The 50,723-nt window shown below is 37.9% G+C and carries 47 protein-coding genes and 2 tRNA genes; 22 read left to right on the forward strand and 27 right to left on the reverse strand.

Annotation, left to right across the window (positions count from 1 at the left end; genetic code table 11):
• Positions 1-173 precede the first annotated feature (173 nt).
• Both J8L85_RS17350 and J8L85_RS17355 read right to left on the reverse strand, forming a co-directional pair.
• Positions 174-2,042: an ABC-F family ATP-binding cassette domain-containing protein gene (locus tag J8L85_RS17350; protein WP_211019431.1), complete on the reverse strand. Its 1,869-nt coding sequence runs from the start codon at positions 2,040-2,042 to the stop codon at positions 174-176.
• Between the two features lie 6 nt (positions 2,043-2,048).
• Complete coding sequence (locus J8L85_RS17355) at positions 2,049-3,236, reverse strand: DUF4105 domain-containing protein (protein WP_211019432.1); 1,188 nt, start codon at positions 3,234-3,236, stop codon at positions 2,049-2,051.
• A gap of 82 nt (positions 3,237-3,318) precedes the next feature.
• On the opposite strand from J8L85_RS17355, the gene J8L85_RS17360 reads away from it, so the two are divergent.
• From J8L85_RS17360 to J8L85_RS17375, 4 genes are read left to right on the forward strand one after another with little or no spacing between them, the layout of a single operon-like run.
• The gene (locus J8L85_RS17360; RefSeq protein ID WP_211019433.1) at positions 3,319-4,056 is read left to right on the forward strand and encodes a CDP-alcohol phosphatidyltransferase family protein; all 738 of its coding nucleotides are present in this window, start codon (positions 3,319-3,321) and stop codon (positions 4,054-4,056) included.
• A 33-nt stretch (positions 4,057-4,089) separates the two neighbouring features.
• A complete protein-coding gene (locus J8L85_RS17365) occupies positions 4,090-4,623 on the forward strand; it encodes a DinB family protein (protein ID WP_211019434.1) in 534 nt (177 codons plus the stop codon).
• Between the two features lie 41 nt (positions 4,624-4,664).
• Complete coding sequence (locus J8L85_RS17370) at positions 4,665-5,141, forward strand: GyrI-like domain-containing protein (protein ID WP_247656714.1); 477 nt, start codon at positions 4,665-4,667, stop codon at positions 5,139-5,141.
• A gap of 2 nt (positions 5,142-5,143) precedes the next feature.
• The gene (locus J8L85_RS17375) at positions 5,144-6,406 is read left to right on the forward strand and encodes an MFS transporter (RefSeq protein WP_211019435.1); all 1,263 of its coding nucleotides are present in this window, start codon (positions 5,144-5,146) and stop codon (positions 6,404-6,406) included.
• 37 nt (positions 6,407-6,443) lie between these two features.
• Here the strand turns inward: J8L85_RS17375 and lptB are convergent, their stop codons facing one another.
• The 4 genes from lptB to J8L85_RS17395 are packed head-to-tail and all read right to left on the reverse strand — an operon-like array spanning position 6,444 to position 9,389.
• Positions 6,444-7,184, reverse strand: coding sequence for an LPS export ABC transporter ATP-binding protein (gene lptB, locus J8L85_RS17380; protein ID WP_211019436.1), 741 nt, complete (start codon positions 7,182-7,184; stop codon positions 6,444-6,446).
• Positions 7,185-7,235: 51 nt separating this feature from the next.
• Entirely contained in the window at positions 7,236-7,586 is a 351-nt protein-coding gene (locus tag J8L85_RS17385) for a carboxymuconolactone decarboxylase family protein (RefSeq protein WP_211019437.1), read from the reverse strand.
• Positions 7,570-8,424, reverse strand: coding sequence for a twin-arginine translocase subunit TatC (tatC, locus tag J8L85_RS17390; RefSeq protein ID WP_211019440.1), 855 nt, complete (start codon positions 8,422-8,424; stop codon positions 7,570-7,572). The genes J8L85_RS17385 and tatC overlap by 17 nt, the downstream gene beginning before the upstream one ends.
• The gene (locus tag J8L85_RS17395; RefSeq protein WP_211019486.1) at positions 8,424-9,389 is read right to left on the reverse strand and encodes a KpsF/GutQ family sugar-phosphate isomerase; all 966 of its coding nucleotides are present in this window, start codon (positions 9,387-9,389) and stop codon (positions 8,424-8,426) included. The genes tatC and J8L85_RS17395 overlap by 1 nt, the downstream gene beginning before the upstream one ends.
• Before the next feature lie 196 nt (positions 9,390-9,585).
• Between J8L85_RS17395 and recQ the strand changes: the two genes are divergently transcribed.
• Positions 9,586-11,784 (forward strand): DNA helicase RecQ, encoded by a 2,199-nt coding sequence (recQ, locus tag J8L85_RS17400; protein WP_211019487.1) that lies wholly within the window; start codon positions 9,586-9,588, stop codon positions 11,782-11,784.
• 100 nt (positions 11,785-11,884) lie between these two features.
• On the opposite strand, the gene J8L85_RS17405 is transcribed toward recQ, so the two are convergent.
• The 5 genes from J8L85_RS17405 to J8L85_RS17425 all read right to left on the reverse strand — a co-directional run bounded on the left by J8L85_RS17405 (position 11,885) and on the right by J8L85_RS17425 (position 16,687).
• Positions 11,885-13,204, reverse strand: a complete 1,320-nt coding sequence (locus J8L85_RS17405; RefSeq protein WP_211019441.1) for a carboxypeptidase-like regulatory domain-containing protein — start codon at positions 13,202-13,204, stop codon at positions 11,885-11,887.
• A 108-nt stretch (positions 13,205-13,312) separates the two neighbouring features.
• A complete protein-coding gene (locus tag J8L85_RS17410; RefSeq protein WP_211019442.1) occupies positions 13,313-14,419 on the reverse strand; it encodes a helix-turn-helix domain-containing protein in 1,107 nt (368 codons plus the stop codon).
• Between the two features lie 126 nt (positions 14,420-14,545).
• The gene (rluF, locus tag J8L85_RS17415; protein ID WP_211019443.1) at positions 14,546-15,268 is read right to left on the reverse strand and encodes a 23S rRNA pseudouridine(2604) synthase RluF; all 723 of its coding nucleotides are present in this window, start codon (positions 15,266-15,268) and stop codon (positions 14,546-14,548) included.
• 29 nt (positions 15,269-15,297) lie between these two features.
• The gene (locus J8L85_RS17420; RefSeq protein WP_247656716.1) at positions 15,298-16,458 is read right to left on the reverse strand and encodes a serine hydrolase; all 1,161 of its coding nucleotides are present in this window, start codon (positions 16,456-16,458) and stop codon (positions 15,298-15,300) included.
• Positions 16,445-16,687: a hypothetical protein gene (locus J8L85_RS17425; protein ID WP_211019444.1), complete on the reverse strand. Its 243-nt coding sequence runs from the start codon at positions 16,685-16,687 to the stop codon at positions 16,445-16,447. The genes J8L85_RS17420 and J8L85_RS17425 overlap by 14 nt, the downstream gene beginning before the upstream one ends.
• A 198-nt stretch (positions 16,688-16,885) precedes the next feature.
• On the opposite strand from J8L85_RS17425, the gene J8L85_RS17430 reads away from it, so the two are divergent.
• The 5 genes from J8L85_RS17430 to J8L85_RS17450 all read left to right on the forward strand — a co-directional run bounded on the left by J8L85_RS17430 (position 16,886) and on the right by J8L85_RS17450 (position 23,262).
• A complete protein-coding gene (locus J8L85_RS17430) occupies positions 16,886-17,773 on the forward strand; it encodes a peptidyl-prolyl cis-trans isomerase (RefSeq protein WP_247656717.1) in 888 nt (295 codons plus the stop codon).
• Positions 17,724-19,211 carry a peptidylprolyl isomerase gene (locus J8L85_RS17435; RefSeq protein WP_211019446.1) on the forward strand — a complete coding sequence of 496 codons (1,488 nt, stop codon included), beginning with the start codon at positions 17,724-17,726 and terminating at the stop codon, positions 19,209-19,211. Before J8L85_RS17430 ends, J8L85_RS17435 begins: the two co-directional genes overlap by 50 nt.
• A gap of 2 nt (positions 19,212-19,213) precedes the next feature.
• Positions 19,214-20,167 carry a MoxR family ATPase gene (locus J8L85_RS17440; protein WP_211019447.1) on the forward strand — a complete coding sequence of 318 codons (954 nt, stop codon included), beginning with the start codon at positions 19,214-19,216 and terminating at the stop codon, positions 20,165-20,167.
• Positions 20,168-20,356: 189 nt separating this feature from the next.
• Positions 20,357-22,630 carry an aconitate hydratase gene (locus J8L85_RS17445; protein WP_211019449.1) on the forward strand — a complete coding sequence of 758 codons (2,274 nt, stop codon included), beginning with the start codon at positions 20,357-20,359 and terminating at the stop codon, positions 22,628-22,630.
• A 77-nt stretch (positions 22,631-22,707) separates the two neighbouring features.
• A complete protein-coding gene (locus J8L85_RS17450; RefSeq protein WP_211019451.1) occupies positions 22,708-23,262 on the forward strand; it encodes a TlpA disulfide reductase family protein in 555 nt (184 codons plus the stop codon).
• 10 nt (positions 23,263-23,272) lie between these two features.
• Here J8L85_RS17450 and J8L85_RS17455 read toward each other — a convergent pair whose 3' ends face one another.
• The 6 genes from J8L85_RS17455 to J8L85_RS17480 form a co-directional block, all read right to left on the reverse strand.
• Positions 23,273-23,719 (reverse strand): sterol desaturase family protein, encoded by a 447-nt coding sequence (locus J8L85_RS17455; protein ID WP_211019454.1) that lies wholly within the window; start codon positions 23,717-23,719, stop codon positions 23,273-23,275.
• Positions 23,720-24,559 (reverse strand): phytoene/squalene synthase family protein, encoded by an 840-nt coding sequence (locus J8L85_RS17460; RefSeq protein ID WP_211019456.1) that lies wholly within the window; start codon positions 24,557-24,559, stop codon positions 23,720-23,722. It lies immediately after the preceding gene.
• Between the two features lie 9 nt (positions 24,560-24,568).
• Positions 24,569-26,026 carry a phytoene desaturase family protein gene (gene crtI, locus J8L85_RS17465; RefSeq protein WP_211019458.1) on the reverse strand — a complete coding sequence of 486 codons (1,458 nt, stop codon included), beginning with the start codon at positions 26,024-26,026 and terminating at the stop codon, positions 24,569-24,571.
• 8 nt (positions 26,027-26,034) lie between these two features.
• On the reverse strand, positions 26,035-26,928 hold the full coding sequence (locus tag J8L85_RS17470; protein WP_211019461.1) for a MerR family transcriptional regulator: 894 nt from the start codon (positions 26,926-26,928) through the stop codon (positions 26,035-26,037).
• Positions 26,929-27,046: 118 nt separating this feature from the next.
• Positions 27,047-27,130, reverse strand: a tRNA-Leu gene (locus J8L85_RS17475).
• A 251-nt stretch (positions 27,131-27,381) separates the two neighbouring features.
• Positions 27,382-27,454 (reverse strand) — tRNA-Lys (locus tag J8L85_RS17480).
• Positions 27,455-27,584: 130 nt separating this feature from the next.
• Here J8L85_RS17480 and J8L85_RS17485 point away from each other — a divergent pair.
• Positions 27,585-28,109 carry a shikimate kinase gene (locus J8L85_RS17485; RefSeq protein WP_247656718.1) on the forward strand — a complete coding sequence of 175 codons (525 nt, stop codon included), beginning with the start codon at positions 27,585-27,587 and terminating at the stop codon, positions 28,107-28,109.
• Here J8L85_RS17485 and J8L85_RS17490 read toward each other — a convergent pair.
• Positions 28,101-28,601 (reverse strand): phosphoribosyltransferase family protein, encoded by a 501-nt coding sequence (locus J8L85_RS17490; RefSeq protein ID WP_348771778.1) that lies wholly within the window; start codon positions 28,599-28,601, stop codon positions 28,101-28,103. The genes J8L85_RS17485 and J8L85_RS17490 overlap by 9 nt on opposite strands.
• Before the next feature lie 94 nt (positions 28,602-28,695).
• Positions 28,696-29,079 (reverse strand): RNA-binding S4 domain-containing protein, encoded by a 384-nt coding sequence (locus J8L85_RS17495; RefSeq protein ID WP_047245921.1) that lies wholly within the window; start codon positions 29,077-29,079, stop codon positions 28,696-28,698.
• Positions 29,080-29,156: 77 nt separating this feature from the next.
• On the opposite strand from J8L85_RS17495, the gene J8L85_RS17500 reads away from it, so the two are divergent.
• Positions 29,157-30,125, forward strand: coding sequence for an FKBP-type peptidyl-prolyl cis-trans isomerase (locus J8L85_RS17500; RefSeq protein ID WP_211019465.1), 969 nt, complete (start codon positions 29,157-29,159; stop codon positions 30,123-30,125).
• A gap of 71 nt (positions 30,126-30,196) precedes the next feature.
• Here the strand turns inward: J8L85_RS17500 and J8L85_RS17505 are convergent, their stop codons facing one another.
• Entirely contained in the window at positions 30,197-30,787 is a 591-nt protein-coding gene (locus J8L85_RS17505; protein ID WP_211019467.1) for an outer membrane beta-barrel protein, read from the reverse strand.
• Between the two features lie 240 nt (positions 30,788-31,027).
• On the opposite strand from J8L85_RS17505, the gene tgt reads away from it, so the two are divergent.
• From tgt to J8L85_RS17535, 6 genes are all read left to right on the forward strand, one after another.
• On the forward strand, positions 31,028-32,158 hold the full coding sequence (gene tgt, locus J8L85_RS17510; RefSeq protein WP_211019469.1) for a tRNA guanosine(34) transglycosylase Tgt: 1,131 nt from the start codon (positions 31,028-31,030) through the stop codon (positions 32,156-32,158).
• The gene (locus J8L85_RS17515) at positions 32,158-33,240 is read left to right on the forward strand and encodes an LptF/LptG family permease (protein WP_211019470.1); all 1,083 of its coding nucleotides are present in this window, start codon (positions 32,158-32,160) and stop codon (positions 33,238-33,240) included. Before tgt ends, J8L85_RS17515 begins: the two co-directional genes overlap by 1 nt.
• Entirely contained in the window at positions 33,227-34,108 is an 882-nt protein-coding gene (locus J8L85_RS17520) for a DMT family transporter (protein ID WP_211019471.1), read from the forward strand. The genes J8L85_RS17515 and J8L85_RS17520 overlap by 14 nt, the downstream gene beginning before the upstream one ends.
• A gap of 71 nt (positions 34,109-34,179) precedes the next feature.
• Positions 34,180-35,133 (forward strand): acetyl-CoA carboxylase carboxyltransferase subunit alpha, encoded by a 954-nt coding sequence (locus J8L85_RS17525; RefSeq protein WP_211019472.1) that lies wholly within the window; start codon positions 34,180-34,182, stop codon positions 35,131-35,133.
• A 166-nt stretch (positions 35,134-35,299) separates the two neighbouring features.
• Entirely contained in the window at positions 35,300-36,844 is a 1,545-nt protein-coding gene (gene dnaB, locus J8L85_RS17530; protein ID WP_211019473.1) for a replicative DNA helicase, read from the forward strand.
• 154 nt (positions 36,845-36,998) lie between these two features.
• The gene (locus tag J8L85_RS17535) at positions 36,999-38,261 is read left to right on the forward strand and encodes an asparagine synthetase B (protein WP_211019474.1); all 1,263 of its coding nucleotides are present in this window, start codon (positions 36,999-37,001) and stop codon (positions 38,259-38,261) included.
• 124 nt (positions 38,262-38,385) lie between these two features.
• On the opposite strand, the gene J8L85_RS17540 is transcribed toward J8L85_RS17535, so the two are convergent.
• A complete protein-coding gene (locus J8L85_RS17540; protein ID WP_211019475.1) occupies positions 38,386-39,741 on the reverse strand; it encodes a hypothetical protein in 1,356 nt (451 codons plus the stop codon).
• Positions 39,742-39,761: 20 nt separating this feature from the next.
• Entirely contained in the window at positions 39,762-42,176 is a 2,415-nt protein-coding gene (locus tag J8L85_RS17545; RefSeq protein ID WP_211019476.1) for a TonB-dependent receptor, read from the reverse strand.
• 123 nt (positions 42,177-42,299) lie between these two features.
• Between J8L85_RS17545 and J8L85_RS17550 the strand changes: the two genes are divergently transcribed.
• From J8L85_RS17550 to J8L85_RS17560, 3 genes are all read left to right on the forward strand, one after another.
• Positions 42,300-43,283, forward strand: a complete 984-nt coding sequence (locus J8L85_RS17550) for a helix-turn-helix domain-containing protein (RefSeq protein WP_211019477.1) — start codon at positions 42,300-42,302, stop codon at positions 43,281-43,283.
• 110 nt (positions 43,284-43,393) lie between these two features.
• On the forward strand, positions 43,394-45,346 hold the full coding sequence (locus tag J8L85_RS17555; RefSeq protein ID WP_211019478.1) for a hypothetical protein: 1,953 nt from the start codon (positions 43,394-43,396) through the stop codon (positions 45,344-45,346).
• A gap of 1 nt (position 45,347) precedes the next feature.
• Entirely contained in the window at positions 45,348-45,752 is a 405-nt protein-coding gene (locus J8L85_RS17560) for a hypothetical protein (protein ID WP_211019480.1), read from the forward strand.
• Between the two features lie 7 nt (positions 45,753-45,759).
• On the opposite strand, the gene J8L85_RS17565 is transcribed toward J8L85_RS17560, so the two are convergent.
• Positions 45,760-46,557, reverse strand: a complete 798-nt coding sequence (locus J8L85_RS17565; protein ID WP_211019482.1) for an HAD family hydrolase — start codon at positions 46,555-46,557, stop codon at positions 45,760-45,762.
• Positions 46,558-46,650: 93 nt separating this feature from the next.
• Here J8L85_RS17565 and J8L85_RS17570 point away from each other — a divergent pair, with 93 nt between their 5' ends.
• On the forward strand, positions 46,651-47,073 hold the full coding sequence (locus J8L85_RS17570) for a secondary thiamine-phosphate synthase enzyme YjbQ (protein WP_211019483.1): 423 nt from the start codon (positions 46,651-46,653) through the stop codon (positions 47,071-47,073).
• 148 nt (positions 47,074-47,221) lie between these two features.
• On the opposite strand, the gene rplT is transcribed toward J8L85_RS17570, so the two are convergent.
• The 4 genes from rplT to thrS form a co-directional block, all read right to left on the reverse strand.
• Positions 47,222-47,566, reverse strand: coding sequence for a 50S ribosomal protein L20 (rplT, locus tag J8L85_RS17575; protein ID WP_047245906.1), 345 nt, complete (start codon positions 47,564-47,566; stop codon positions 47,222-47,224).
• A gap of 92 nt (positions 47,567-47,658) precedes the next feature.
• On the reverse strand, positions 47,659-47,856 hold the full coding sequence (rpmI, locus tag J8L85_RS17580) for a 50S ribosomal protein L35 (protein WP_047245905.1): 198 nt from the start codon (positions 47,854-47,856) through the stop codon (positions 47,659-47,661).
• A gap of 109 nt (positions 47,857-47,965) precedes the next feature.
• Positions 47,966-48,517, reverse strand: coding sequence for a translation initiation factor IF-3 (infC, locus tag J8L85_RS17585; protein ID WP_262493352.1), 552 nt, complete (start codon positions 48,515-48,517; stop codon positions 47,966-47,968).
• A gap of 39 nt (positions 48,518-48,556) precedes the next feature.
• Positions 48,557-50,497, reverse strand: a complete 1,941-nt coding sequence (gene thrS / locus J8L85_RS17590) for a threonine--tRNA ligase (RefSeq protein ID WP_211019484.1) — start codon at positions 50,495-50,497, stop codon at positions 48,557-48,559.
• Between the last annotated feature and the right edge of the window lie 226 nt (positions 50,498-50,723).

Raw genomic sequence — 50,723 nt, forward strand, 5'->3', positions numbered from 1 at the left:
GGTATTTTGAAGGGTGGTGAATCGTTGAAAAACCGCCATTTCTCGTTGTCCGACATGTAACCGGACAAAGTGCAAAATTCACTCGATGAACGGTTCGGGCGTTAATTTCACTTTATCGATTTTTAAAGCAGTTAAACCGTAGTTTTTAAATTTTTAAGGAACTGTAAAAGTGTTTAACCTTCCATTTTCGCCGATAGTTCAAACCAACGTTCGGTTTTTGTATCGATAGCATCGGTAACCTCGCCAAGTTCTACGGACAAAGCTTCTATTTGTTCACCAGATAAAGAAGTATCGGTAAACCTATTTTGTATTTCCTGTTTTTTGGATTCCAGTTTTTGTATTTCCTTTTCCAATTGTTTGAACTCTTTTTGTTCTTGATAGGATAATTTAACGGATTCCGTTTTCTTCCATGTGTTTTTAGGTGCCTCGGTTTTTTCTTTCTGGTCTCTTTTTTCGATTACCTGACTATCTTCATAGGCCCTATAGTCAGAATAGTTTCCGGGAAAATCCTCGATAACCCCGTTGCCCTTGAAGACGAATAGGTGATCTACTATTTTGTCCATAAAATAACGATCGTGCGAAACAACGATTAGGCAACCTTGAAAATCTAACAAGAAGCTTTCAAGTACGTTTAGGGTTACAATGTCCAGATCGTTGGTAGGTTCGTCTAAAATGAGAAAATTAGGGTTTTGAATAAGAACCGTGCAGAGGTATAACCGCTTGCGTTCACCACCACTTAGTTTTTCTACAAAGTCATATTGTTTTTTTCTATCAAAAAGAAACCGCTCCAAAAGCTGTTGTGCAGAGATCTGTCTTCCTTTCATCAAAGGAATAAAGTCCCCGAACTCACGAATAACATCTATAACTTTTTGGCCTTCCTTTATTTTTATGCCTTTTTGCGTGTAGTAACCAAACTTGATGGTTTCACCTACCACCACTTTCCCGTTATCGGGTTGGTCTTTGCCAGATAGAATATTTAGAAAAGTCGATTTTCCTGTGCCATTTTTTCCTATAATGCCTACTCTTTCCCCTTTGGTAAAAGAATAATCGAATTTGTCCAAAATTGGCTTGTTGGGAAACGATTTTGATATTTTGTGAAGCTCAATGATCTTGTTGCCCATGCGCTCCATATTCATTTCTAACTGAACCTCGTGTTCTTTTCTACGTTGGCTGGCCTTTTCTTTAATGGTATTAAAATCATCTATTCTAGATTTCGACTTTGTAGTTCTTGCCTTCGGCTGGCGTCGCATCCAGTTCAATTCTTTTTTGAAAAGTATTTCAGATTTGTGCTGCTCTACCGCCTGTTGTTCTATTCTTGCTTCCTTTTTTTCTAGATAATAAGAGTAATTGCCTTTGTATGGGTATAGCTTGCCGTTGTCCAGTTCCAATATTTCGTTGCAGACGCGTTCAAGAAAATACCGGTCGTGGGTCACCATAAAAAGCGTTAGGTTTTCTTTTGCGAAATATTCTTCTAACCACTCTATCATTTCAAGGTCAAGGTGGTTTGTAGGCTCATCAAGTATTAAAAGGTCGGGCCGGTTGATAAGTGCATTTGCCAAGGCCAAACGTTTTTTCTGCCCACCTGAAAGCTTCCCTACTTTAGCGTTTAGGTCTTCTAGCTTTAGTTTATAAAGAATCTGTTTATACTGGGTTTCAAAATCCCATGCCTCAAACCGGTCCATGGCCTCGAACGCTTTTTGGTAAGCTTCGGCATCCTCTGGGTTTGCCAATGCTTTCTCATAATTTGCAATTACTTGTAATATTTCGTTGTCAGAAGCGAAAATGGTTTCCTCGATGGTTAAGGAGGGGTCCATTGTCGGTTCTTGGGCCAAGAAAGATACCCTAGTGCTTTTACGGTAGTTTACCTGACCTGTGTCAGGAGTATCGGCACCCGATAGAATATTTAAAATAGAGGTCTTTCCACTACCGTTTTTTGCGATTAATGCTATTTTTTGGTCTTTATTGATACCAAAGGAAAGATTTTCGAACAAGACCAATTCCCCGTAGGATTTGGATATATTTTCAACTGTGAGTAGGTTCATGTATTGTTAGGTGTGTTGTTGAGTGTTTTGTTTTTTTAGATACATGAATAAATAAAGATACCTGCAAAACAAAGCTGATAAAATAAAAATGAGTAGAATGGAGAATACCTGAACTTTCAAGATCCATAAAACTATGTTTGTAAACAAAAGCCCCAATAATAATGTCATATAATTTTGAAACCATTTGGGTAACTTTCTTCTTGCTATAAAAAAGGTCGCAATTATGTTAGGTGCAAAGGCCCATAGAGCATTAAAATTCATTTTTGTGGCCTCATGATCTGTAAAGAACCATAAAAATAAAATAAGAATTCCGGCAAGACCCGTAACAGAAAAAAGGACAACATCCATCCAACGGGTTCGTTTCTCATTCTTGACGTCTATATAGGTTATTATAAGAACCGATAATAGTAACAGTGCCAGCCAAAATACCGGTGTTAAAATAAAAAGGGTCTTGTCTTCTTTTTTGGGTATGTTCAATAGAACCTGTTCCTCTTTTATTAATGGCTTTCCGTCTAACGTGGTCTGTTTCATTTGCTCGTAAACATACAAGGGTAAAAACATATGTTCGTAAGGGGTAGCCTTTCGGTCTATTACGGCACCAAGGGCAAGGTCAATACCAAAGTTAGACCATGAGTTTACCTTTAGGTTTTGGTGAATTAACTCCCTAAATGTATAGTGGTCGTTAAAATGTGTGTAGTCGTATACAAGTTCATCTCCGAAATTTTTTTCAAATACTAATGGTATGCGGGTGGCACAGTTATCAAAAAGAAAATCATATTTATATTTGCGGTTCTCTGGCAACAAGTTATGTTCGAGGAAAGATACTATTGCTTTGCGCTGGTCTAAATTTAAGTTTAGCTTTTGTTCTTTTACCCAGCGTTGTTCCAATTGGTAACTTCGCATAAAATAGCGAAAAGGGATTCGAGATATTGTGTAGGCAAGTTTTCCTCTAGTGAAATTTAAATAAAAATTAGGGTCTTCAAAATCATAGGTGCCGTAACCATATACCACGTCTATGCCTAAAGAAGGGTCTTTAAAACGTATGGCGCTATGGCCAAATTTGGCCGCTAGTTCATCGCCGGTACCAACGGTGAGCAAGCTTAGCTCCGATAATGGGGACAATTGGGGGCCTTGTGAAAAACCTTGGATCCCAAAAGTTAAAAAACAATAAAATAGAAATACTTTCTTTAACATGTATTAATCTGTTCGATAACAGAACAAAGATGCAAATAATAACCAATTTATCTTATTTTTACTAAAATTGATTGAAGATATTATGCGAAAACATATCCCTAATTTTATAACCCTTTTAAATGTTTTTTGTGGCAGTGTAGCAACGGTTTTTGCAGTGTTGAACAAGTTGGAAATGGCTGTTTTGTTCGTTGTTTTGGGCATTTTTTTTGATTTTTTCGACGGACTCGCAGCTCGTGTCTTGAACGTTAAAAGTGAATTAGGACTTCAGCTAGATTCTTTGGCGGATATGATTACCAGTGGTCTTGTTCCGGGTATTGTTATGTTTCAGTTACTGGCGATGTCGCAGAGTGGGGGGTGGAGCTTAAATACCACTTCTTTTTTGGAAACAGGTAATTTTCAGTGGTCTGCAGTGTTGCCCTTTGCGGGTTTTATAATTACCATGGCCTCTGCTTACCGCTTGGCCAAATTTAATTTAGATGAGAACCAGGTTTCTTCTTTTATCGGTCTACCGACACCCGCCAATGCTTTGTTGATATTGTCGTTGCCTTTGATACTTTTTTACAATAGTAGTAATGGTGTCAGCGAAATTATTCTGAACCAGTGGTTTTTGTTGGTACTTACCCTTGTAAGTGCCTATTTGTTAAACTGCAATTTGTCTTTGTTTGCATTAAAATTTAAGAATTGGGGCTTTAAGGACAATGCCCTGCGATATATATTTTTGATCGTGAGCCTAATTATGTTGATAACGATGAAGTTTTTGGCTATTCCCCTAATAATTGTGTTTTACATTGTTAGTTCGTTCGTGCAGCAAAAGTTCTAAGGTGTTTTTATTTCTATTTTATTAATTTATAATATGTTAGACCTAGACCCTATACATGATGACAATACCGAATTTTGGTTGAGGGGTTCCGTTAAGGGCGTGCCGCCATTGCTTCAGCCCGCCGCACATGCATTGTTGCAATCTGATAAGGAGTTGAAGGTGTATACTAAAACTTTGCCAGCAAATCTTTTATGGGAAAAACCAGAGGGTAGGGCGTCTGTAGGGTTTCATATAAAACATATTATTGGAGTGTTAGATCGGATGATGACCTATGCAAAGGGGAAGGCGTTAACCGAGGAGCAGTTTAAGTATTTAAAACGTGAAGGCGAGAAAGATGATTCATTGTCGATAGATGACCTTTGCAAGCTTTTTAGTGGTCAGGTAGAAAAAATGCTGCAATATTTTGAAGGTATTTCCGAAGAAGAATTAAAAGAAACAAGAACAGTGGGCAGAAAAAAACTTCCATCAACTGTTTTGGGGCTTTTGTTTCATGCGGCTGAACACAGTCAGCGACATGTAGGGCAGTTATTGGTTACTGTTAGTTGGTTAAAATCATTACAAAAATAGGCAGACTGGATGACGGTTTGTAGAAAAATGAAATAAGGGTTTTGGATATAGCACCTAGAATAGAATTTGTAGAAGATAAAATATTAGTAGGTGTGTCATTGTCAATGAGTTTGGCAGAAAATAAGACCAAAGACCTCTGGGGGTCTTTTATGGTGCGCAACAAAGAGATCAAGAACAGGACCAATTCCGAATATATTTCTTTACAGGTTTATCCAAAGGATTATTACTATAACTTTAGTCCAGTCAATAAGTTTGTAAAGTGGGCTCTTGCAGAGGTTACGGATGTGAACGTTGTACCAGAAGGAATGGAGGTATTTATGCTCCCAAAAGGTAGGTATGCCGTTTTTGACTATAAGGGGATGCCTAACGATGCTACGATCTTTACTTATATTTTTCAAGAATGGTTGCCCCATTCGGGATACCAATTGGCAAACCGTCCTCATTTTGAAGTACTAGGGGACAAGTACAAGAATAATGATCCTAATTCAGAAGAACAGATCTGGATTCCTATACAATAAAAATGAAAGAATCTAGAAAAGTACCTTGGTACTACCTGTTTATGTTGATTTTGGCAGGGGAGAGTGTATTTATCCTGCCATTTGTGCTGCAACGGGTTTTTAGGCCGACGGTTTTAAAAGTGTTTAATTTGGACAATGTTCAATTAGGCCTGTGTTTTTCTGTATATGGTTTTGTTGCCCTTGTGTCCTATTTATTCGGTGGTCCGCTGGCAGATAGGTTTCCCCCAAGAAAGTTAATTGCAACGGCCTTATGGTTAACTGCTTTGGGCGGTTTGCTCTACGCTACTTTCCCTGATTATGCTACCCTTCAACTGCTCTATGGGTTCTGGGGTTTTACTACAATTTTTCTTTTTTGGTCACCAATGATAAAAGCTACCCGCGTATGGGGCGGTGATCGGTCGCAGGGAAAGGCTTTTGGTTTGTTGGATGGGGGAAGGGGACTTGTAGGTGCACTTTTTGGAACCATGGGGGTTTTGGTATTTTCTTTTATTATGACCAACGGGTTGGAGCAGGCTTCGCTTGAAGAAAGCAGGTCGGCCTTTAGGTATGTGATATTGACCTCCTCCGGTATTGTGACCGTGGTAGGGGCCTTGGTTTGGATGTTTATGAAACTGCCAGATCAGGTAGAGAAAAAAATAATAGTTGAGAGAATTACTGTGTCACAGGTAAAGGAGGTGCTTGCATTGCCATCGGTATTACTGCTTATGGTGATTATTCTTTGTGCCTATGTGGGGTATAAGATTACCGATGTTTTTTCCCTTTATGCTCAAGATGTTATGTTGTATGACGAGGTGGCTTCTGCCCAAGTGGGTACGTTTTTGCTCTTTGCAAGACCTTTTGTGGGGGTGTTGATCGGGGTTTTGGCCGACCGTTCGAGGCCTAGTCTATGGCTTTTTCTTGGTTTTATTATTGCCTTTTTCGGAGCTTTGGTCTTTGCCTCGGGTATAGTTGTAAACGTTTCATGGTTCCTGTTTCTACTCTCTATATTAGTGGTGGCAATAGGGGTGTATGCGGTACGTGCGCTTTATTTTTCGGTAATGCAGAGCGGAAAAATTCCGTTGTTGTATACCGGTACGGCTGTAGGGCTAATTTCGTTGATCGGTTATACACCTGATATTTTTGCCGGACCTGCAATGGGGTATTTACTGGATAGTTCGCCGGGCTTAAAAGGACATCGGCACGTATTCTCGATGTTGGCGGTATTTTATTTTATAGGAGGGGTGGCCGCTTTCCGATATTTTCAGTTGTATGGTAAAAAGTTGTGACCGGACGATAACCATGCATGTAGTGCAACCTCTTTGTTTAAAAATCAAGCTTCTTTTTACGTAGCTCAAAGTTCTGACCTAAATAGACCTTACGAACCATTTCATCTGCGGCAAGATCTTCTGGAACACCCGATTTTAGAATCCCGCCTTCGAACATAAGGTAAGAACGTTCTGTAATGGCCAAGGTTTCTTGTACGTTGTGGTCCGTTATGAGTATACCTATATTTTTGTTTTTTAATTGGGCTACGATTCGTTGAATGTCCTCTACCGCAACAGGGTCTACACCTGCAAAGGGTTCGTCCAATAATATAAATTTGGGGTCGGTGGCCAAGGCCCTCGCTATTTCGGTACGTCGTCTTTCTCCACCAGATAAGAGGTCTCCCCGGTTTTTTCGAATATGACCTAAGCTGAATTCTTCGATAAGGGATTCCATCTTCATATGCTGTTCTTTTTTACTCAACTTGGTAAGTTGAAGCACACTTAAGATGTTTTTTTCAATGCTAAGTTTTCTAAAAACGGATGCTTCCTGTGCCAGATATCCGATACCGTTTTGGGCCCTTTTGTACATGGGAAATTTGGTGATTTCCATGTCATCTAAATAGATGTTTCCGCCATTGGGTTTGATAAGGCCAACGATCATATAGAACGAGGTTGTTTTTCCTGCTCCGTTCGGTCCTAGAAGACCAACGATTTCCCCTTGGTTCACTTCTAAAGAAATACCTTTGACCACTCTACGGCCACGGTAAGACTTCATTATATTTTCGGCTCTTAGCTTCATCTTTTCAAATCTAACCTATATTCATTTCCAACAAAAGGATTTAGCACTTATTTAACCTTGGGTCGTTTCCAATGTTTCCCAGTATTCGTATGCACGTCTTAGGTGTGGAATTACGATGGTTCCTCCTATTAAAGTGGCAATACTTAGTGTTTCCATCACTTCTTCCTTGGTGAGGCCTTCTTTGTAGCAGCTCTCTAAGTGATATTTTACACAATCGTCGCAACGTAAAACGGTAGAGGCGACCAAACCTAATAGTTCTTTGGTCTTTACATCTAAAGCCCCTGCGGTGAACGCATTTGTATCCAAATTAAAAATACGTTTTATTACCTTGTTGTTGTCCGCCAATATTTTATCGTTCATTTTAGAACGATAGGCATTAAATTCCTCAACTGCGTTTGACATTTGCTTTTGCTTTTTTAGCTTCTTTTTTGGCTTCTCTTTTTATTACTCTTCCAGAAATATAAATACTTACCTGGTATAAAATTAGAACCGGTATGGCCACGATAATCTGGCTGGCTACATCTGGAGGTGTAATCACGGCAGAAAGAATCAATACCACCACGAGGGCAATTTTTCGGTATTTCTTCATTATTTCAGGGGTCACCAAGCCTACTTTTGTTAAAAAGAAGATGATGATGGGTAATTCAAAAAGAACACCACACGCAAGCACGGCCGACCTAACTGTACCTATGTAAGAGTCTAGGTCAAATTCGTTCAAGACCATTTCACTTACCTGGTAGGTGCCCAAAAAATTAATGGATAAAGGGGCAACTATATAGTATCCAAAAAGAACCCCCATGAAGAATAAAAGAGATGCTATAAAAATAAACCCTTTAGAGTGTTTACGTTCTTTTTCGTAAAGACCGGGGCTTATGAATTTCCAAAGTTCATACAATACGTATGGGAAACCAACAATTATACCTACCCAAATAGCGGTCCAGATATCGGCGGAAAATTGTCCCGACATTGTTCTACTCTGAATGGTAAAGGGTAATTTGTCCTTACAAAAATCAGATTCGATATTTATAAAATTCGCCGCCTTGCAAAAGAACTCATAGGTAGGAAAATCCATTTGCGAGGGGCCAAATATGATAACGTCAAAAATAAAACGACTGAAAACAAAAGCCACTATACCAATGAGGACAACGGCAATTGTAGATCGGATCAAATGCCATCTTAATTCTTCAAGATGGTCTAAAAACGACATCTCGTTTGGGGAGGTTGTGCTTTTTTCTGCCATTATATAATACCTTCGTTTATAAGGTTATGTAAGTGGATTACACCAGCATATTCACCATCTTTAAGGGCCAATAACTGGGAAATTCCTTTTTGTTGCATTAAATCCAAGGCCTTGATGGCCAGTGTGTCCATTTCGATGGTCTTTGGGTTTTTTGACATTATATCGGCAGCCGTTAGCCCTTTTATATTGTCATGGTTGTTCAGCATTCTTCGAATGTCGCCATCGGTTACGACACCCACAACTTTATTGTTGTCCAGTACAGCAGTGACCCCTAACATTTTTTCTGAGATTTCTACGATTACCTGTTTTACCTCTGTGTTTAACTGAACTTTCGGAATTTGGTTGTTCTTGGCTATGTCAGAAACCCTTAGGTACAGTCTTTTGCCAAGTGTGCCACCGGGATGAAATTTTGCAAAATCGGCACTGCTGAACCCTCTTAGTTCTAAGAGTACAATGGCAAGGGCGTCGCCCATGACAAGCTGGGCCGTAGTACTTGTTGTAGGGGCCAGACCATTTGGGCACGCTTCTTTTTCTACGAACGTATTCAGAATATGATCGGCCTGTTTGGCCAAGAAAGATTCGGTATTCCCCGTCATACCTATTAATATGTTCTTTCCTCTTTTTATAAGTGGAACCAACATTTTAATTTCTGGGGTATTGCCACTTTTAGAAATACATATAACTATGTCATTTTCTTGTATAGTTCCTAGGTCGCCATGTATGGCGTCGGCCGCATGCATAAAAATAGCCGGTGTACCCGTAGAGTTGAGCGTAGCTACTATTTTAGAGGCTATAATGGCGCTTTTTCCAATTCCGGAAATGACAACCCTTCCCTTTGATTCTAAAATACAATTAACGATTCTGGAAAAATCCTCGTTTAAAAGTGTAGTAAGGTGGCCTATGGCGTCCCGTTCTTTTTCAATCGTTCTTTTTGCCAAGTCCAGAATAGTGCTGTCCGATGTCAATGTATTATTCAATTTTATCAATGGTATTCCTAAAAGAATGTGTTATCTTTAAGATTGCAAAATTACGTAAACTTAATTTTATAGGATCTGTATCAGATAATAATTTGGTTGTACGTTATAGTTTTTTGAGATTTGATTTTGATATGGGTCAAAAGCGAATTATAATTGCGGTGACCTTGAAAATTTGATATACTTTATAAAATTGAGTGAGATTGATATACATGCCTCGTTAAAGAAATATTTTGGATTTTCACAATTCAAGGGGCTACAGGAGGACGTTATTAAGAATATTTTACAAGGGAATAATACTTTTGTGATCATGCCCACAGGAGGGGGTAAATCGCTTTGTTATCAGCTTCCTGCATTAATGCAGGATGGTACGGCAATCGTGGTTTCGCCTTTAATCGCCTTGATGAAGAATCAAGTAGATGCCATACGTGGGGTATCTTCCCAAAAGGGAATAGCCCATGTGTTGAATTCTTCACTTAACAAAACGGAGATAAAACAGGTAAAACAAGATATAGTAGATGGTGTTACCAAATTATTGTACGTCGCCCCCGAATCGCTTACCAAAGAAGAGAATGTAGAATTTCTGCGTTCGGTGAAAATTTCTTTTGTAGCGGTCGATGAAGCTCATTGTATTTCTGAATGGGGACATGATTTTAGGCCCGAATACAGAAACTTAAGGTCTATTGTGGCCAGATTGGGAGAAAACATTCCTATGATCGGTTTAACGGCCACGGCCACACCTAAGGTCCAAGAAGATATTATTAAGAACCTTGGTATCAACGATGCCAAACTCTTTAAAGCATCGTTCAATAGACCAAACCTATTCTATGAGGTAAGGACAAAGACAGAAAATGTAGATGCCGATATTATCCGTTTTGTAAAGCAGAATGCCGGTAAATCGGGAATCGTATACTGCTTAAGCAGAAAGAAGGTAGAGGAACTGGCCCAGGTCTTGCAGGTAAATGGGATCAGTGCGGTACCGTACCATGCCGGTTTTGATGCTAAAACACGTTCTAAGTACCAAGATATGTTCTTGATGGAAGACGTAGATGTCGTGGTGGCTACGATCGCTTTTGGTATGGGTATAGACAAACCGGACGTTAGATATGTAATTCATCACGATATACCCAAAAGCATAGAAAGTTATTACCAAGAAACAGGACGGGCCGGAAGAGATGGGGGAGAAGGCCATTGTTTGGCATTCTATTCATATAAAGATATAGAGAAGCTGGAAAAATTTATGTCCGGTAAGCCTGTAGCCGAACAAGAAATAGGCAATGCATTGTTACAAGAGGTGGTTGCATATGCCGAAACCTCTATGTCGCGTAGAAAATTTATGCTACACTATTTTGGGGAAGAGTTCGATGAGGTAAACGGTGAAGGTGCCGATATGGACGATAACACCAGAAACCCAAAAGAAAAGGTAGAGGCTAAAGACGATGTTGTAAAACTTCTTAAAGTTGTAAAAGGAACTAGTGAGAAATTCAAATCCAAAGAAATTGTAAATGCCTTAAGGGGCAAGAACAATGCGATAATCACTTCCCATAAAACAAACGAAAAAGACTTTTTTGGTATTGGTTCCGATAAGGATAAAGGTCACTGGATGGCGTTGATCAGGCAAACCCTTGTGGCCGGTCTGTTAAAAAAGGAAATAGAACAATATGGGGTGTTGCGCCTTACCGATAAAGGACAGGAGTTTTTAGAAAATCCAGTGTCTTTTATGATGACCAAAGACCATGTGTACAATGCAGAAAATGATAATGCCATTGTAGGAGCTTCAAAATCTGGTGGTGTGGCCGATGAAAAATTGTTGAAGCAATTAAAAGATTTAAGAAAAGCGCAGGCCAATAAGCTTAGCGTGCCTCCTTTTGTGGTATTTCAGGATCCATCGTTGGAAGATATGGCGCTTAAATACCCAGTATCTTTAGAAGAGCTTCTTAATGTTCACGGTGTTGGAGAGGGCAAGGCCAAAAAATACGGCACCCCTTTTGTAAATTTTATAAGTACATATGTAGAGGAAAATGAGATTATAAGACCCGATGACCTTGTGGTTAAAAGCACGGGAGCTAATTCAGCCTTAAAATTGTACATTATTCAAAATGTGGATAGAAAACTACCTTTAGATGATATTGCTTCGGCCAAAGGATTGGAAATTCCCGAGCTTATCAAAGAAATGGAGCAAATCGTATTTAGCGGAACTAAGCTGAACCTCGACTATTGGATAGATGAGGTTTTGGACGAGGATCAACAAGAAGAGATACATGATTATTTTCTGGAAGCCGAAACCGACAATTTGGAAGAGGCCATGAAAGAATTCGATGGTGATTATGAAGATGAGGAGCTAAGGTTGTACCGTCTTAAATTTATAAGTGAAGTGGCAAACTAAGGGCTTTTGTAGGCTTTGTTTTTTGTTGAACTTTTTATGATATAAAAACAAAAATCCCATTTCTATATGAAATGGGATTTTTAATTATGTGTAATTTGTTTTATCTGGCAGCGGTACCGTTGCCAATACCTTTTATTTTTCCTCTTTTGAGCTGTCGTTGAATTTTTTTAATAGCGGATTCTATCGATTTTTCGGGCTCAATAATATTGTATTCTCCCCAAAAATCAGGATCGGCAAAACCAATGGCCTCATCACTTAGAATAATGTTGGATTTTACACGGTCTTTGTATTTAGGAATGGTATTGTCGGTGTTTCTCTCCCAATCGGTAATGGCCATTTCGCAGCTCATACTATATACAGAATTAAAGAGTCTTTTGTCCCAATCTACCTTAAACTCTAAGAGAACATTACTGTATCCGTAATACCACTTTCCGTCTTTTTCTCTGTAATCTACCCTGTAGGCTACTTCGGTAGGCCAAACTTCCGCGTTTTTCGGTTTTTTTCTGACGAACATTTTAGAAGCTAAGTCCTTGTTGGTGATGTTAAGTGAGTAAATGGCACTGGTCAGAATTTTATTTTCAGCATCTATATATAGTTTGCCAGTGTATAACGGGTCTATGATTTCGGGTTTTTGTTCAAATTTTATAACATAAATAAGTTTATCGCCTACCCGTGTAGAGTTGACAAAGGAGAAATTATAGTGTTCAAAATAGTTGTCGGAAAAAATGTAGTTGGGGTATTTTACCATATCGACAAATAGGGCATTAAAAGGCCCCCCTTGTAATTTTAGGGCTACGGTATCCAGTTTGCTATAATCGGTGCTTTTTCTTGCCTTGAACAATTTTAGGGCATCGGTCCGGTCATTGGAATAAGGGGCTTTGTAAATATTTACAACAGCTTCAGACAAGCTTACATTTTTCCTCCTTTTTTTTATGGTTTCCCTGTAAAAAGCGGTCATTACCGTTGGGTGGTCTATATAATTCTCACCTCTCTTTTTAAGCGTTTCCCTTACTAGTCTGGCAGCATCCCTTGGTACAATTAGGCTTACTTCTGGAAGCTCTGTAATAAGTTCTTTCATACCTATCTTGTTTTTGTCTTCGGAAAAGTTGGACAGTGGGAGGGATAAGGTCTGATAGCCTAAAAATGAGATGATAACGTTGTTGCTAGCGTTTTCTTCGGGTACTTTTAATAAAAAGGCGCCCTCTGTGTTGGTAATGGTGCTAATGTTTGTGCCTTCTAAGGTGAGTGTAGCGAACACCAAAGGTTTTTTGGTCTCTTGGTCAAATACTTCCCCTAAATATTCTTTGTATTTATCTTCTTGGGCATAGAGTGTAATATTGTTGATGACAATGGCCAAAATCGATAAAAGAAGAATGCGAAACAGGGAATTATTGTCTAGTGTAAGTGCTTTCTGTTTCATATCTGCGATTTTTGTTGATTCAATAATCATTTTATTTCTAAGTTAGTGATTTTTAGGTTGATAAACTGTTAATTTTATTGGGTTTATATATATGTTTCTCGGTATTCTTTAGGACGCTTTTGATATTTTCAGATATTCGGATGGGTTATAGTTCGTGAATTTTTTAAATGCCCTATAGAAAGAGGCCCTACTGTTAAACCCTACCTCAAATGCCAATTGTGACATGGTCAATTGTTTGTTCTCATAATCTATAAGCATGTTTTTGGCTTCCATAATCCTGTATCTGTTCACAAAGTCAAAAAAAGATAGGTTAAAATGTTCGTTGATTATCTGTGAGGTTTGGTTTCTAGAAAGGTTTAAGAGCAGGCTAAGGTCATCTAAGCGTAACTCGTTATCCAGATATGGCTTTTGGTTCTGCATTATTTCTACCAGCTTTTCTTTCATTTCTAAGGATAGGGCCGGTGAAATACCGCTTTTTCTATATTTTACGAAAGGGAGTACCTCTCTAAGGTTTTTACCTTCAAAAACGTCGGGCTGTACAAAACCGAAAAAGGCCAGTAGACCTATAAAGCCTACGATGACTATATCTACAAAGTAATCATATTTTGGATCCATTATATTAAACCGGACCAGAAATATGTATAGCGAGAACATGAATACAAATCCGGAATAGGAGCCAACGAACCATTTAAGCCAAACGTTTTCGCGATACCCAAGCTTTCTGTTTTTTCTGAAACTTTGAAATGAAAATAGGGCGTAGAAAGACATTAGAAGTATTACCAGCCAAATTCCGTACGAAGGCCAGGGAACATGTTGGAATACCGTACCTGCTTCTACAAGCTGTAGTTTTTCATCCGTAGGTAAAAAATAAAAAGGTGAAAGCGCTCCAAATATTAGAAGAAAGGGGATAAGAAAAACTAAATCAGTAATCTTAAAGGTGACTTTTTTGGTAACACGTCTTATATACATGTATACCAAAGGACCATAAATGGCCCAAACGGGAAAGTGTACTAAATTAAAATGAACGAAAGGTTCGGTTTCCAATACACCTGACCATCTTAAGACATTGTTCAGTAATTCAAAAGAAAACAAAAATGTATATGCTGCTAAAAACCTGTTTGCGACTACATCCCCTTTCTTTTTTATGATAAACATTATAGAAAGTGCAATCCCAATTAGAATAAAAACCGTAAAAAGACCTATTATGAACCTCATGTTAAATATTCTTTATTACTAATTTAACAATAGGGGGGTAAAAAAGTGTCTCTTATTGTAGGGTTTCTGGTAATTTTCGATAAATAGGCGGATGCGGCAGTACTTGTTTTTTAGATGTAATTTTGTTTAACTGTCCGTTTTTGTCGAATTGCTCACCAATCTATTTATTTCTTTCAGTTCTTGAGGGGTAAGGTCTCTCCATTTTCCTACGGGTATGTCTAGATGTACGTTCATGATCCGGATCCTTTTTAATTTTTTTACCCTATAATCCAAATATTCGCACATTCTTCTTATTTGCCTGTTAAGGCCTTGTGTCAAAATAATCCTAAATTGATATTTGCTTACTTGTACCACTTCACATTTACGTGTAACCGTATCCAGAATAGGAACACCTGCTCTCATTTTTTTTAAGAAAGTAGGGGTTATAGGTTTGTCTACGGTTACCAAGTATTCTTTTTCATGATTGTTTCGTGCCCGTAATATTTTGTTGACGATATCGCCGTCGTTGGTCAAAAAGATAAGGCCTTCGCTGGGCTTGTCCAATCTACCTATCGGAAATATTCTCTTCGGGTAATTGATGAAGTCTATTATGTTGTCTTTTTCTACACCTGTATCTGTAGTACAGACAATGCCCACAGGTTTGTTAAAGGCAATATAAACCGGTTTTTCTTTAGGTTCCGAAATAGTCTCGCCGTCCACTTGCACCAAATCGCCCTCAACGATCTTGGTACCCATCTCCGGTACTTTTCCGTTAATGGTGACCCTGCCTTGTTCTATAAGTTTGTCGGCAGCTCTTCTAGAGCAGTAACCTGCTTCGCTTAAGTATTTATTTATTCTGGTTTCCTTCATTTGCTTCGGCATAGATTATAATGCTATATCTAGTCGTTTTTTCTTTCCAATTCAAGTCTGTAGATCTCTCTGCCCAACTCTGCTAAAAATGGCAGCCCTATTTCTTCGTATTCATAAACATCATCGTTAAAGATACCATTCTTGTTTACTAGAATTGTGGCGGTCAGTAAAAAATCTACATTGTTTTTGGTGTCCCTTATATATGCGCAGTCGGTTAGCGTGCCATAGGCAAAACCTACCTTGTTGTATATCTCAAGATGGTCGGGTATGGTGTTCTTATTATCGCCGAACATAAAAAACTTACAGTAACCGTCATAGTAATCTTCAGGGTCGTAACCCGCATTTCGGGGAAGGGTTTGCATGGCGTCCAATAAAAAAGAGGCTTGTTCCTTAGAAATGTCGAACCTCTCTTCTTTGGTGAACAGTTCAGGAAAAATTACCCGTTTAAGTACCTCGTGTTGTGAGGTTATGGGGTAATAGTTTTTTAATGAAAAATTGAAAGGGGCCTCTATAAGCTCATCGTCTTCATAATACGCTTTTCCTTTTTCTATTTTGTTTAGCTCTAGAGGTTTTGGAGCAGTGTTTATACTGGGCTCGGTCATACCAATAGTGCTATCGTTGAGGTATATAATTAGGGGCTTTGTTCTTAAATCTTCGCTATGGTGACCAAGTCTGTGAGATATGCGAACAGGGCCGATCCCTTTGTGCTCTAACGATCGGTTAATGGCATCTTGACCCAACAATTCGAATAAACGGTTGTTCGCAAGGTTGTCGCTTACTGCAAAAATTTGGGATATATCTTTGGTGAACGTAGATTCTATGGTGTCTCCTTCTACGAAATACTTTACTTTCCTGTTTAAGGTGTCGGTTTGGTTGAGTCTTTCCAATGCCAAAACCGCAATGGGGAACTTTACGGTACTTGCAGGGTAAAAATAATTTTTGTCGTTTACCTGAAAATCATAATCGGTGAGAAGTAAACTATCGTTTATTCTATCAATTTTGGTGTATCTTATCTGAACTTCATAGGTGTCCAAGCTATCCATTACCCTGGCTATTTTTTCATTCGGGGAAGACAAAGCCTCTTGCAGTAAGTTTGGGTTTTTCTGTTTTCCCTTGCAAGAAAGAATAAGTCCCAGTGCCATGGGTAACAGAAGAATATGTTTAAAACCTGGGTTTCTAGTTTTCTTCATAAATTTCTCCTCTATGAGGTTTTAAGGCATCTCTCACCGCAATCATATTGCTCTCTTCTACAACCATATAGGCAATACTGTGCAGTTCGTTTATCTTGGAGAACCCGGTGATGTCCAGGTTCAATTTTTCGATGGCGATAAATTCCTTTAAATGTATTTCGTGGTGCTCTGCTGTTTTTAAGGATTCTGGACCTCTAAAATCCCAAATAAGTTTTATTTTTCTATTCAAAATGAAAGCTTTTATGTGCCAAAATTAATCTTTGATATTAAGAGAACCATACATATTACCTGAGATTTATCAAATAGATATACATGTTTAGGGCTCTTCCCAGAAAGATAATTTAAAATTTGGACCCCTAAAATTGTGTTAACTAAAACCAACACCGTTTGTACAGGATGATGTAATTGCTATTTTTGCACGATGTTTATGTCTCAAATAATAAAATATAGGTCGGTTCTTTTCTTGGGAACTATCTTCTTGTGCTCTATATTTTTATCTTGTAGCTCGTATTTTAAAAAGAAAGAAGAGAAAGAGCCTTTGGCACGGGTCGGGGAGACTTATCTTTATAAAGAAGATGTTGCCCCGTTGATTACAGAGGGTATGTCTAAAGGGGACAGTGCCTCTTTTGTTGCCAATTACATAAACAATTGGGCGTCAAAGCAATTATTGTTGTCCAAATCAAAAATTAATCTACCCGAAGAAAAACTTCGAGAGTTTGATGCCCTTGTAGATGCGTACCGTACAGATCTGTATACAAGGGCCTATAAAGAGGCATTGGTCTCACAAGGTGCGGATTCTGTGGTGACGGAGAGTCAGTTGCAAAAATTCTATGAAGAGCAGAAAGAGAATTTTAAGCTAAAGGAACGTATTGTAAGGATTCGTTTTATAGAGTTGCCTACAAACTTTTTAAACAGGGAAGAGGTTACAAAAAGACTTAAAAGCTTTGAAAATGAAGATTTGGTTTATCTAGACTCTATTGGAGTACAATTCAAAAAGCTAAATTTCAACGATTCTATATGGGTGAGCAGCTCTAGAATTTTTGAAGAAATCCCTCCCATAACCTTTGATAATCAGGATAGATACTTAAAAAAATCACAATTTTTTGAATTAGAGGATTCAATCGGGGTATATTTGGGAAAAATAGAGGAAGTAAAGGAGGTGAACGATATTGCCCCTCTTTCTTATATCGCGCCTACCATAAAACAAGTTTTATTAAGTCGCAGAAAAATGGACTACCTGCGCAAATTAGAAACTGAAATCATAGATGAAGCAATTAAAAAGAAAGAATTTGAAGTTTTTGCAAACGATAAATAGAGCCGGTTATGCATTATTATTGAGCATAAGTTGTGGGGCTCTTTACGCTCAAGATGTCAATACCCAAGTTGCCGACAACCAGGTAGAATCAATGGAGAGTGTTGCAGAAGCCAATGTTGCAACAAAAAAAGACTCTACCAATAACTTTAAAAAGTTGAAGTTGGATGGTATTGCCGCTGTGGTCGGGGACTATGTAATATTGGAATCGGATATAGAAAAGACCTTGATCGATCTAAAGAGCCAAGGCGCGTCTACCGAAGATATTACCCGTTGTAGCCTTTTAGGTAAATTAATGGAAGATAGGCTGTATGCCCACCAAGCGGTACAGGATAGTATTTTGGTGTCCGACGATGAGGTAAATGCCGTGGGAGATAGACAGCTTCAGTCGTTGGTACAACAAATTGGGTCTATAGAAAAAGTACTGAAATATTATAAAAAGGAAGACGAGCAGAGTTTTAGGGAAGAGTTGTTCAAAATCAACAAGCTTAGAATGCTTTCCGAGAAAATGCAGCAAGATATTATCGCCGATATAGAAATAACCCCTGAAGAGGTTCGTCAGTTTTTTAACAAAATACCAGAGGACGAGCGCCCAGTGTTCGGTGCCGAATTGGAAATTGCCCAAATTGTAAAGGCGCCTAAACCTACAGAAGCCGAAAAGCAAAAGGTTATAGATAAACTAAACCAGATAAAAGCGGATGTAGAGGATAATGATGCCAGTTTTAGTGTAAAGGCGATATTGTATTCCCAAGATCCCGGTTCAAAATCTAAAGGTGGATTTTATAGTATTACGAAGGATACCGGTTTTGATAAAACATTTAAAGATGTGGCCTTTAGTTTAAGGGAAGGTGAGGTCTCTGAGCCTTTTGAGACCATTTTTGGGTATCACATCATATATATTGAAAAAATAAGGGGGCAAGAGTTGGATTTAAGGCATATTTTAATGCAGCCAGAAATATCCCAAGAAGCATTGGACGAGGCAAAGAGGGAGTTGGATACCATTCGAAAGAAAATTATGGATGGTGAATTTACCTTTGCCGAAGCGGCGCTTAATTTTTCGGATGAAAAAGAAACCAAATTCGACGGGGGACTTTTAAGAAACCCCAAAGATTTTAGTTCTCGTTTTGAGTTAACCAAAATGGACCCTACACTTTACAATCAAGTAAGAAATTTGAAGGACAACGAAATTTCCTATCCCATATTGGAAGAAGATCCTAGAGGAGGGGCTTCAAAATATAAAATACTTAAAGTAACCAATCGCTATGATGAACATGTAGCTGATTTTGCTAAGGATTATACAAAAATACAAGAGTTGGCGCTTACGGAAAAGCAGTACAAGGCCATTAAAAAATGGATGGACGAACATATCGAGGATACCTATGTAAGTGTAAACGAAGCGAATAGAGACTGTGATTTTGCTAATAACTGGGTAAAAGAATAGGTATGTCTGATGTTGAAGCGGTCAAACTTCTAGTACAGAAGCACAACTCACTTAAAAGTGAAATAGCCAAGATTATAGTTGGCCAAGACAGTGTTGTTGATCAAATTCTACTTTCTATTTATACAGGTGGGCATTCTCTTTTGATAGGTGTTCCGGGTCTCGCAAAAACATTAATGGTAAATACCATAGCTCAAGCACTTGGTCTTGATTTTAAGCGGATACAGTTTACACCGGATTTAATGCCCAGTGATATTTTGGGTAGCGAGGTTTTGGACCAGAACAGAAATTTTAAATTTATAAAAGGGCCCATATTCTCGAATATTATTTTGGCCGATGAGATAAATAGAACTCCCCCAAAAACCCAAGCTGCGTTGTTGGAGGCCATGCAAGAAAGAGCCGTTACCATTGCCGGACAGCAGTATAAATTAGATTTGCCCTATTTTGTATTGGCAACCCAAAACCCCATTGAGCAAGAAGGAACATACCCATTACCAGAAGCGCAGTTGGATCGTTTTATGTTTGCGATCGAGTTAAAATATCCTACGGTCAAAGAAGAAATACAGATAGTAAAAAATACTACCTCCACTTCAAAAGTTGAGGTAAGACCACAGTTTAATGCAGAAGAAATTCTTAACGTACAGCAGTTGGTCAGAAGGGTGCCCGTACCCGATAATGTCGTGGAGTATGCGGTAAAATTGGTCAACAGTACACGACCAAACTTAGAAACGGCATCTGATTATGTGAAACAATATGTTGATTGGGGCGCTGGCCCAAGAGCTTCTCAAAACCTTATATTGGCGGCAAAGGCACATGCAGCGATCAATGGAAAATACTCTCCGGATATAGAAGATGTTCAGAAGGTTGCATATGGCATATTAAAACATCGTATCATCAAAAACTACAAGGCCGAGGCCGAAGGTATCTCAGAAGAGAATATTATAAGCAAATTGTTGTAATATCTTTTGTGGCCGAAAACTTGAGCTATTCCTAATAATAGGTCCATTTTTTTGTGCACCTTTTTTAAACTAAAGGGGGTAAATTCCAAGGATTGGTAAAAAAGCTATTAATCCTATGCCTTAAATTTTAATTGCCCCTCAGATTTTCTTAATTTTACGGAATTGCTTTAACCTTAAAATAAATAAATAATGGCATTCGATATTGATATGATTAAAGGGGTGTACGCCAATATGGCCGAGCGAGTGGATAAAGCTCGTGAACTAGTGGGGAAACCACTGACCCTTTCGGAGAAGATTTTGTATTCACATCTTTGGGACGGTAGCCCGACGAAAGTATTTACAAGAGGTAAGGATTATGTGGATTTTGCTCCGGATCGTATTGCTTGTCAAGATGCTACGGCACAGATGGCTTTGCTTCAATTTATGCAGGCCGGTAAACCTAAAGTAGCGGTACCTACAACTGTACACTGCGACCATTTGATTCAGGCAAAAAGTGGAGCTGCCGCCGATTTAAAAACGGCGAATAGCACTAGTGCGGAAGTATTTGACTTTTTAGAGTCCGTATCCAATAAATATGGAATAGGTTTTTGGAAACCGGGAGCTGGTATTATTCACCAAGTTGTTTTGGAGAATTATGCCTTTCCAGGTGGAATGATGATAGGTACCGATTCACACACCGTTAACGCCGGTGGATTGGGAATGGTAGCTATTGGTGTCGGTGGGGCCGATGCCGTAGATGTTATGGCAGGTATGGCTTGGGAACTTAAGTTTCCAAAATTGATAGGAGTTAGGTTGACCGGTAAAATTTCTGGTTGGACCGCTCCAAAAGACGTTATCTTAAAAGTAGCCGAAATATTGACCGTAAAAGGTGGTACGGGTGCTATTGTAGAATATTTTGGTCCCGGGGCCAAAGCTTTGTCATGTACAGGTAAAGGAACCATATGTAACATGGGGGCTGAGATAGGAGCTACCACTTCTACCTTTGGTTATGACGAATCTATGGAAAGGTACCTTAGAGCTACCGATAGGGCAGATGTAGCCGATGCGGCCAATGCTGTTAAGGAACATTTGACCGCAGATGCAGAGGTGTATGAAAATCCAGAGAAATATTTTGATCAAGTGATCGATATTGACCTTTCTAAACTTACACCGCTTTTAAACGGACCTTTTACTCCAGATCTATCTACTCCTGTAGGAAAGGATATGACAAAAAAGGCTACCGAGAACGAATGGCCTATGCAAGTTGAGTGGGGTCTGATCGGTTCTTGTACCAACTCTTCTTATGAAGATTTGTCAAGGGCTTCCTCGATTGCGCAGCAAGCTTTGGATAAAGGATTAAAAATAAAAGCTGAATTAGGAATTAACCCTGGTTCTGAACAAGTACGCTATACTGCGGAAAGAGATGGTATTTTGGGTATATTCGAGAAATTGGATGCTAAAATATTTACAAATGCATGTGGACCATGTATCGGGCAATGGGCTAGATATAGCGATCCAAAAAATGCACCTAAGAACAGTATTGTACATTCGTTTAACAGAAACTTTGCCAAACGTGCGGATGGTAACCCAAATACACACGCTTTTGTAGCGTCGCCAGAGATTACGGCGGCCATTGCAATTGCAGGCCGATTGGATTTTAACCCAATGGAAGACACGTTGATCAACGAAGACGGTCAAGAAGTGAAATTCGATGAACCAACAGGTTGGGAATTGCCACCAAAAGGTTTTGAAGTAGAGGATGCAGGTTATTTAGCACCTATAGAAGATGGTTCTGGGGTAGAAGTGGTAGTTAGTCCAGAATCTGAAAGATTACAATTGCTAGAGCCTTTTGTTCCTATTAAGAACGAAGAGTTGCAAGGTGTTAAATTATTGATCAAGGCTTATGGTAAATGTACTACCGACCATATTTCTATGGCCGGACCTTGGTTACGTTTTAGAGGGCATTTGGACAACATTGCCAACAATACCCTTATAGGTGCTGTCAATGCTTTTAACAAAAAGACAAATTTGGTAAAAAACCAATTGACAGGTGAGTATGAAGGTGTGCCAGATACGCAAAGAGCATATAAGGCCAAAGGAATAAAGTCTATTGTTGTGGGCGATCATAACTACGGAGAAGGTTCTTCTAGGGAACACGCCGCTATGCAACCTAGACATTTAGGTGTTGCCGCGGTCTTGGTTAAGTCTTTTGCACGTATCCATGAAACTAACTTAAAGAAACAAGGTATGTTGGGCTTAACGTTTGCCAATGAGAACGATTATGACCTAATTCAGGAGGATGATACCTTTAACTTCTTGGATATTACCGATTTTGCACCGGACAAGCCTTTGACTATCGAGGTTGTTCATGCAGATGGTAGTAAAGATACAATTATGGCGAACCATACTTATAACGAAGCTCAGATCGGCTGGTTTAGAGAGGGTTCTGCGTTAAATGTGATCAAAAAAGAAAATGCTGCTTAACATATAAAGCAAAATAAGTAAAGAAAACTCCCGATAATATTCGGGAGTTTTTTAGTTTTGGGAACTACGTTTTAAAAATGAAGAGACAAACTGTTTATACGCTTTTAATAATCGCTTTTGTTTTATCTTTTTTTGTAACCCCCCTCGGTGACTACAGTAAAATTTTATTGAATAGGTGGTTGGCAACGGCCCCCACTATTATAAGTAAGGAGAATAGGGGTAAGATAACAGATTACGATTGGAAGTTAAAAGATGAAAAATGGAATCAATTTAGTTTTGAAAAGTCTAAGGGAAAGGTCGTTTTTATCTCTTTCTGGACTTCATGGCATTTACCGTCACAAGCTCAATTAAAAGACATTCAATATTTATATGACAAGTATAAGGGGAGAGTCGATTTTTATATCATTACCAATGAAGAGCGGGCGCCGGTAGAATTGTTTATGGAGAAAGAGGGGTATACATTTCCGGTTACTTATCAAATTATTGGAGAGAGGAGTCCTTTGGGTATTTTAAAACCGCCAGGGTCTTATATATTGGATAAGAACGGTTATGTGGTAGTGCATCAAAATGCAGTCGCCGATTGGGATAACTCCAAGGTAGATCGTTTAATACAAAGTTTACTGGAAGAATAGTGCTTGCTGGTTACTTTTTAAAGTATTTAAAGGGAACCATTAGCATGCCAAAACATTCACCATCCTTTTTGCCTAAATGTTTATGGTGCATCTTGTGCGCTCTTCTGACACCTTTTGCATACCAATGGTTGGCATTTCTAAAAAGTTTAAATCTTTGATGGATGAAAATATCGTGAACTAAAAAATAAGCGATACCATAGGCAAGAATGCCAAGTCCCAAAGGCCATCCGAACCAGTAACCTATACTTCCCAGGTAGAATAGTATCATGCTTACAATGGCATAAAAGATAAAAAAGGCATCATTTCTTTCAAACCAAGAATCGTGGTCTTTTTGGTGATGGTCTTTATGTAGGCTCCATAAAAAACCGTGCATGATGTATTTATGCGTAAACCAGGCCATGAACTCCATAAAAAAGAAGGTTCCCAAAAAAAGTGATATCCAGATTATAGTGTTCATTTAGACCAAATTCATTTTATATTTTACATAAGATCTCGCCAAAAGGCCGAACTTTTCATAGTTAGCAACTCTTATACGGGTGCTTTTAATGTCTAAAGAAGGGGTGTTCTGTAGTTTTTTTAATAATCTAAAATAATACCTGTAAGCGGTAAAAACCCCGAATTTAGCTTCGATAGGCAGTTTAATGATACCGGAGTACCCTAATTTAAAATCTGCTTTAATTTCATCTACAATTGCTGTTTTAGATTTTTCATTGAGGGCGGAGAGATCTGTGTTGGGGAAATAAGATCTATTTAATTCTTCAAAATCGGTTTTTACATCCCTAAGAAAATTCACTTTTTGAAATGCCGACCCCAGGGCCATTGCCGACTCTTTAAGGTTGTTATATAGCTTATCAGAGCCTTTTACGAATACTTTTAGGCACATTAGGCCTACAACATCGGCAGAACCATAGATGTACTCTTTATATTCTTCGTTTGTATTGTATATAGTCTTGGTTAGGTCCATCCTCATACTCTTCATAAAAGAAGAGACCAAATGCTTTGGAATGTCATATTTGTGAAAAGTATGCTGAAATGAATTTAAGATGGGGTTTAGGCTTATTCTGTCGTTCAGTGCCGCATCAAGATCTTCTTCGAATTTATTAAAAAGCAGGTGTTTGTCGTATGTATGAAAAGTGTCTACAATTTCGTCCGCAAATCTGACGAAGCCATAAATGTTGTATATGTCGCCCCTTATGGAGCTATGAAGCATTTTAGTTGCCAAGGCAAAGGAAGTGCTGTAGTTTTCTGTAACTATTTTGCTGCATTGATAGGAAACCTTGTCAAACGTTTGTTTCATAGCTATAAGTTAGGTATTTTTTGTGATAAGTTCAGAAACTAATTTCCCTGAGATCAAAGATGGGGGTACTCCTGGACCCGGAACCGTTAGTTGGCCGGTAAAAAATAAGTGCTTTACTTTTTTACTTTTTAAATTTGGTCGTAAGAAGGCGGTTTGCGATAAGGTGTTTGCCATCCCGTAGGCATTTCCTTTATATGAATTGTACCGTTCTTTAAAATCGTTTACACAAAAGGTTTCCTTGAATAAAATATTGTTCTTGATTTTCTGCCCTGTTTTAAACTCGAACCTATTCATGATAATATTAAAATATTGTTCTCGTAGCTCGGGGGTATCTTTAAGGTCGGGGGCAATGGGGACCAGAAAAAAACCTGTCTCGCAGTTTTCGGGCGCCATACCTTTATCGCTTACAGATGGAAAGTTAGCATAGAAAAGCGGATCGGAAGGCCATTGTGGGGTGTCGTAAATTTCTTTGGAATGGGTGTCAAAATCCGTATCAAAAAAAAGATTGTGGTGTTCTATGTTCTGTAGTTTTTTGTCGAACCCGATATAGAACAGTAGTGATGAGGGCGCAAATGTTTTTTTGTTCCAGTAAGATGGTGGGTATTGTCTATGGTCTTCGTCCAAAAGACTTTCTGAATGGTGGTAGTCCGCACCACTTAAAACAATATCGCATTTGATTTCTTGCCCTTTGGAGATAATACCTACACTTTTCTTATTTTCTACAAGAATCTTGTCTACGGGGCTATTGGTGTGTATTGTAACCCCGAGTTCTGTAGCCAGCGACGCCATAGCTTTTATCACTTGGTACATACCTCCTTTTGGGTGCCAAGTTCCAAGACCAAAGTCCGCGAAATTCATAAAGCTATAAAACGAAGGGGTGTTGCTTGCCTTTGCCCCAAGAAAAAGCACCGGAAACTCTAAAGTGGCAATTAATTTCGGGTTCTTAAATTGTTTTCTGACAACGGTACTGATCGTCTTAAAAAACTGATCTACTTTTAATATGGTTTCTTTCGTCACCAATTCAAAAGGTGATAATCCCGGTCTGAGCACGATCTTATTAATGGCAATATCATAATTTTCTTGGGCCTGTGAAATAAATTTTCTGAGTTTGGTGGCACTTCCTTTTTCAATCCGTTCAAATTCTGTGCATATTTTATCCAAAGAATCTCCGATAGTAATAACATCGTCCGTAAAGAAAATTTTATAGGCCGGACTCAGCTTATCCAAAGTATAGTAGTCGGAAGTCTTTTTGCCAAAATCGTTAAAAAATTTGTCAAAAATGTCGGGCATCCAATACCAACTGGGTCCCATATCAAAAGTAAATCCGTCTCTGATCAATTGAGATGCCCTGCCACCGATAACGTCGTTTTTTTCGTAGATGGTTACCTCGTATCCGGCTTTTGCCAAATAGCAAGATGCGGAAAGTGAGGAGAAGCCAGAACCGATAATAACAACGTTTTTGTTCATATAAGCCTTTAAAGTTCGTTAACCACTTGTTCTATAGAGGTGAATGTTTTTATATAATGGGGCAATTGTGAGACCTCTACAAATTTGACCTGTCGGCCCAATATCCAAAAATTGGGATTCGAATGTTTTGAGGCTATATTTTCAAAGTTTTTGATATATGTGTTAACATGGTCTTTGTCAGGTTTTACCGTGAAGTATGAAAGGAAATAGATGTTCTCAAAGTATTTCATAACGTCTACCAAGTTTTCCAATGGAACGGTTTGTCCTAGGTAAACACATTTATAGCCTTTCGACAAAATTTCGTAATTAAGATATAGGAGGCCTATTTCGTGAATTTCATTTTCAGGTAAGAACGAAACAAATACCTTGTCGGTTTTAGTGGGGGTCGGATGTTGAACTTTTTCTGTGTTGATTAATATTTTTTGTTTTATTAAACCGGTAATAAAATGTTCGTGTGCCGGGCTAATGGTATCTGTCTGCCACAACAGTCCTATTTCATTTAACAAGGGAATAAATGTTTCCTTGAATACTTCTCTAAAACTATGGGTGCTCAGTAATTTGTTGTAGGTGTCAAAAAAAAGTGTTTGGTCAAAATTGACCATGGCCAATTTAAATGTGTTTAAAACATGTGAATTGTTATTCTTTTTAGATACTACTTCTTTGACTTTTAAGGGTATTTCCGCTTCTGGTATTTTTGCTATTTTAGATATTTTGTAACCGTTATGGTATAATAACGTTACGTTCAAAAGCTTTTGTAAACTGGCAATACTATAGTTTCTGATGTTGGTATCGGTACGCTCTGGTGAAAGTAGATTGTATCTTTTTTCCCAGATTCTAATGGTGTGTGCTTTAATGCCCGAAAGGTTTTCCAAGTCCCTGATGCTAAATACTTTTTTCGGCATTGTTTATTTTTTTAAGTAAAAAGTTAAACAAATTTACGATTTAAGATGGAACAAAGGCTTTAAAAGAAGTTAAATTGTTCAAAAAGAAAAAGGCCGGGTAAATTACCCGGCCTTTAAGTGCCCACGACTAGATTCGAACTAGCACGTTCTTGCGAACACTACCCCCTCAAGGTAGCGTGTCTACCAATTTCACCACGTGGGCAAATTTTATTTTAGCGTCGGTAAAGATATAAAGGTATCTTTTAATTCAAAGAAAAAATTATCTATAACTGTCTAAAAGAACCTTATGCTATCTTGTATTCGAAACACTCTTTTAATCTTGGAGTTGGTAAAAACCGATTTCAAAATATATCAATTTTGAAAAATTGAGGGTTTCTACCGATAATCCATTTTTAATACAAAAAATAAAGCCTTGTCTATCTGTGGATAAGCAAGGCTTTGGAGTTTTGAAAGTGACCGGGCTGGGGCTCGAACCCAGGACCCTCTCCTTAAAAGGGAGATGCTCTACCAACTGAGCTACCAGGTCATAATTTCAGTGCAAATCTTTTCCCGTTTGCGGGTGCAAATATAAAACCATTTATTTATTTCGCAAGCCTATTTGGTGAGAAATTTATTTTTTTTTGAAATCAATTCAATTTAGCTGAATTTTACAGAAAATGTCAGAGGTGAAAATTGTATTGTTGGGATATATGGGCAGTGGTAAGACCACTATTGGAAAAATTTTAGCTAAAGAATTGAAATGTAATTTTTTAGACTTGGACGAGTACATTGAAACTGCCGAAAAAAAAGATATTAAAAACATCTTTAAAGAGAAAGGAGAGGTGTATTTTCGGAAAAAAGAAAATTTTTACCTGAATGAGATTTTGGCAAAAAAAAATAATTTTGTTTTGTCTCTTGGAGGGGGAACACCTTGTTTTGGAAATAATATGCAGCAGATTAATGCGGCGACCCAAAACTCTTTTTACATTAGAACAGATATAACAGATCTTGTAGGGAGACTTCTAAACCAAAAGGCAGAAAGACCCTTAATAGCCAATTTGAGCAATAGCGAACTTCCCGAATTTATAGCCAAACACCTTTTTGAAAGGAGTTATTTCTATAATCGGGCACATCATACATTGCACAATAAAAATAAGACTCCAGAAATGGCCGCAAAAGAAATAAAACAACGTTTAGTCTAAGAAAACGCGATTTTTTTTGGGCTCGAACAGCACGTTTACATGCTCTTGTAGCGATGTGGAAAGCGAAATTCCCTTAAAATCGGCCTTAACAGGGTATTTTTTATGGTTACGGTTTACCAGTACGGCTGTTTTTAGCTGTTTTAAAGGGGTTTTTAAAAAGTGATGTACACCATAGATCAACGTGGTACCCGAATTTAGTACATCGTCTACCAATACTACCGATTTGTTTTTATAGTCTTCTTCGGGCAAAGAGGTAGATACGCCACTTTTTAAAGGATCGGACTTATCCATCGTTACCTTGCACAAGGTAATTTCGGCCGGAGTAATTTTTTTAAGTACGGTTATTAATTTTTTTGCAAAATTTAGTCCGCCCCCCACAATACCTGCAACTATGATCTCCTTTTCCGTTACGTTCGCTTCGTAGATCTGATAGGCGATACGTTCTATTTTATGCTGAATTTGTTGGTGGGTAAGAATGTTTTGTTCCATAATTAAAATTACTCTTTGCTAGTTTACAAGTTAGCTATGTTTTTATGATTTTTTGTGTATTGCCAGATACATTTGTGTTAAAATTGTCCGCAAGACCTTAATCCGTTTCATCTAAAGGGGTATCCAGATAATCATCTATTTCTCTTCGGTCTTTTTTTGTTGGACGCCCTGTTCCTTTCTTTCTATAATATTCTTTTGAAAATTTTAAAAGTTCGCTATGTTCAAAAGCTTCTTTTGGGGTGGTATCTTTTCTGTAGATGTCCACCAATTTTGCCCCGACCCTGCTAGGGGGTATGTCCAGAACGGTAAACTGATAGTCGATTTGATTTTTTCTCACGACAATTTTATCCATCGGAAAAACCTCTCGACCAGGTTTGGCCACTTGATCATTGATCTTTACATGTCCTTTTTTGCACGCAGTGGTAGCGAGGTTGCGGGTTTTAAAGTATCGGGTACTCCATAAGTATTTGTCAATGCGCATGGCAAACTAAAATCTTTGTTAACTTAACTCAACAAAAATAAGGGAAAATTGTATCTTGCACGCTTAAAATATTGTTGATGAAATTGAAAAATATCTTTGGTGTAGCTCTGGCAATTAGTTGCATATGGTCATGTAAAAATGATGATGATGACCAAGTAGAGGTAGTTCCGCCTAGATCTATTATTGAAGTGTCTACAGAAGATGATGAAGAGATTGTGTCATTTTTAAAAACACATTTCTTTAATTATGAGGACTTTCAAAATCCCCCTGCCGATTTTGATTACAAAATTGTTTTCGACACTATTGCGGGAGATAATAGTGATAAGGTCTCTATTTATGAGAGTAATGAACTGGAAGGTATAGAGTTTGGTTCAGAGGTAATATCCGTTAAATCTTCTGATTTTGGTATATCGGACGAAGAAGAAGCCGACCATACCTTATATTATTTAATTGCTAGACAAGGAGCTAAGGAAGGGAAACCGACCATTGGTGATAATGTCTACTTAAGATATGAAGGGTTGCTTTTAGACGGTACGTTGTTCGATGCTTCAGCCAATCAGCCCGTACAATTCAATCTTTCTACCGTGGTTAGAGGGTTTGGTAATGGTATGGAATATTTTCAGACGGGAATGGGGCCTATAGAAAATGGAGATGGAACCGTAAGCTACGAAGGATATGGGGTAGGTGCGATATTTATACCTTCTGGCTTGGGCTATTTTAATAATTCTTCGGGGTCTGTAATATCTTCGTACTCTCCTTTAATTTTTAAGGTCGATGCTTTTGCTTATGAAGAAGATACCGACTATGATGGTGATGGTATCCCTTCTTATTTAGAGGACGTTGACGGTGATGGTAACTTAAACAATGACAATACGGATGTAGATACTGAATTTACGTCCTATTTGGCCAACTATAACGATTCTGACGATGATGGGGACGGTATACCTACCATAGAGGAAATAGAATTGGATGATGATGGCAATTTTGTAGGTTTCCTTGATACGGACGGTGACGGTGTTCCAGACCATTTGGATAATGATCTATAATGTTTGCGTCACATCGCAAAATAAAAAAAGCTCTCATGAAAATGAGAGCTTTTTTTGTCGTTTATGACGAACTATATTTTTAAGGATAAACTTAAAATTAATTGATCGGGTCTGGTGTCTATTCTACTTGGGCCGACTGTGGTAATGTTCGTATTTATAAAGGTGGCTTCGTTATCGCTAAAACCTCTTTCGTAACGTAGGTCTATTCCTAATTTACCAAGGTTTACTCCGGCACCTATGTTCATACCAACGGTAAAATCGTTTTCTACATCGTCTATCGTAATACCATCATACTCGGTATCCAATATATACTGAAAAGAAGGACCGGCAAAAACATGCAACGGACCAACAACTTTAACACCCAATAAAATAGGGGCATCTAATTTGCTCATGTCAAAATCATCTCCGTTGTAATCAGATTTGGTTTTTGTATAGACCAATTCTGGACGCACATAAATTTTGGCTACCCCAACTTTACCAAAAATACCAAAATGGTATCCTACATTTCTATCGGGATCACGTGCAACATCACCGGCAGATTCGAAATAATCACCATTGGCGTTATAGTTTAAACCTGCTTTAATACCGAATCCGGATTCACTTTGGGCCATAGTCGATAGCCCTGTCAATAACATAACAGTAAGAAAAATTACTTTTTTCATATAGTTTTATTTTAATTGAAATAACTGATATCAAGAACAATACCAATTATTACAATGCTCGTTATACCATCAGAACGGTAGGCATTGTGGTTTATTGTTCCATAAAATTTACATCTTAGTTAATTTTTGGTTTATGCTTATGGTTATATTGCCCACAACGAGAGATAAAAACATCTTTAACTTTTATTAAGTTTTAGAGACCTGTAGTTCATTATCTTTGCAACTTTATTCTATAGACTATTGAAATTTACTTTACACAAAACCGATACGCTTAGCAAAGCAAGAGCAGGTACCATGGTCACGGATCATGGAAAGATAGAGACGCCTATATTTATGCCCGTAGGTACAGTAGCATCCGTAAAAGGAGTGCATCAAAAGGAATTACGGGAAGAAATAGACCCTGATATTATATTAGGAAATACCTATCATCTGTTCTTAAGACCAAAAACGGAAATACTTCATAAAGCAGGTGGACTGCACAAGTTTATGGGGTGGGACCGTAATATCTTGACCGATAGTGGTGGATATCAGGTATATTCTTTATCGGCGAATAGAAAAATAAAAGAGGAAGGGGTTAAGTTTAAATCACATATAGACGGTTCCATGCATATGTTTACGCCTGAGAACGTCATGGAAATCCAAAGGGTGATCGGGGCCGATATTATTATGGCTTTTGATGAATGTACTCCATACCCATGTGATTATAACTACGCTAAAAGGTCTATGCATATGACCCACCGTTGGTTGGATAGGTGTATAGATCACTTGAAAAAAACACCTTTCGCATATGATTATTCCCAAAGTTTTTTTCCAATAGTGCAGGGGTCTACCTATAAAGATTTGAGAAAACAATCTGCGGAGTATATTGCTAATGCCGGAGCTGAAGGCAATGCTATTGGCGGGCTTTCTGTAGGGGAGCCGGCAGAAGAAATGTATGCCATGACAGAGGTGGTGTGCGATATTTTGCCCGAGGACAAACCAAGATATTTAATGGGAGTGGGTACGCCCATAAATATATTGGAGAACATTGCCCTGGGAGTAGACATGTTTGATTGTGTAATGCCTACAAGAAATGCTAGAAACGGAATGCTTTTTACGGCACACGGAACCATAAACATCAAGAATAAAAAATGGGAAGATGATTTTTCTCCCATAGATGAAATGGGCACTACATTTGTAGATAGGGAATATTCCAAGGCTTATTTAAGGCACTTATTTGCCGCCAACGAGTATTTGGGCAAACAAATTGCAACGATACACAACCTAGGTTTTTATCTTTGGTTGGTTCGTGAAGCCAGAAAACATATATTGGAGGGGGATTTTTATACCTGGAAAAACAGTATGGTAAAACAAATGGATAAAAGACTATAGTGCTTACAATTATAGATAAATATATATTAAAGCGTTATCTGACCACATTTGCGGTGATGCTGCTCTTGTTCATACCCATAGGTATCATGGCAAACCTCGCCGAACAGATTGGCAAGATGATAGATAATGAGGCACCTTTAAATGAAATATTGGTGTATTATCTAAACTTTACGATATATATAGGCAGTCTTTTATTTCCCATTTTTCTTTTTTTATCGGTCATATTTTTTACCTCAAAATTGGCCAATAATACAGAGATCGTTGCGATTTTAAGTTCAGGGGTCTCTTACGGAAGGTTTTTAAGACCCTATTTGATAGGGGCCACCATTATTGCCATAATTATGTTTTTTATGACCATGTTTATTGTGCCACAGGCAAGTATTGGTTTTAACGAATTTAAATACAAGTACTTAAAACGAGGTAAACAAGATAGGGTCACAAATAATATATTTAACCAATTGAACGAAACTGATTTTATCTACGTAAGTAGTTTTGATCCGGCAAGGCAATTAGGGCATAATTTCACCTTTGAAAGGTTCAATGAAAATAATAAGTTGGATTTTAAGATCTCTGCACAGAACATAAGATGGGTTGAGAAAGATAGCAATTACAGGTTAACCTCGTATGTAAAACGTAAAATGGTGGGCGACTCGGCCCACATAGAAAGAAAAAGAAGATTGGATACCGTCTTTTCTTTTAAGATAGATGATCTTACTCCGGTATCTTATGTTGCGGAAACCAAAAATTTGTTCGAATTAGATAAGTTTATTGAAGATCAAAAACGTAAGGGGGCTTCAAATATTAACACCTACATTTTAGTAAAATATAAAAGGTGGGCCTTGCCCTTAACGGCCTTTATCTTAACGATTATTGCCGTAGCCGTTTCTTCCGTAAAAAGAAGGGGGGGCATGGGAGTGAATCTGGCTTTTGGTATATTGGTAGCCTTTGTTTTTATCTTTTTTGACAAAGTTTTTGGTACGTTGGCAGAGCAATCGGGTTTTTCTCCTTTGTTAGCCGTTATTATTCCAAATGTGCTTTTTGGCATCTTGGCTTTTTATCTTTTACAAAATGCAAAAAGATAGGACACTCAACCTAATTCATTTACATTTTATAGTTTTTATTTGGGGGTTTACGGCCATTTTGGGCAAGTTAATATCTATAGATTCCTTACCCTTGGTTTGGTATCGGATGACCATCGCTGCATTGGCTATTTTTGTTTATATGCTTTTTTCCGGTTTCAGTTTTAAAGTAGATAAAAAAACCTTTTTATGGTTGGTGTTGGCCGGTATTGTGGTTGCAGGGCATTGGGTTACTTTTTTCTATGCCATTAAAATAGCTACCGTTTCGGTTGCATTGGCCATGATGTCCACAGGAGCTTTTTTTACCGCTTTGTTAGAACCGTTGTTGTTTAAGCGTAAGGTAATCGCTTATGAAATTCTATTTGGAATAGCGGTGATAATGGGTTTAATGCTCATTTTTAGGGTAGAGTCTACCTATACAGAAGGAATGGTGGTTGCTCTGCTGTCGGCATTTTTGGCTGCCGTTTTTTCTCTCATCAATGGAAAATTGGTAAAAACCCATCGCCCCTCGGTAATATCATTTTACGAATTGGGTATAGGTGTTCTGTTCCTTTCGATAGTTATGGGATATAGAACCAATTTTAATATGAACTTTGAGGCAATTGACATAACGGATTGGTTGTATCTATTGATTTTGGGGCTTGTTTGTACGTCCTATGCCTTTATAGCTTCTATAAAGGTTATGCGCGTTTTAACTCCCTATACGGTAATGCTTACGACAAATCTAGAACCAATTTATGGTATTGTACTGGCATGGTTTATTTTTGGCGCCGACGAAAAAATGAACCCGCTGTTTTATGTTGGTGCCCTGATTATATTAATAACGGTGGTGTTGAACGGGATACTGAAATATAAGACCCGGATAAAATAGGTAGAGCAGTCTAGAATACTTATTAAAGTTTTATCTTTGCCTGCACAACTAACTAAATCTTATTGAAAACTATGGAGTATTTGGATTTTGAGCTTCCAATTAAAGAGCTGGAGGAGCAATTGGACAAGTGTATGATTATTGGGGAGGAAAGTGATGTTGATGTTACGGAAACCTGTAAACAAATAGAGAAGAAACTAAACGATACTAGAAAGGAAATATATAAGAACCTGACCGCATGGCAACGTGTTCAACTTTCTAGACACCCTAATAGACCCTACACCCTAGATTATATAAATGCCATTTGTGGTGATACTTTTTTAGAGTTGCATGGCGACCGTACCGTTAAGGACGATAAGGCTATGATCGGTGGTCTTGGTAAAATAGGTGATCAAAGCTTTATGTTCATAGGCCAGCAAAAAGGGTATAATACCAAGACACGTCAGTATCGTAATTTTGGTATGGCAAACCCCGAAGGGTATAGAAAGGCATTGCGCCTAATGAAATCTGCCGAAAAATTTGGAATACCTGTCGTTACGTTAATCGACACTCCGGGAGCCTATCCGGGCATTGAGGCCGAAGAACGTGGTCAAGGTGAGGCGATCGCCAGAAATATATTTGAAATGACCAAGTTAAAAGTCCCTATCATTGTTGCCATTATCGGGGAAGGAGCTTCAGGAGGCGCCTTAGGTATAGGTGTAGGTGATAAAGTACTAATGTTAGAAAATACATGGTATTCGGTCATATCCCCAGAATCATGTTCCTCTATCTTATGGAGAAGCTGGGAGTATAAGGAAAAAGCTGCAGAGGCTTTAAAACTTACTGCGACCGACATGAAAAAATTGAAATTGATCGATGAAATTGTTAGAGAACCTGCTGGCGGAGCACATGCCAATAGAGAAAAGACTTTTGAGATTATAAAAAATAAAATTGTTTCAAATTTTGGGGAACTACAAAAGTTATCACCAAAAGAATTGGTGAAACAACGAATGGAAAAATATGCAAATATGGGTGTATTCAATGGTTGAGATACCATTTTAGGAACCTGACGACAAACCGAAGATGAAAATCTTCGGTTTTTTTATCTTATCAACATAAAATTGTAATTTACTAACAGTCAATTGTTAGTTAACTGTGAACATCGAAAACGTGATTTTTCAAGTTAACTAAAGGTTAATTGTATATTTTCGCAATATGGAGAACACAAAACCTATCGTTGGTCGAAAGATTGACAAATCTACGATTATAAACCTTGAAAGAGGTAAAATTCCGCCTCAAGCCGTTGATTTAGAGGAGGTTGTGTTAGGTGCGATGATGATTGATAAAAAAGGAGTCGATGAAGTTATCGATATTCTGCACCCCGATGTTTTCTATAAAGATGCCCATAGGTTCATTTATGAGGCCATATTTGTTTTATTTGAGGAATCGCAACCTGTAGATTTATTAACCGTTTCCTCGCAATTAAAGAAAGCTGGAAAACTTGAGGCGGCCGGAGGCGACTTTTATTTGATAAAATTAACACAGAAAGTAGCATCTTCTGCCCATATCGAGTTCCATGCAAGAATTATTCTCCAAAAGTACATTCAGCGAAGTCTTATAAAAATATCGAACGAGATAATAGAGGAGGCTTATGATGAAGCTACCGATGTTTTTGATCTGTTGGACGCCGCAGAAGCTAAATTATACGATGTTACCCAAGGTAACTTAAAACGTTCTGCAGAAACTGCACAGAATTTGGTGATTCAGGCAAAGAAAAGAATCGAGGAGATCGCCAATAAAGAAGGGTTAAGTGGTATTCCATCCGGTTTTGATAAATTAGATAAGTTGACATCTGGTTGGCAACCTAGTGATTTGATTATTGTAGCTGCCCGTCCAGGTATGGGTAAAACGGCACTTACCTTATCGATGGCCAGGAACATGGCCGTTAATTCGAATACTCCGGTTGCATTCTTTTCTCTAGAAATGTCATCGGTACAGTTGATTACAAGGTTAATTTCTTCCGAAACAGGGCTCTCTTCGGAGAAATTGAGAACGGGAAAATTAGAAAAACACGAATGGGAGCAATTGAACGTAAAGGTGAAGACCCTAGAAAAAGCTCCTTTGTTTATAGATGATACCCCTTCTCTCTCAATTTTCGATTTAAGGGCAAAGGCGCGTAGGCTTGCATCGCAACATGGCATTAAAATGATCATGATAGATTATTTGCAGTTGATGACAGCGGGAGGAAGTCAAAAAGGAGGAAATAGGGAGCAGGAAATTTCTACCATATCTCGAAACCTGAAAGCTTTGGCAAAAGAACTGAACGTTCCTGTAATAGCGTTGTCACAGCTGTCACGTGCCGTAGAAACGCGTGGTGGAAGTAAGAGACCTATTCTTTCCGATTTGAGGGAATCTGGGGCGATTGAGCAAGATGCGGATATCGTATCATTTATATATAGACCGGAATATTATAAAATAGAGGAATGGGACGATGAAGAACGTACTCCCACCCAAGGTCAGGCAGAATTTATTGTGGCCAAACACAGAAACGGTGGTCTAGAAAATATTCGTTTGAAGTTTATCGGTAGTCAAGGTAAGTTTGATAACCTGGATGATTTTGATTCCCCGTTCGAGTTTCAGTCTAAAATGAACGCCAACGAAGAGAACCCGTTTACGACCAAAAACTTGCCCAGTGCAGATGATGCCTTTGGTAGTTCTATGAATCAAGGAATGCCACAAGACGACGATGTGCCGTTCTAAATATTGCATTTGTAAGGTTTTGTAGGAGTAAATACGCTTGTAAAAGCATTCATTTGTTCTTTCTATTGGTACTTTTCAAAATCTTTAACGATTCTTAAAATATCGTTTTATTGTTTTTCGTTTACTTTTGAGTAGACTTCACAATAAAAAATATATGCGTAAAAGGTTTTTGATTCTTATTATCTTCTTTTTTTCGACTTCGATTTTTGCGTCGTCGATCCTTATTCCTATGGATGCCGATACCCAAAAGAATCATTTAAAAGCATATGGTATTACCTATTGGGTGCTATCCAAACAACAAAAGGTGCAATGGTTGCTGAACTATAGGGGAGGTTCGTTTTTATTGCCGGATGGGGAATCTATCAGAAAAGAATGTCAGATAAGGGGAGTGTCGTTTGAGGTGTTGTCCGACGATCGGGCAAATAGTATTTTAGATGAAATAAGTAGTCCTTCTAAAAATCAAGATGCTGTTATTCTTGAGAAGGCGCCCAAAATAGCGGTTTATTCGCCCAAGGGAAACCAACCATGGGATGATGCCGTTACCATGGCATTGACCTATGCCGAGATTCCGTATGTTACAATATATGATGAGGAAGTATTGAACGATAAATTGGCACTGTATGATTGGTTGCACTTGCATCACGAAGATTTTACGGGACAGTACGGTAAATTTTATGGTGCTTACAGAGCTGCTCCATGGTATATAGAGGGAAAAAAGGAGGCGGAGAAACTGGCAAAAAAAATGGGATTTAATAAAGTGTCGGAAGAGAAGCTTGCGGTGGCCCTAAAAATAAGAAATTACGTTATAGGCGGTGGGTTTATGTTCGCTATGTGCTCCGCCACGGATAGTTTTGATATTGCCCTGGCGGCGGAGAATGTCGATATCTGCGAACCTATGTTCGATGGCGATCCTTCAGACCCTAATTACCAAGCAAGTTTGGATTATAATAAAACCTTTGCGTTTACAGATTTTGTATTGGAGCGTAATCCTTTGAAGTATGAGTTTTCATCCATCGATATGACTTCGCAAAGAGGGAATGTCCCCAAAGAATCCGATTATTTTAGTTTAATGGATTTTTCTGCAAAATGGGATCCAATACCCACTATGTTGTGTCAAAATCATACATCTTTGGTAAAAGGGTTTATGGGGCAGACCACAGCTTTTAAAAGAGACGAAATAAAACCTACGGTATTGGTTTTGGGAGAGAACAAAATAAATGGAGAGGCCAGATATATACATGGAATAAAGGGGAAAGGCTTTTTTACTTTTTACGGAGGGCATGACCCGGAGGATTACCAACATAGGGTAGGGGACCCAAAAACGGAGCTGGAACTACACCCTACTTCTCCCGGTTATCGCTTAATTCTTAATAATGTGCTTTTTCCGGCAGCAAGAAAAAAGAAACAAAAGACCTAAAAAATATTCTTGTTAAAAGAGAGCGTAAATCATAAAAAAAAAACCGTGGTTAAAACGAAAGTCTTGACCACGGTTTTTTGTAATAAGGTTCTTGTTTGCTAGAACCGGAAAGGATTTTCTAGGTTTAGAATACCCCTATAAAGTGACTTCCCTCTACGTTTACCAATTCGGCACCTTTAGTTACTTCACCTGTTTCTGTTTCTATAACATAAATGTTTCCGTTTTGTCCTACAGGCGCTTCGGTTAGGTATATTTCAGTTCCATCGACCACAAAACCTTGGTATTGGAAAAGGTAGAAATCTGGATCGTATGGAATATCGTCAATTTTCACAGCGGTTTTGGCATTTAAGTCAGCTAGAGCAAAAAATCCTTGAGCTCCGGCCACACCTTCTGCAGATCCATTATGACGGTAGGCGATAACAGCTTTTCCGTTAGCGGCAGGTCTCCAGGCAAGAATATAAGCACCTTCTACACCTAAAGCGTCATCTAAATTGAAAACATACGAATCATCGTACTCGTTATTGGCGTCAATTTTTAAAATATGAGAACCTTCAGGGTCGTTCTGGTTCGCTTGATACACACTTCCGTTATATTCAAAGGCATTGATGCTACGGTATCCGTTTGTGTTTCCGTGTCCTACCGCAGAGGTGATTACAGTTGGGTTTAATAATGAAGGGTAATCCAATACAATGGTTTTAGAACCAAGTATCTCGTAATCACTGTCACTTTCCCCTGTAGCGGGATCAACCTTGCTTAAGCGGGCACCGATATATAATTTATCTCCGGCCGCATTTAAAGTAGGCATGTCAATTCTCGAAATATAGTAACCAGCAGCTTCTTCTTCATCGCTTAAAGGCACACTATGCTCTTGAAAATTGTTTATTTGAGAGTTTACCAAGTCCAGTGTTACAACACCCATAGTAGCATTTGTACGGGTGTAATTGCCGTCATCATCGGTTTCAATTTCTGTAGATACATAAACGGCGGCCCCCGTTTGGTCTCCGTCAAATAATTTTATCCATCTTGGTGCGGTGCCTACATAGGGTGCAATGCTTATTTCTGATCCCGTTTGGGTAAAAGTTTGTCCGCCTTCTACAGTATATTTAGTATAATTTCCACCGGTGTCACCAGCGTAGCTGATATTAAAAATGGTGTTGCCATCTTCAGAAGACTGTAAACGGGCAGTTCTGTTTGAAGGTACTATAAATCCATTATCAAAAGGTTCAATAGAGACTGTAGGGTCTTTAGCGTCTTCACTGCTTATGGAGTAAATTAAAGTACCTCCATTACCGTCTCCGGGGTCTTCTCCCATTCTGGCCGCCGCAACGGTGATCCATCTAGAATCGGCGTCGTTAACTGTCTCGGTTTCCGTTTCGGTATCAACATTAACAGAGTCGTCATCGCTACTACAAGCGGTCATTAGGCCGACTGTTAGTATAGTGGCGGCCAATGTTTTATAATTCAAAAAGAATTGTTTCATATTAGAAAGTATTTATATGGTTAAAAATTATTGATTCGATAATTTATTTTTAGATAGAAGGCTCTTCCGGGTTTTTGTACAGATAGGTTGTCGTACACCGGTTTGTCAAATATGTTCTTGATATCAAAACTGGCAACAAATCTATTGCCCGGAAATATGTAACTAAGTCCAAAGTCTTGTTGTAATTGTTCGGGTACTTTAAAAAAATCATCACCAACAGTATTGGATCCTTGAGAAACCAGATAAGAAAACTCATCGGTATAGTAAAGGTTGTAAAAGAGGTTTAGTTGAGATTTTTTCTGTATAACATTTTTAAATGAATAGCGTAGACCGCCGTTCATAGTAAAAAATGGCGTGTTGGGAACATCTATTTCTACCCCATTGTTTTCGATAGTCAGATCAAAACGGGAAATATTGAAGTTGAGCCCAAAATTGTTGTTATAGGTATAGTTCAATTGCGCATCTATGCCTTTAGAGGTTCCGCTGCCTTGGTTTACATAAAGTATTAACTCATCATCTACATTTAATGAAGTTTCTATAGGCAGACCAATTCTGTCTTTTATGTTTCTTGTGAAAAGATTGGTAGAAACGGTAAATTGATGTTTTTTAATATTGAACGCCCCAAACCGAAATCCAAGATTATAATTATCGCTTTGTTCTGGGTTAATACTGGAATTGGCTACTACGTTATCACCGTCATTACCGAATATTTCGGTTTCGTTCGGTAATCGTATGGCTTTTTCAGCCGAGGCCAAAAGTGTAACGTTTGGGGTAATGGCATAAGAAGCGGCAAAGCCATACCCATCATATTTTTTATTACTACTTACAACTTCGTCGACTATGATATCGTTACCGTTTGTATCGGTTGCAATAGCAGGGTCTACACTGGTCGTTTTTTGTTGATAGTGTTTTCCGAATATACTAGCTTTTAATTTTTCATCGAAAGCGTTTAGTTCGTAGGTTAGGGAAAATATGTTCTTGTGTAGATCCCTAGTACCATAAAATGTATTTTCCAAAATTGTACGTAAAGGATCGCTATCTTCCCTGTCGATCCCACTATACACATGGTTCAGTAAAAACTTGTGATGGTCGTTAATGGCATAGGACAGACCAGATCTAATAGATGCTACGTTTCTTTTTATTTGGGCCAATGTAGGTCCTCCTTCTTGTTGAGAGCCCCATGTATATTGATATTCATCTCCTTTATAATCTATAGCTCTTTCTCCTGTCCAACTATAGGCCCATGCAACAGTGTCATTAACAGTACGGTTTCTCTTGCCATATGCACCGTTTATATTTACATCCAACCCCTTGGTAAAAAGGTCTTTCTTTTGGTACGTGAGGTTGGCCAATAAGGCATCCGATTCTAAGAATCGATCTTTGTATGGGGTAATGGTCATAAATGCTCCGTGCTGTACTTCTTTGTAGTCATCCGACCCTGTGATGCCTACTAAAAACTGATCGGCCCATTTTACATCGGTATAACCAACTTGCACCATGCCGCCGGTGGATCTATAGGCATCGTTAAATCTTTTTGCGGTAATAGGTGTTTGTACCCCACCCAAACCGGTAACAACGACACTTCTGCCAGAAACTTTATAATTGTTATCTGAGTAGTTGTTGAAAAGTGACGCTTTTACGGTGAATCCAGAATTTTTAAAACGATACGTACCGTTAACGCTAGCTTGTATGGTATTGAAAGATCCGTAAGAAACAGAAGCGTTTAAATTATTTTTAGCCTCTTTATGTAGAACTATATTGATTGCACCGCCCAAAGCGTCGTCCGCCAGATGTCCGGGAACCACCCCTTTGTAAACCTCAATGTTCTTGATCATTGATGGGGGAATACTGTTTAGGTTAAACGATGAACCGTATATGGAGATGGGGATTCCGTCTATAAAAATTTTAACGGCGTCACCCGAGAGTCCGTTTAAACTATAGTTGACATCTGATCCTAGGCCTCCGTTTTGACGAATTTTTACACCGACCGTTGTATTCAACAATTCATTTGTTTGAATATTTCTAAGGCTGGCTTCTTTTGTTTTTATGGCATTTACGGCAAAACCTTCGGTCTCTGTCTCTGTTTCTGTAGACTTGCCGTTTACGGTAACTTCATCTAAATTTTCTACAGTTTCCTCGAGGGTAAAATCAATTTTAAAGGTATTAAAGCTATTGATCTCAATGGTTTTGGAGCGTTTGCCATAGCCGATAAAAGAAACTATGATTTTTCGTTTTCCATAAGGGACCTTTCTTATGGTGTATGATCCACTATCGTCGGTAAGTACTCCTAGTTTTAGGCCTTCTACCAAAACATTCGCATAGGGTAGGGCATTTCCAGAAGCATCGGTTACTGTACCTGTTATGGTGCCAAAATTTTGCTGTCCGTGAACAGATGGGAAAATTATAAGAAATAAAACAATGTATAAGTTTTTCATATCGGTAAAAAAAGACCTTTCTTTTTATTAAGATTTAGTCTAAATAGATAACTTTGCAAATCTAAAAACAGGATTCGGGGTATAGTACCGCAAAAAGAATTTTTATATACGCAAAAGGAAGTAATGGAGTTAGGAGTGAACAGTACTGATTATGGAGATTTGTTGTGTAAAGAAATACACGTTAAGCAGTTGTTTAAAGACAGCTATTTTGAGAATTCTGTTCAGTTTAATAATGTAGAGGTCACCAATAAAGAGGGGAGCTCTTTTATAAATGGTATTGATTTTTCTAACCCACAACAGCTTTTTGAATTTGATTCAGAGATAAAGGTCACCAGCGATCAACATCTGATTAAGTTCCATTTTTCGTTAGAGGGTACCTATTCTTACCAGCCCTTGAGCCATATAAAATACTTGGTTCAAATTCCAGAGAATCACTGCAATATGTTTTATTACCCTACTACCGAGGGCCGTGATATATTTTATAAGGGCAATGCGAAGATATTTGAGATTTATATAAAGCCAAAATTGTTGCCGAAGCTTCTAGGTACTCATTTTAAAACATCGTTTGGTAAATTACAGCATGCTATTCTAAACTCTAATTCTTTTGTACTGTGGGACAAAAGTAAATTTATACCGCCCCAGATACGTAGTAAAATCAATGAGATTGTACAATGCCCTTATAAAGGTGAAATAAGGCAACGATATTTAGAAAGTAAACTTACCGTATTATTGATCGATTTTTTAATGGGAAGACAAACATTGGAAATATCGAAGAACAATAATAAACTGATGAATTCCGATTATTTGGCCTTGGTAAAAGTAGAAGCTTATATTAGAAAAAATCTGAAGGAACCACTTAAGATTTTGGATCTTGCCGAAATAGCCGGATTTAATGCGACAAAATTAAAACGTGATTTTAAGAAAGTGTACGGGATGCCCATTTTTAGGTATATTACTGCATTGAGAATGGAAGCGGCAAAAAGTTTAATTGCCCAAGACGGGGTGACTATTGCACATGCGGCCTACGAGGTGGGTTATTCTAACCCACAACATTTTACCAAGGCCTTTAAAAGAACTATGGGGTATTTGCCAAGTAATTTAAAATAGGTAATGGATCTACTGCACTGGGTGTTTTTATTTTAGGGCTTATATGAAAAAGAGTTGTCGACTTTCAATAATAATGATTATTGTCCGTTTTGTTCCAAAAACCAATTATATTGAAAAGTGCTTCTCTACTATTAATATTCCTTTTTTTGTCCGTTTTTATTGCATGGGGCCAAAACCCAAAACAAAAATCCGTTGACTATTATTCGTGGAACTATCCCTTGGTGAAAAGTATATCAAGGAATATTGGTTTTTCGGTAGATGAAGAGCCCTTACCTGTAAGAGCGGCTATATTTTATAGAAATGGGGAGGAAGTTGATTTTTTGGAAGGTCGAAATGTAAAAACTACCATCTCTTCAAGTTTTGTTAACGATTTAGATCTATGGTCATATAAAACAGTACCTTTTGATAAGGCAGATGTAAGAGTGTATTTTGTTCCGCAACCTACTGTATTTAAAGTAATAGGCTATAAGGAAAAGCGTGGTGTAAATGGGGATGAGGTCAGGTATACGGGTCAATTGAAAATGCTGAGAAGTTTAAAAATAGAAGTAAAGGATACTCAAAACAATATGCTGTATGCTACTGTTTTAGAGGATGTTAATGAGCTTCATAGCATTTCGGCGTTTGAAAACCAATCTATTAAAACAGAGCAAAAGGCGATAGATTTAATAAAGGCTTATTTTTTGGAAAACCCGGAAAAATATTTTGCACAGGCTGGTGGAAGTTTGTCCGGACCTTTATATTATAAGATGATAGTGCACTTACAAGATGTATTAGATGTAAGACGTAAAAAATCGACCTTATACCTATATTCCTATAACAAGAAAAAGGGATATGATTTTTATGAACTTCAAAACTCCATAGATCAACTTGTTAATTTGGCCGACATTGATCCTGGTCCACATTATCAATCGCTATTGGAGGATAGACTACTTCCTAAAATCGATTTTTGGAGGACCCAGGTAACAAAGTATAATAAAAAGGACAAGAAGGAACGTAAGATTGTTTGGGGGCTTTTGGCCAACATTTCTGGAGCATATTACGCTTTAGGTGAAAATGAAAAGGCTTTGGAGGTATATAAGGAAATTGAACAGTTGAACTATAGAGCAAGTTATACCTATCTAAAAGACATGCCTTTAGAGCAGATTTCCAAAAAAGAAAACTTTTTTGGTGAAGGAAAAGATCAAACTACTGGAGCACCACCAAACTTTAAAGGTTCTCATAACCCTAGTTACGTGTTTTATCAAAATACAGGTGCAAATGTCTTAGGGGTTAATGAAGCCATACGGTCGAAAGCTGATCTTCAGAAAAACGAAGAAAAAGCATTGGTCTTATATAAGTTATTGAGCCATTATGAGTATTTGGCCGAATTAAAGAGGTTAAGTAAAAAATTCAATGATAAGGGTGATGTTAATGTCGGTTTTGAAGAAACAGATGCGTATTTTGTTGAAGTTTTTAATAGGGAAATAAAGGAATCGGAGGAGATTAAATATCTGGATTTAAGTGTTCTTGAGGATAAGGAGAAAATTTTGGTCACCAAGATATCACAAGAATTAATCGATTTTTACGAAGTTTATGATAAGGAAATATCTCTGAACAAAACCATCTCCAGTGATGCAGAAGAACTTAAAAGACTGTTCGATAAGCGGATGGTTATTTTATCTAAGCTCTTTTTGGATGAAAAATATGAAAAAAGGGAACTGGACAATAGCATTGTTCAGCTTACAGATCTTATGTTGACGGTGAATAACGAAACTATTAGACAATTACCCTTACTAGAGCTCCTGTTAGATGAATTATCCAGTGAGAATAAACTTCGCTATACAGATAACCCCCGGCTTTTTAAGCAATTGTTTAAAAGGTACCAGAAAACATACGTGTTGTTGTTTGTAGGTGAAACCACTATAAAAAAGTATTTACATCATAGTGCCATAAATGGTATTAAAGAGGAACTAAATGATTATTACAGATTTTATAGGGCCGATTTTGATGAGATCGAGAGTAAGTATAAAAACTTGCATAACGAGGCGAGAGTAGTTAAAATATTATCAACCTTCATAAAATAAAATGATAAAATTTAAAAGGATTATTTTTATCTGTGTCGTTGTGCTGGTACATAGTTGTGGCTCTATGGCTTTAAGTAGTTATGAAATGTCCCCATCGCATCACGAACCTTTTGATGTGACTAATAATTTAGAAATAGAAGTGTTGTTGGTAGAGGAGGTTTCCTATGATTCCAATGCTATTAATGTTGATTATGAAATTAAAAATAACTCGAACGAATTATTTAAGCCCGACTTTGGAAAATTCAAGGTGTTTTTTAGCATCTTTACCCAAGATGGTAGAGAAATTGGGCATTACAAGAATTTGTACAAACAGATAGCCCCTAACTCCAGCATTATTTTATCTGAGAAGATCAACTTGTCCGTTTATAAATATAAAACCATAAAGGCAAGAATACTTGTAGAATAACATGGAATTAACTAGTTACCAGCTTTTCTAGAATTCGCTCTACACCCAAATTGGTATTGCTATCGGTAAGGTAGTTGGCCGCTTTTTTTACATTCGGATGCGCATTTTCCATAGCGAAGCTAAAATCGGCCAAGGCCAACATTTCAAGGTCGTTGTTGTAATCGCCAAAGACCATAGTTTCTTCCGGTCCAATATTGTAAAGTTCCTGTACCTTGTTTAAAGCATAACCTTTGTGGGCATTTGGACTTGAGATGTCTACCCAATTTTCGCCAGATACCTTCACTTTTAAATTGTCTTCTAAATGAGCTACATTAGGGTAAATATATTGTTCTGAGCTTTCAAAATGATAGATGGCGATTTTGAGTATTTCCCCATCAAACTCTTTTAGGTTTTCCAATACCTTATAATCTGTATAGTATTCCCTTAATTTTGATTCAAACTTTTCTGAACCGTTTTTAATGTATGCACTGTTTTTGCCACAAAGTACGGGATATATATCATCGACCGGTTGCAAAATATCAAGCACTGTATTTTTATCCTCGTAGGGTAGGGGGGTGGATAAAAGTTCTTTGTTTCGGTGCATCGCAAAACCGCCATTTTCGGCGATTACGATAATGTCATCCTTTATAGGAAGTAATTTATCTACGATACTATGGTATTGTCTACCGCTGGCGGCAACGAAAATAATGCCTTGTTGTTTCATTTTTTCAAAAAGCTCAAAAAAACGACTGCTTACTTCGTGGTTGTCGTTTAAAAGAGTTCCGTCCATGTCGGAAACGACCATTTTAACCTTTGATAGATCCATATATAAATTATAATAAAAAGTAAAGATATTTCAATGAAACGTATTAAAGGGAAGAAAGCTGAAAGTTTTACCTTTATTTAATAATTTTTAAAAATGAAGCTATATCAAAAAGAACTTGTATTACCGCCTTATAATCGTGGATATCATTTAATAACGGACAAGGTTTTGGAAGGTATACCAGAAATGAGGCATATTCAAAGTGGTTTTTTACAGGTTTTTATAAAACATACATCGGCGAGTTTAACGATTAATGAGAATGCGGACCCTACGGTTAGGGAAGATTTCGAAAGCCATATGAATATTATGGTCCCAGAAGATGCTCCGTATTATGTTCATACCTATGAAGGGCCAGATGATATGCCTGCACATATAAAAGCATCGTTAATGGGAGCATCGGTACAAGTACCGATTACAAACGGAAAATTAAATTTAGGAATATGGCAAGGTATTTATCTTTGCGAGCATAGAAATTATGCGCAAGGTAGAAGTTTGGTGATTACGGCCTGGGGTATTTAAGCGTGTATTACCTAGCTTAATACAAAAGGGTAGTTAAACTATAAAAAGGTTGTTGGTTACATTTTCTATGTCCGTATTAAAAATGCACTAAAATAAAAAAATCCGATTCGTAAGAATCGGATTTTTTAAAGTGAGATATTATTGTTTGTTATTTTACTTGCTCAACGATTGCTTTAAAAGCATCAGGGTGGTTCATGGCCAAATCGGCTAAAACTTTTCTGTTAAGTTCTATGTTATTGGCTTTTACCTTACCCATAAATTGAGAGTAAGACATTCCGTGTAATCTGGCACCTGCATTAATACGGGTAATCCATAAAGAACGGAAAGTTCTTTTTTTGTTTCTACGGTCTCTGTAAGCATATAACATTGCTTTTTCAACCGCATTTTTAGCTACTGTCCAAACGTTTTTACGTCTTCCAAAGTAACCTTTGGCTTGCTTCATTACCTTTTTTCTTCTGGCTCTGGAAGCTACTGCATTTACTGATCTTGGCATTTCTTTAAATTTTTTGTAGTAGGCGCCCTAATAAATTTAGGAACTTTTTTGGCCTAACTCCATGGTTAATAATTTTACCTTTTACTGTTCAATTACTTTAAACGTAATTGTTCTTTAATACTGTTAACATCATGCTGGTGTACCAGGGTATCATGTGTCAACGCAAGCTTACGCTTCTTAGACTTCTTTGTAAGAATGTGACTTTTAAAAGCGTGCTTTCTTTTGATTTTACCGGTACCGGTAAGCTTAAAACGCTTCTTGGCACTCGATTTTGTTTTTTGTTTAGGCATTTTCTCCTATTTATTTAATTAATCTCACTTTATTATGCTGAAACTGCCCATAACAAGTATAGGCAGCATTCAGTATTTTCTAATGCATTTCAAGTAAAAGAAATGCTTTTTATTTTCCTTTTGTCTTAGGGGCGATGAACATGGTCATTCTTTTACCCTCTAATTTTGGCATTTGTTCAACTTTTCCAAGTTCTTCCAGTTCAGATGCCAATTTCAATAACAATATTTCACCTTGGTCCTTATATACAATAGACCTACCTTTAAAGAATACATATGCCTTTAATTTAGCTCCGTCTTTCAAGAATTTCTCGGCATGCTTCTTTTTAAACTCGTAATCGTGATCGTCTGTATTAGGGCCAAACCTAATTTCCTTAACAACAACCTTAGAGGCTTTGGCCTTCATGGCCTTGTCTCTTTTCTTCTGTTCGTATAAGAATTTCTTATAATCGATTATTTTACAAACAGGAGGATTCGCCTTAGGTGAAATCTCCACCAAATCCAATTCAAGTTCTTTGGAAATATCCAAAGCCTTTCTTATTGGATATACTCCAACTTCCACATTGTCTCCTACTAATCTTACTTCTGGAGCAAGAATCTTTTCATTAATGTTGTGAGGGTTTTTGTTTTCCCTTCTAGGTTGAGGCCTGAATCTTTTACGTATTGCTATGACTTAATATTTTTTAATTAAACTTAATTTTTTCTAAAACGACTTTAAGGTACTATTTATTTCGTTTGTTACCAAGTCATTGAACTGTTCAATGGTAATTGCTCCTAAATCCTCACCTCCGTGTCTTCTTACGGATATAGTATTTGCAATCTCATCATTTTCACCAACAACGAGCATGAATGGTATTTTATTCATCTCGGCTTCTCTGATCTTCTTGCCAACAGTTTCGTTTCTGTTGTCAATTAGGGCGCGAATTTCGTTATTTTCTAATGATTTTAAAACTTTTTCTGCATATTTTTCATGTTTCTCGCTGACCGGCAATACAATAGCTTGGTCAGGGATCAGCCATAACGGGAAATTACCGCCCGTATGCTCCAGTAACAGGGCTATAAAACGTTCCATGCTTCCAAAAGGAGCTCTATGTATCATTACGGGTCTGTGCATTTCATTGTCGCTTCCCTTATAGGTAAGGTCAAATCTTTCCGGTAAATTATAATCTACCTGTATGGTTCCAAGTTGCCATTGTCTTCCAAGAGCATCCTTTACCATAAAGTCTAACTTTGGTCCGTAAAAAGCAGCTTCACCACTTTCTATAACATAATCCAGTCCTTTTTCTTTGGCGGCATTGATAATGGCTTGCTCTGCCTTTTCCCAATTTTCGACACTTCCTATATATTTATCCGGGTTGTCTAGGTCCCTTACCGAAACTTGGGCGGTGAAATTATCAAAACCCAAAGAACCTAATACATATAAGGATAGGTCTATTACATTTTTAAATTCTTGGTCCAGTTGATCGGGGGTACAGAAAATGTGGGCATCATCTTGGGTAAAACCTCTTACACGTGTTAGGCCATGTAGTTCACCACTTTGTTCGTATCTATATACGGTACCAAATTCGGCGAACCTTTTTGGAAGTTCTTTATAACTATACGGTTTTGTATTGTATATCTCACAGTGGTGAGGGCAATTCATAGGTTTTAGAAGAAATTCTTCGTCTTTCTTTGGTGTGGTTATGGGTTGAAAACTGTCTTCGCCGTATTTGGCATAATGGCCAGAAGTAACGTAGAGTTCTTTTTGGCCAATATGTGGGGTTACCACCATTTCATAACCAGCTTTCTTTTGGGCTTTCTTTAAAAAGTTTTCTAGTCGTTCTCTTAAGGCGGCGCCTTTTGGCAACCACAAAGGAAGCCCTTGTCCCACTTTTTGTGAAAAAGTAAAAAGCTCTAATTCTTTTCCTAGTTTTCTATGGTCTCGTTTTTTTGCTTCTTCTAAAAGCTCTAAATACTCTTTTAATTCCTTTTGTTTTGGAAACGATATGCCGTAGACCCTTGTTAGTTGAGGCTTGTTTTCATCACCTCTCCAGTATGCACCGGCGACACTTAAAATTTTAATGGCTTTTACAATACCGGTATTTGGTATATGTCCTCCGCGACATAAGTCGGTAAAGGTATCGTGGTCACAAAAAGTGATGGAGCCGTCTTCTAGGTTTTCGATTAGCTCAACCTTATATTCGTTTCCTTGGTCTTTGTAAAATTTAAGGGCGTCCGCCTTAGAGACAGAACGCATTTTATAATCGTGCTTACCACGGGCAATTTCCAGTGCTTTTTGCTCTATTTTAGGAAAATCCTTTTCTGAGATGGTGCCGGTGGGAAGGTCTACATCGTAATAGAAGCCGTTGTCTATTGCGGGACCAATGGTTAATTTGACTCCAGGATACAATTCTTCCAAAGCCTGTGCTACAATATGTGATGTAGAATGCCAAAATGCCGTTTTACCTTGTTTGTCCTTCCAGGTATATAAGGTTAGTGATCCGTTGATGGATAAAGGTGTGGTGGTTTCAACAATTGTATTATTGAATTTTGCTGAAATAACGTTTCTTGCAAGTCCTTCGCTTATGGTCTTAGCAACATCCATAGGCGTAATGCCTTTGTCAAATTCTTTAATAGAGCCGTCCGGCAAGGTAATTTCTATCATCTTTTATTTTTGTAACAGGTAGGCAAAGATAATATGTTGTAGTAATGTCTACAATATATTGTAGGTATGTTTTGTGATTATTATGTTATATATAGGTTGGTGTTCGTGATTTTTACTGCTTTGTAGAGGTTGTTTCGTATGTATGTCTGCTGGCGTACCTAATATAAGAGCAGTTCTTTGTTTTAACTTTTTAAAGGAGGGCACCTTTTTCCGTAAAAGTTGGTAT

This window comes from Maribacter sp. MMG018 (genome assembly GCF_018100785.1).
Classification (GTDB): Bacteria; Bacteroidota; Bacteroidia; order Flavobacteriales; family Flavobacteriaceae; genus Maribacter.

Coding starts and splice junctions, on each gene's coding strand:
- J8L85_RS17500 (WP_211019465.1), top strand. CDS start 29,157: ATGAAATTGAAAAATATCTTTGGTGTAGCTCTGGCAATTAGTTGCATA.
- J8L85_RS17545 (WP_211019476.1), bottom strand. CDS start 42,176: ATGAAAAACTTATACATTGTTTTATTTCTTATAATTTTCCCATCTGTT.
- thrS (WP_211019484.1), bottom strand. CDS start 50,497: ATGATAGAAATTACCTTGCCGGACGGCTCTATTAAAGAATTTGACAAA.
- J8L85_RS17570 (WP_211019483.1), top strand. CDS start 46,651: ATGAAGCTATATCAAAAAGAACTTGTATTACCGCCTTATAATCGTGGA.
- J8L85_RS17375 (WP_211019435.1), top strand. CDS start 5,144: ATGAAAGAATCTAGAAAAGTACCTTGGTACTACCTGTTTATGTTGATT.
- J8L85_RS17470 (WP_211019461.1), bottom strand. CDS start 26,928: ATGCCGAAAAAAGTATTTAGCATCAGGGACTTGGAAAACCTTTCGGGC.
- J8L85_RS17435 (WP_211019446.1), top strand. CDS start 17,724: ATGAAGCAATTAAAAAGAAAGAATTTGAAGTTTTTGCAAACGATAAAT.
- lptB (WP_211019436.1), bottom strand. CDS start 7,184: ATGAAGCTAAGAGCCGAAAATATAATGAAGTCTTACCGTGGCCGTAGA.
- J8L85_RS17445 (WP_211019449.1), top strand. CDS start 20,357: ATGGCATTCGATATTGATATGATTAAAGGGGTGTACGCCAATATGGCC.
- J8L85_RS17560 (WP_211019480.1), top strand. CDS start 45,348: ATGATAAAATTTAAAAGGATTATTTTTATCTGTGTCGTTGTGCTGGTA.
- rpmI (WP_047245905.1), bottom strand. CDS start 47,856: ATGCCTAAACAAAAAACAAAATCGAGTGCCAAGAAGCGTTTTAAGCTT.
- J8L85_RS17505 (WP_211019467.1), bottom strand. CDS start 30,787: ATGAAAAAAGTAATTTTTCTTACTGTTATGTTATTGACAGGGCTATCG.
- J8L85_RS17350 (WP_211019431.1), bottom strand. CDS start 2,042: ATGAACCTACTCACAGTTGAAAATATATCCAAATCCTACGGGGAATTG.
- J8L85_RS17420 (WP_247656716.1), bottom strand. CDS start 16,458: ATGAAGAAAACTAGAAACCCAGGTTTTAAACATATTCTTCTGTTACCC.
- J8L85_RS17385 (WP_211019437.1), bottom strand. CDS start 7,586: ATGTCAAACGCAGTTGAGGAATTTAATGCCTATCGTTCTAAAATGAAC.
- crtI (WP_211019458.1), bottom strand. CDS start 26,026: ATGAACAAAAACGTTGTTATTATCGGTTCTGGCTTCTCCTCACTTTCC.
- J8L85_RS17525 (WP_211019472.1), top strand. CDS start 34,180: ATGGAGTATTTGGATTTTGAGCTTCCAATTAAAGAGCTGGAGGAGCAA.
- J8L85_RS17405 (WP_211019441.1), bottom strand. CDS start 13,204: ATGAAACAGAAAGCACTTACACTAGACAATAATTCCCTGTTTCGCATT.
- J8L85_RS17535 (WP_211019474.1), top strand. CDS start 36,999: ATGCGTAAAAGGTTTTTGATTCTTATTATCTTCTTTTTTTCGACTTCG.
- dnaB (WP_211019473.1), top strand. CDS start 35,300: ATGGAGAACACAAAACCTATCGTTGGTCGAAAGATTGACAAATCTACG.
- J8L85_RS17355 (WP_211019432.1), bottom strand. CDS start 3,236: ATGTTAAAGAAAGTATTTCTATTTTATTGTTTTTTAACTTTTGGGATC.
- J8L85_RS17495 (WP_047245921.1), bottom strand. CDS start 29,079: ATGCGCATTGACAAATACTTATGGAGTACCCGATACTTTAAAACCCGC.
- rplT (WP_047245906.1), bottom strand. CDS start 47,566: ATGCCAAGATCAGTAAATGCAGTAGCTTCCAGAGCCAGAAGAAAAAAG.
- J8L85_RS17360 (WP_211019433.1), top strand. CDS start 3,319: ATGCGAAAACATATCCCTAATTTTATAACCCTTTTAAATGTTTTTTGT.
- J8L85_RS17440 (WP_211019447.1), top strand. CDS start 19,214: ATGTCTGATGTTGAAGCGGTCAAACTTCTAGTACAGAAGCACAACTCA.
- J8L85_RS17485 (WP_247656718.1), top strand. CDS start 27,585: ATGTCAGAGGTGAAAATTGTATTGTTGGGATATATGGGCAGTGGTAAG.
- tatC (WP_211019440.1), bottom strand. CDS start 8,424: ATGGCAGAAAAAAGCACAACCTCCCCAAACGAGATGTCGTTTTTAGAC.
- J8L85_RS17455 (WP_211019454.1), bottom strand. CDS start 23,719: ATGAACACTATAATCTGGATATCACTTTTTTTGGGAACCTTCTTTTTT.
- J8L85_RS17565 (WP_211019482.1), bottom strand. CDS start 46,557: ATGGATCTATCAAAGGTTAAAATGGTCGTTTCCGACATGGACGGAACT.
- rluF (WP_211019443.1), bottom strand. CDS start 15,268: ATGAAGGAAACCAGAATAAATAAATACTTAAGCGAAGCAGGTTACTGC.
- J8L85_RS17430 (WP_247656717.1), top strand. CDS start 16,886: ATGTCTCAAATAATAAAATATAGGTCGGTTCTTTTCTTGGGAACTATC.
- J8L85_RS17550 (WP_211019477.1), top strand. CDS start 42,300: ATGGAGTTAGGAGTGAACAGTACTGATTATGGAGATTTGTTGTGTAAA.
- J8L85_RS17520 (WP_211019471.1), top strand. CDS start 33,227: ATGCAAAAAGATAGGACACTCAACCTAATTCATTTACATTTTATAGTT.
- J8L85_RS17365 (WP_211019434.1), top strand. CDS start 4,090: ATGTTAGACCTAGACCCTATACATGATGACAATACCGAATTTTGGTTG.
- J8L85_RS17410 (WP_211019442.1), bottom strand. CDS start 14,419: ATGAGGTTCATAATAGGTCTTTTTACGGTTTTTATTCTAATTGGGATT.
- J8L85_RS17460 (WP_211019456.1), bottom strand. CDS start 24,559: ATGAAACAAACGTTTGACAAGGTTTCCTATCAATGCAGCAAAATAGTT.
- J8L85_RS17450 (WP_211019451.1), top strand. CDS start 22,708: ATGAAGAGACAAACTGTTTATACGCTTTTAATAATCGCTTTTGTTTTA.
- J8L85_RS17540 (WP_211019475.1), bottom strand. CDS start 39,741: ATGAAACAATTCTTTTTGAATTATAAAACATTGGCCGCCACTATACTA.